We start from the raw sequence: 57,671 nt of genomic DNA on the forward strand, positions 1-57,671 counted from the left end.
AACCGGTAAAGAATACACGTAATGTATGTAGAAACATCATGACAATAACTAAACTAGCACCCCAGTGATGCATTCCACGTACAATCACACCAAATGCCACTTCTTGTTGCAAATAAGCAACAGAGTTATAAGCATTAATAATGTCTGGTGCGTAATACATCGTTAAAAACATACCCGATAAAATTTGGATAACGGTAACAAAGAATGTTAACCCTCCAAAACAGTATACGAACGCTGAGAAGTGGTGAGCAGGGTTAACATGCTCAGGTACCTCGTGATCCGCAATGTCGCGCCACATTGGCGTAATATCGAGACGCTCATCAACATAATCATAAATTTTTTGGAGCATCGATTACGCCCCTCCTTCTGTTCGTTGATAAATGGAACCTAAATAAACTTTTCCATCTTCTACTTGTACTTCAAAAGCATCAAGTGGTCGTGTTGGCGGCGTACCTTGAATGTTGATCCCTTGTTTATCAAACATTCCGAAATGACATGGACAATAAAAACGATCAGGGTGTTGGTCGTTTGTACCAAAAGCCACTTGACAACCAAGATGCGTACATGTTGGTGAAAGTGCAACTACTTCATCACCTTGTAACATCACATAGGCATTTTGAGTAACCTCTGACGTATACCAGGCATCCTCTTGTTTAAAAGTAAACGGGAATAATTGTGGTTCCTCTGTTAACTCAGACAAATCACAGACAGCTACCCAATCCGAAGCTGCTCCGGCTTTTAATGCTGGATCAATGGCGAAACGTGCCATTGGCATTAACATACCAGCCGCCATAAAGCCACCTACTCCTGTAAGCGTGTACGTTAAAAATTGACGTCTTGATACTTTGTGTTCTTTCTCACTCACTTGTTTTCCCCCCCTACTCAATAAGGTATTCCTATAAAAGGACATAATTCAACACAGATTATACTAGGACATATCCCATAATAGCTTAATGGACAAACAGTGTCAATTGTTTCACAGACTTTCCAAAAGGCATTTTTGGAGCGTTAAAGATTTTGCCACTTATTCGTCAATAAAGGGACAAGTTGTTTTATTTGTTCCGCAATAACTTGTTGTTTATTCGTTAAATCCATATGTTCTAGCGGGATGGTTGGCAACCAAATTAAACTAGCATTAAGTGATTCCTCATTCATTTTCCATTCAGCATCTGAAGTTAGTAGAAATATATGTTTCATTTCTCCTTCTTGCAAGTCGCTTATCCAAGCTTGTAAGCGCTGTTCACGTTCACTTTCCTTTTCTGATTTTAAATATGTAAAAGCCGGAAATAATACAGCCCTACCTTGGAACTGCCTCTCAAGCTCATTCGTCATAATCGTAATAAATTCACCCATTGAAACAATTGTTTTCAATTGATTATGACCAGAAACCGGAATAAGCGGCAAAAATGCTGTGTCTACATATTCCTTTGCTTGCAAGAATTTGTCCATTTCCTTCACTTGCCATTTCATAATCATCACCCTTTCCCCTTTATCCTAGCAAAATGAAACACAAATGAACAGTATACTTAAAGCTTTCCCACGCAAAAAGGAGCTTATGCAATATGACAATTTTGTGACAAGCATTATTAGACGTTCAAAAAGTGGTTTTTGCGTCCAAAAGTCGCCAGCGTTTACTTTAAGAAATCACGAATCATCCAAGCTCATTCTCCTCTGTCTAAGCACTCTCCTTCCATTATCATTGCAAAAAAACTACCCTATAAGTTATCTAAAACTGATAAGGTAGTTTTTAGTATGTCGTCTAGTAGATAATTTAGCTTTTTTACATTTCATTTAATTCTTTTAGTTGCTTTGATAAGATTTGAAATTGCTTTTCATCACGGCTATCTAAAGCTTGATCAATTTTATCTAAAAGTTGCTGTTTTTTAAATGTAATAAGCGATATTGATAAGATTTTTTCTGCATGCTGTTCTGCCAATTGCATCCGTTCTTTACTTTCCGGTAAGTACGGATTATCTTCAAGAACAGCTAAGTATGGTGGATATGTTCTCGCCCCTAAAAAATGGAGTTCAATATAAATATCTTCTGTTTGATTTAAGCGAATATCGTGAAAAGCCTTTTCAGCATCTGTTGTTATATGATTAAACTTATGGAAGGAAAAAGGTGGCTTATCAACCCCATTTGCTGAAATGATTAAGGACTTTGGTGCATTGTCTGCATATTCAACAAAATGAACTTTCTCCATCAAATCATCATCACTCATTAAATAATTTAACAGCCAGGCACATTCTCTTCTTTTCAGATCAAATTGTTTCAAAAAATTTCGCAAAAAATCTTTTTTCTCAACGACCGGAACAATGCTACTCATGCTTTTGCCCTCCTTCACAAAAATCAAACGACTTTTTCACCAGAGAAGTATTTTTGGTGAGGATTTTGATACCATACTATTTCTCTTTAAAAGCCGTTACTCCCTTCTTTTCTAAGGAAGTTTTTTTGAAAAAGATTAATTCTCCAAATTTAAAAGTAATTCACGGACGTCTTCTCGACTAGGTGCATATTGTAACAAGCTTTTGAAATAAACAATCGCGTTTTCTCTTTCACCATTTTCTAATAAGAAGTAAGCATATTCTTCTAAGAAGTCTGGGTCCTCTTTAAAGTGTTCTCGAACTTCTTGATATTTAACAGCGGCTGTCTCAAATTGTTCATCGTGATTCAGAGCATTAGCCTCATACCAAGTTAATAGAGGGTCTCCCCCTTCCCCTAATCCTTCGACATGACTCAATAACTCTAACAACTCTTCAAATAACTCTTGATCTTTATAAAAAGCCGCTAATGTTTGAATCGCTTCTAAATTAGACGGGTTAATCGCAATCGCTTGTTGTAAAAATTGGACCGCCTCATCTGGATTTTGACGTTTGAAGCTTAGTTTCCCAGCAAGCAAATAAAGCTGATCATTATAATCATCAACAGTCATTCCCGCTTTTAAAGCATCCATTGCCTCATCAAACCTTTGCTCAGCTTCAAATGCTCTCGCTAAATAAGGGTAAAGTGACGTAAAATCTGGGTCAAGTGCTTTTAGTGCCTCAAGCTGTTCAATCGCAAGGCCCATATCGCCCACTTGGTAAGCCGTAAAACCGTACCCAAATAAAGCGTGAGGTTCAAAATAATCCTTTAATCCTTCTTTATAATATTGCAAAGCTTCTTCAAATTGTCCGCCTGCACTATAAGCTTCAGCTAACTTTAATTCAATATGCATTCCAGGTAGCTCTTCTTTTTTATGAACGGCCCGTTTTAAATGGGGAATACTTTTTTGATAATCGCCACGTCCTAAATAAAAATCACCCAGTCCATAAGAGATAATCACCTCATCTGGTGCTTTTTTGGCAGCTGTTAATAATTTCTGTTCGGCCACTTCATCTAAAGCTTGCATTTGATACAAATCAGCTAATAATAATTGCGCTTGAAGAAACGTGGGATCGTTCTCTTTAATATCAAGTAAATATTCAATTGCTTCATCTTCCTCATCAAGATCAATTAAAATTTCAGCTAATTGGATGAGGACGTTCCCTTCATCAGGATAGAGGGCCATTAATTCCTCTAAAATCTTCTTTGCCTCTTGTAAATGACCGAGTTCATAATAGATTTCAGCAATTGTAAACAACTGGTCGTGGTTTGCCGTTTCTTTAGCTTGATTTATTTTTTTTAAACCATCTTCTATTTTTCCCTCTTCAATAAAAGTTAGTCCTTGTTGAATCTCTTTCATTTATAAGCCCCCAACAAACAGTGTTCAGACCTTCCTTATGAAGAGCCTAATGCCAATAATCGGCCAGGCATTTTAATATAAATCGCTCTACCATAACCTGGTCTGCTCAAAAACTGTTCATTTATTTTTAATAATTGTCCTCTTAATACGACAATACTTGGTTTCTTATAATGATAATCGAGATTTTCGATATCTTCAACTAATTGGTTTTCCTTGCTCTCATATAAAAAATAATCTAAGTCACTACCGACCATTAAAATGCCTTTTTCTGGGTACAATCCGATTTTTTGAAGTGCACACTTTGACCATTCCTTCTCTTCTGTTATATATAAATGTTCAGCAATCGCGTATTTTTCCGTTTCATTTCGCCAAACCATCTGTTGCCACGCACGTTCTTTTTCATTTTTAGAGACAAAATGTGGCATTAAAACGACACGATAGTTTCTTTGAACTTGAGCAATATAAAGCCAAGCAAGTGTGGAAGGATCGTCTCCATCTTTAATCACGACTTTTAAGGCCGGGATTTGTTTTCTTTTACACGTTAAAATAACGGATGGACGAAGGAGCTGGAGAGAGATTTCTAAACCGAGTACATAATCAATAGAAGCGAACTCCATTTTTTTCATACTCGTCTTATATACTTGTTCAAGACGGGATTCATAGGGAAGTTTTGCAAAAACAACGGCCGTCGTACAACCAATATTCACTAATTGCTCCTGCCTCTGAAAAAAAGTTAAACTATCCGTTGTTTCAAGCAGTTGTTCTTCACTGACAACTAAACCTCCTTTTAAAGTCAATCCACTCATATTCATTCTCCGTTGATTCCATTTCGCAAAATCACGATTCACAAATTTAATTTTTCCATTGTCAATTAAGTAGACCCGATCTTTTAATTGATTGCCGGACTGTTCTGTAACTTGCTCAATTAAATACATGTTCCCGCCTCCTGCTCGACCTTTTATAGACCGTTTATAGACAAGCTATGTTTTAATTTAGAAAACAGAACATAAAAAAGTTAGAATTTTTGATTCTTTTTGTTGACACTTCCAATGTAAGCGCTATAATGAAATTAAGCGTATGGTTTCTCTCCACTCCTATCCATACAATATATCTTTTAGCTAATTGCTAAAACCTAATTTGAAAGCGCTTACCGCATATATCGAATTAGGTCTTTTTTTGTTATAACGAGGAACTTCATAAAATATAAAAGCTAATTTAATCATGCAACGCCGTATTTGATTCCCTTTTCGGCTTTCGTGCGTTCTCTTGTGGCTTCATTGACGGCCTTTGATTCCCTTACTAGCTCCCATTCGTTCTCTTTCGGCTTCATTGCCGGCCTATGATTCCCTTTCTAGCTTTCATTCGCTCTCTTTTGGCTTCATTGACGGGATCTCCTCACCTCTGCGACCTTACTTTTCCTCCCACATAAAAAAGCTGCCCCAAGAGACAGCTTTTCTTCATCGTTTAGTTTTTTAATTGCTCGACATGTTCAAAAAAGTTAGGATAGGACACGGCAATCGCTTCTGTTCGTTCAATCACAACTTCATCTGTTGCGATTAGTCCAGCTATCGCCATCGCCATTCCAATTCGGTGATCACCATAGCTTTGAACTTGGCCACCTGAGAGTGATGTTTTCCCTTCAATAATCATCCCATCATCAGTGGCGGTTATGTTTGCTCCTAATTTTTTCAATTCACTTACAACCGTATCAATTCGGTTTGTTTCTTTTACTTTTAACTCTTCAGCGTCTTTAATAATCGTTTTTCCTTCTGCTTGTGTGGCTAACACGGCTATAACTGGAATTTCATCGATTAAGCGTGGGATCATATTACCAGCGATTTCAACTCCTTTTAAAGAAGAGGTCTTCACAATGAGATCAGCCATCGGCTCCCCACCGACCATTCGTTCATTAATAAGTGATAGGTCTGCTCCCATTTCAATCAAGACATCGATAATTCCCGCGCGTGTCGGATTGATTCCAACTCCCTCCAAAGTAATTTCACTATGAGGCACAATCGCTCCCGCAGCTAAAAAGAATGCAGCAGATGATATATCTCCTGGAACTTCGATATGTCTTGCCTTTAACGTTTGCCCACCTTTTACAGTAACTGTTAATCCGTCACGCTGAACTTCCACACCATAAGCCTCTAACATCCGTTCTGTATGGTCTCTTGTTAAGGCAGGCTCTGTAACACTTGTTGTACCTTCACTTTGTAAACCAGCAAGTAACACAGCTGATTTCACTTGTGCACTTGCAACAGGTGAATGGAAGTCAATTCCTTTTGTCCCACCGCCTCGCACGGAAAGTGGTGTATAATTGCCATTGTCACGCCCCGCAATGTCGGCTCCAAATTGTTTTAATGGGTTCGTCACACGAGCCATCGGCCTTTTCGCGATTGAATCATCGCCGATTAATACCGAATGAAACGGTCTAGTCGCTAAAATTCCAAGCATTAATCTTGTTGTTGTTCCTGAATTGCCAACATCCAAAATTTCGCTCGGTTCTTCTAAACCACCCCAACCTTTTCCTTCGATGATAACATCTTCTCCGTTTTGTTCGATTTCGACACCCATTTTTCGGAAACAATCAATCGTGCTTAGACAATCCTCCCCTGCCAAAAAACCTTCAACCGTCGTTTTCCCCTCTGCTACGGCGCCGAACATAATCGCTCGATGAGAGATTGATTTATCACCAGGGATTTTCACGCTTCCTTTTAAACCTTTATTTATTTTCGTTACTGTTTTTGTCGCCATTTTTCTCTCTCCTTCATTTACAAAATCGATGTCTCATAAAGGGCTTGTTCTAGACAATCTTTCGCAAGCTCACGATCTTCTTCTGAACGAAAGCTTAAACGTAAAACCCCCATAATATCTTCTCGCGTTTCTAAAATCCGAATATTCGTTATGCTAATTTCGTGATCAGCTAAAATGCTCGTTACATCAGAAATGACACCTGGGTGGTCTGGAACATCAACAAATAAATCGTAAAAGGAAGGGATCGCTCCTTTTTCACGGACAGGCATTCGATCACGGAAAGCTTTCGCCTCATAAAAATATTGATAAATAGTTTCTTTATCCTCAGTTTCTAACAACTGTTTGACATCTTCCATTTCATTAATCCAATTAGAAATTAACTCTAATAAGACTGCTTTATTATGAATAAAAATATCCCGCCACATGATAGGACTAGCCGAGGCAATCCGAGTAATATCTCGAAAACCACCAGCTGCAAGCCTAGAAAGCAAAGGCTCTTCCGACTCAAGTTTCCGCACTTGATGTACAAGGCTTGTTGCGATCACATGCGGAAAATGACTAATCGCTCCAGCCAAAGCATCATGTTCTCCTGGAGCCAAGTTTACAAATTTCGCCTTCGTTCCTTTTAACCAATTTTGTAATTGGATCATCGCACGATTATCCGTTGTTTCCGTAGGGGTTAAAACGTAAAAGGCGTTTTCAAATAAATGAGCTTTTGCCGCCTCTACTCCTGTTTTATGTGAGCCTGCCATTGGATGGCCACCAATAAACGTGACATTGCTTCCTAACAAAGCCGCTGATTTTTCAACGATACGAGATTTTGTACTTCCTACATCGGTCATAATCGCACCAGCTTTAAATGTATATTGACTCATTTCCTCAAAAATTTGTTCTGTTTTCGAGACCGGTGTGGCGATAATAATTAAGTCAGCTTCCTTTACCCCTGCTTCAATCGAATCACTAATTTGGTCAATTACTTTTAATGATTTGGCGATTTTTAGCTGTTCCGCTTGGATATCAAAACCGTAAATCGTACAATTATGTTCTTTTTTTATCGCCAAGGCAATTGAACCACCAATTAAACCTAAACCGATAATAAACACGTTCTTTTTCATGATGTTCTCCTCTCCACCCTAATAAATGCTCCTAATTTCTCTCTATAATCAAACAAGCAGAAAACGTCCTTCATCCATAAAGATGAAAGACGTTTTTCATCTAAAACTTAGTTCACCGTAGCTACTGACGATTGCAATAACTTCTCTAAAGCAGAAAATAAATGCTCGTTTTCTTCCGCTGTTCCAATCGTAATTCTAGCATAGCTTGGATAACCGAGCGCTTCACCTGAGCGAACAATAATCCCTTGCCTTAACAGAAAGTCAAAGACATCATTCCCTTTCCGTTTAAAGTCAACGAGAAGAAAATTCGTTTGTGAAGGGAAATAGGAGAGCCCATTCCGTTCGCAAAAAGCGACGAATTTTGCCATTTCTAATCTATTTTTCTCGGCACAACTCATAATAAACGCTTGATCATCAATCGCTGCACTTGCTGCTACGTGAGCAAGATTTGTATTATTAAAAGGTGGCCTAACTGGGTCTAATGAACGAATAAATTGTTCATTTGCGACACCGTAGCCGATTCGTAATGAAGCTAAGCCATAAGCTTTCGAAAACGTTCTTAACACGACTAAATTTGGATACTGTTCTAATAAAGGAATCGTATCTGGATAATCAACCGCATCAACATATTCAACATAAGCTTCATCCGAAACGACGAGAACATCTTTTGGAACTTGTTTCAAAAATTGTAAAAAACGGTCTTCTCCGACATACGTACCTGTTGGATTATTTGGATTACAGACCCAAACCATTTTTGTCTTTTCATCAATTGCCGAAAGCATCCCCTCTAGATCATGGACCCCGTCTATTAAAGGAACTTCTTTAATTTCCGCTCCTTCAATCGTTGCATTCAGTTTATATTGGGAAAAGGTTGGAGCTGCTGTCACCGTGTTAGATTCAGAAGTTAAAAGGGCCCTACATAAAAATTGAATCACTTCATCTGAACCATTACCAAAAATCAATTGCTCTTTTCGTACATTTAAAAAACGAGCCACTTTTTCTCTAACCACAGCAGCGTAACCATCCGGATAAACCGCTAAACTTTCTAACGCATCTTGAATCGCTTTTTTAGCCTTCTGTGATGCGCCATATGGATTTTCATTTGAAGCTAGCTTAATTACTCGCTCTAAGCCAAGCTCTTTTTTTACTTCTTCTATCGGTTTTCCTGGTTGATAACTTGGAAGACCTAATAATTGTCCTTTTATTTGCATTAGTCTTTAGCACCTCAACTTGTGAAAGTATCTATCCTCTATGTTACGATGAAATGAGAGATGTGACAAATGTTTTTAATGAAATTAGGGCATCTTTTCTGAATTTTTCACTTTTTAGTGATTGTTCTAACTTTTCAATTTCGCTCACAAGTGCACTTCCAACAACAACTCCATCCGAATATTGATTCATTAAGCTGACTTGTTTTGCATTTGAAATTCCAAAACCAACCGCAATCGGAATCTCACTCACCGCTTTGACCGTTTGTAAAAAATCGTAGACACGAGGATCAATTTCTTCTCTTGCACCTGTTACCCCTAAAGAAGAGACGCAATAAAGAAAACCTTGTGCTTGCTCGGCGATTTTCTCGATTCGTTGTTTTGATGTAGGAGCAACTAATGAAATGAGCGATAATCCGTTAGCGGCACATAATAACGAAAGCTCTTCACTTTCTTCAATTGGTAAATCTGGAACGAGTAATCCGTCGATTTCCAACTCTTTAGCTTTTTTTACAAAGTGTTCCACACCGTATTGTAAAACAGGGTTATAGTAAGTGAAAATAACGACAGGGATCGTCAGGCCCTTTTTTCTCATAATAGGCACTAGATACATCGCTTTTTCTAATGTCATCCCACTTGCTAATGCTCGTTTGGAAGCAGCTTGAATTGTCGGCCCATCTGCTAATGGATCCGAATAAGGAATCCCTAACTCCAGTATACTCGCTCCAGCTTCTTCTAAAGCTAAAGCAATTTCGATCGTCGCTTCAGCCGTCGGATCGCCAGCTGTAATAAATGGAATAAAAAGTTTCTCATGTTTTTTGGTGATTTCTTCAATTCTATTATTCACTTTTGTTTTCATGATTTTCACCTCTGAAGTATTTCTGTAACGTATGGACATCCTTGTCACCTCGACCTGATAAGCATACTAAAATGACATCGTCTTTTGTTAATAACGGGGCCCGTTCAAACGCTTTGGCTAATGCATGAGCGCTTTCAATCGCAGGGATAATCCCTTCTTTTTCCGATAAATATTTCAAGGCATTCAAAGCTTCTTGATCCGTGACCGCTTCGTAATCGACAAGTCCACTTTTCGCTAAATAAGCATGCTCCGGACCAACTCCTGGATAGTCGAGTCCCGCTGAAATCGAATAGGGCTCAATGATTTGTCCATGCTCATCCTGAAGTAAATACGTTAAAGAACCGTGAATCACCCCTGCTTTTCCTTTTGTAATCGTTGCGGCATGTTGAGTCGTCTCAACCCCTAGACCGGCCGCTTCCACCCCGATCATGTTTAAACCATCGTTTAAATAAGGATAAAAAGTTCCAATCGCATTGCTCCCACCACCTACACAAGCAATAATCTCTGTCGGTAATTTACCTTCTCTTTTTAAAATTTGTTCTCTTGATTCATCCCCGATTATCCGTTGAAAATTACGGACCATTTTTGGATAAGGGTGTGGACCTACAACAGAGCCAATTAAATAAAATGTATCTTCTGCATTGGCAACCCAATAACGAATCGCTTCATTGGTCGCATCCTTTAATGTTTGACTACCCGAGGTCGCTGGAATCACTTCTGCACCAAGTAACTCCATTCGAAAGACATTTAACGCTTGTCTTTCCATATCTTCTGCCCCCATAAATACTTTACATTCTAAGCCAAATCGTGCGGCAATCGTTGCAGAAGCTACGCCGTGCTGTCCTGCTCCCGTTTCGGCAACAATTTTTGTTTTTCCCATCCTTTTTGCGAGTAACGCCTGGCCGATAGCGTTATTTAGCTTATGAGCCCCTGTATGAAGTAGGTCTTCTCTTTTTAAATAAATCTTGGCCCCACCTAATGCTTCTGAGACATTTTTTGCATACGTCAAAGCAGTCGGTCTTCCCGCATATTCTCGTAAATGATCATGATATTCATCTAAAAAAAGAGGATCATTCATAGCCTCCTCTAATGCGGCTTCCAATTCCTCAATAACACTCATTAATGTTTCTGGAACATACTTGCCGCCAAAATCGCCAAAACGTCCTCTATTATCTGGATATGTTGTGTGCATTCTGATTCATCCTCTCCACTAGTTGCTCCACTAATCGTTTCGATTTCTCTCCATTTTCTTCAATCCCACTTGATACATCGATTCCATCTGGTTGAAACCTTAATAACTCATCGATATTATTGGGGTTAATTCCACCGGCAATCACAAGCGGGACCCTTTGTTTTTTAGCTTCCTTTTGATAAGCAGGAATTTCGCTCCAATCAAAGGAGTGGCCTGTTCCACCCCAAGCACCTTGAAATTTACAGTCGATAATAAAACCGTCTACAAGCCCTGAAAAAGCAGCCATATAAGCTAACGCTCCTTCTCCACTATGAATCACTTTCCAAATGGGAATGTCTACTTTTTCTTTTAAGCGTGCGATGTCTTTCACAGATTCATTCCCATGGCATTGGATGACATCAATAGGTAACCTTTCGATCGTTTCTAAAATCATCTCAATCGTTTCATTCACAAATAAAGCAACAATCTTTTTCCGCGTTAACAAGTCTTGATAAGTGTTAAGCCATTCTGATACTTGGTTAATGGTCACTTGTCGTTTGCTTTTAGCAAAAACAAAGCCAATATAATCGGCTTTGCTTTTTAATGTCACGAAAACATCTTTTTGCGAATGGTTGCCACATAATTTAAGTGTTGGCTTCAACCTTTTCTCCCCCAAACAATGTCTGAATCCCTATTTCTGGACTAGCTGCTCGCATTAAAGACTCTCCGACCAAAATCCCATTGGCACCAGCTCGTAAAACCGTTTGAACATCTTCACTAGTTAAAATGCCACTTTCACTTACAAATAGACTTTCTTTCGGGACGATTTCACCCATTTCCTTCGTTTGTTCTAATGACGTTTTGAAAGTTTTTAAATTTCTGTTATTAATCCCAATCATTTTTGGTGTAAAGACATCAAGGAGTTCTTCTAATTCTTCCTTCGCATGGACTTCCACTAAGCATTCTAAACCATTTTGATAAGCATACTCATAAAGCTCTTTTAGCTCCCTTATCGGTACTGTCCCCACAATTAAGAGCATCGCATCAGCCCCAATACGAACCGTTTCATCAATTTGTGCTTTACTAATTATAAAGTCTTTTCGCATCACTGGAATCGAAACATGCTTTTTTATCTCGGTAATATAATCTCGTGATCCTTGAAAATATTGAATATCAGTTAAGACTGAAATCGCGTCAGCTCCGCCTTTTTCATACCCAATCGCCGTTTTGATGGGATCAAAATTGGGCTCGATCACACCTTTAGAAGGGGATGCCTTTTTCACTTCAGCTATTAAACCAACCGAACGATTTTTATTTTTTAATGCTTTATATAAGGAATAGTTTGTTACAACTGCCTGTTCTGGTAAAACTAATGTGGAAATTTCTTCTTTTTTTGTTGCGATAATTTGCTCAAGCATGCTGTGATTCCCTTCTTTCACCTTGTAATTGTAAAAAATGCTCATACACTTCCCCGGTTTCCACTCTTTTTTGCACGAGCTCTACCCCTTCTTGAATAGAAGCAACTTGATCGGCACCATAAAGGGCGACACCAGCATTTAAATAAACGATATTTTGTGATGAAACATTGGCTTTTCCTTGTAACACTTCTAGAATTAACTTCGCACTTTCTTCAGGCGTATGCACTTGGATCTCCTCTAATTTACCACGAGTTAAGCCAAATTGTTCAGGCGTTATTTGATAACGAATCCGTTCATTCCCTTTAATTTCAACCACATCGGTAAAAGTCGTAATCGAACATTCATCAAGCCCTTCTCCACCTGATACGACTAAAGAATGTTTTGTTCCTAACCGTTGCAAAGCTTCTGCCATTTTATCTAACATCTTTACATCATAAACACCTAATAACTGGTGCTTCGCTTGAGCTGGATTGGTGAGCGGTCCTAATATATTAAAAATCGTGCGAAACCCTAACTCTTTACGAGGTGTAACTGCATGTTTCATCGATTGATGGTAAAGAGGGGCAAATAAAAAACAAAGATGATGATTCTCCAATGATTTTGCCGCTTCGTCCGGTGTACGCTGAATGTCAATACCCAAATGTTCAAGCACATCCGCACTTCCACTTTTGGATGAGACCGCCCGATTACCATGCTTTGCGACTTTTATCCCAAAAGAGGACAAAACGAGCGCAACGGTTGTAGAAATATTAAACGTTCTTAATGAATCTCCACCTGTCCCACAAGTATCAATTAAGTGTTCGCTATTATAAGGAATCATTAATGAATGGCTACGCATCGCTCGGGCAAACCCTGTTATCTCATCGACGGTCTCGCCTCTAAACCTCATAACTGTAATAAAACTAGCAATTTGTGCTGGCGTTGCGAGCCCATTCATAATCTCATTCATCACTTCCTCGGCACTGGTCTCTGATAAAGTTTCCCCATTTAAACAAGCATTTAAGTGTCTTTTAAGCATCGACTTTGACCTCCTCATAGCCAAACATTTTTTCTGCCATTTGTACCGACCTTATTAACGCCTTTGCTTTATTTTGCGTTTCTTCATATTCCTTGATCGGCACTGAGTCGGCAACAATCCCTGCTCCTGCTTGCACATAAGCTTTTTGGTCTTTTAAAATGAGCGTTCGAATCGCAATACAGGAATCAATATTGCCATCAAATCCTAAATAACCAATTGCTCCAGCATAAATTCCTCTTTTAGTAGGCTCCAACTCTTGCAAAATTTCCATCGCCCTTATTTTCGGTGCCCCCGAGACTGTCCCTGCCGGAAAAGAGGCCATGAGAGCATCTAGTGGTTTAACACCTGTACGGAGCTCGCCTGTTACTTTTGAAACGATGTGCATCACATGCGAAAATTTTCCGATTTCTAACAAAGTAGGTGTTTGGACTGAACCATATTCTGCAATCCGCCCGACATCATTTCGAGCAAGGTCAACAAGCATATAATGTTCAGCCCGTTCCTTCTCATCTGCTAATAGCTCCTCTTGTAACCTGCTATCTTCTTCTTGACTTAGACCGCGTTGTCTCGTCCCGGCAATCGGATGAATTTCAACATGGCCGTCTTGAACTTGCACGAGTCGTTCAGGTGAACTACCGACGATTTCTAAATCATCGAACTTTAAATAAAATAAATATGGAGATGGGTTAACCATTCGTAAAACCCGGTAAATCTCTAAACCAGATGAACGAACATCAACTTCAAAGCGCTGGGATAACACAGCTTGAAAAATATCGCCGGCCCGAATATACTCTTTAATCCGCTCAACGTCTTTTATAAAACGACTTTTATCATAATTTGATTTTACCTTTTCAAAGCTTACTTCTTGTTCAAAAGTAGGAGAGGATTTAATCGATAAACCTCGAATTGGTTGTTCTAATTTTAGGACGATACTTTTTAATATGCTTACCGCCTCTTCGTATTGATTAGATAACGTTAATTCAGAGTCAATCGGCTTATGAACAATAATCGTCAATTGCTTTTGCACGTGATCATACGCGATTAATGTTTCACAAAATAAAAATTGATAATATGGAGCGATGTTGGTTGTATTTGGTTTTAAGACAGGCTCTATCGTTTCAATTGCATCATAGCTCATATATCCGACTGCCCCACCTTTAAAAGGGATCGGCAAATCAATGGGTGCTACATCGATAAGGGTCATTGTCGCTTCATATGCTTCCTCAAATGTCTCGGCATTAATGATGGGGTCTTTCTTTTTTGAGTAGGTGATAAATCGACCATTCTCTTCAACTAACTCATAAAGTGGATTTAAACCGATAAACGAATAATTCGACCAAATTGAGGCCTCATCATTGCTTTCTAATAAAAAGCTCACTTCTTCTTTAAGTTGATGAACGATTTGAATTGGCGTTAGTCCGTCCGCAAAAAATTGCTCAATGACAGGAATTGTTTTATGTTGTTTAGCCTGTTCAGAAAAAGCTAAATAAGAGGTTTTTATCATGTATATCGCTCCTTCATAAAAAGAGGGAGGATAAATTAAGGAGGGGTACGAGCACAAAAATATTGGCCCGAAATGGAGAATACATATAAAAAACCCTATGACCAATAGGCATAGGGTGTATATAAACATCCTTTGCTCCGCTCAGCTCTCCTCAACTAATCTCATACTCTTCTCATCTCATATTTTCATTTAAATATCTTAATAACTCTACTCTTCTCACTATGGATTCACTCTATAAGAATCCTTCTACTGTTAGTTTAAACCGACTCGCTTTGATCCGTCAAGACTAAATCTGGTCTTAATTTCACTGCATCATTTAAATAAATGTGAGTGATTTGATCCTGGGCAACATCTGTATTCACCGTCATCATAATTCGAATACAGTTCTCTAAACTTCCCGGAACAGCTATTTCCCTGGCACACATAACAGGAACATAATCAAAGCCTTCAAAACGACGTAACGCTTTAGCAGGGAACGTCGCGATTAAATCCTCTGTTACGGTTATCAGCACTTGTGCGACATCTTCTGGTTGTATCTCGTTTTTTTCAATCATTAATGCGAGCAATTCTTCTGTAGCGTCTAATACAATCTCTTCAACATCTTCTTTTACTGTAGTCGCACCTCTGATTCCTCTCACCAATACAATCACTCCCCAAGCATTTTTTCTATTAGCGTTAAAATCTCCTTCTCGTCGACTTCTTCCACTTGGACAGAACCGACCTCTTTCATTAAAACCATCCGAATGATACCTGCATTGACTTTTTTATCTTTTTTCATCGTAGCAAGTAACGACTCTGCCTGTAATGTTTTCGGTAGATTTGTATCATAGCCCAATTGCCTCAACCATTGTTTGAACTCATTAATTGGTAATTTCACCTGATAAAGCTGTTCACTTAAGCGCATTGCAAAAATAATCCCTAGAGCGACTGCCTCCCCATGTGTCATTTTTCCGTAACCTAATTGAGTTTCAATCGCATGGCCAAGTGTATGACCTAAATTCAAATGGGCTCTTACCCCTGCTTCCTTTTCATCTTCCGCTACAATTTCTGCTTTGACAGCAATCGATCGTTCAAGCAACTGCTCTAAAAGAGAAACATCTAAATCAACAAAGGAATCAATTTTTTCTTGTAACCATTGATAAAATTCAGGCACTTGAATTAAACCATGTTTAAAAGCCTCAGCAAACCCTGAACGCCACTCTTGCTCTGGTAATGAAACTAAAAGCTCAGGGTCATAAATAACCATTTCTGGTTGATGAAAAGCACCAATCATGTTTTTGCCTAAACGATGATTGATCGCAACCTTTCCTCCTACACTACTATCATGAGCAAGCAATGTCGTTGGAATTTGTACAAAGCGAATACCACGCATATAAGTAGCCGCAACAAATCCAGCAATATCTCCTACTACACCACCACCTAAAGCAATAATCATCGAATCTCTGTCTAATCCATTTTCTAGTGCAACCGTTAAAAGCTGCTCAAATTCAACAAATGATTTAGAAGCTTCTCCAGCAGGCACGACCGCTTCAACAAGTGGATAATGATCTTTTAATTGATTTTTCACTCTATCTAAATAAAGTTCGGCGACTGTGGAGTCTGTAATAATAAAAATCGAAGTAGGTTGCTTTTTCCAGCTTTTCAACATCGGCAAAAGCTTATGGAGACAACCGGCTTCAATCCATACATCATAACTTTTGGACTCTGTTTGAACCGCGACCTTTCTCATTAAAACTTCCTCGCCTCTTCATGATGAAGCCCAATATTCCGTTCGATCGTCTCGATCCGATCTTGACCAAACGTTTCTAATAAGGCGTTCGCTACTTCCCATGCTACAACCGCTTCAGCTACGACAGATGCAGCTGGAACCGCACAGCTATCCGAACGCTCAATACTGGCCGCAAATGTTTCTTTTGTTTCAATGTCTACACTTTGTAATGGCTTATATAAAGTTGGAATTGGTTTCATGACCCCACGTACAACAATAGGCATCCCATTTGTCATACCACCTTCAAACCCACCTAAATGATTGGTTTTACGTGTATATCCTTTTTCCTCATCCCAAATAATTTCGTCATGAACTTGGCTTCCTGGTTTTCTTGCTGCCTCAAAACCAATCCCAATTTCAACCCCTTTAAATGCATTAATACTCATAACCGCTGCCGCTAATTTCGCATCAAGTTTGCGATCATATTGAACATGACTTCCAAGTCCAATTGGAACACCTTCAATCACAACCTCCACAACTCCTCCAATTGAGTCACCTGCTTGTTTGGCTTCATCAATCGCCTCGATCATTTTTGTTGACGCCTCTTCATCTAAACAGCGAACTAACGAAGCTTCTGAACGATCCTTTAAATCTTGAATGGAGCTATAATCGGTATGTTCGGCTTTCACACCACCAATTTCTAACACATGACCGCCAACTTGAATGCCAAATGTCGATAAGATCTTTTTCGCCACAGCTCCTGCTGCTACCCGAACCGTTGTTTCACGAGCTGAGGAACGTTCTAATACATTTCGCATATCACGATGACCATATTTAATCGCACCATTTAAATCAGCATGACCTGGTCTCGGTCTTGAAATTTTACGTTTTACTTCTTTCTCTTCTTCCTCTGATAACGGTTCTGCTCCCATAACTTTTGTCCAATGGGTCCAATCCTTATTTTCGACAACTAACGCAATCGGTGCACCTGTTGTTTTTCCATGACGAACACCACTCGTTATGTGCACTTGGTCCTTTTCAATTTGCATGCGGCGACCACGGCCATACCCGCCTTGTCTTCTTGCTAATTCGGTATTAATATCTTCTGCCAACAATTCTAATTGAGCTGGAACGCCTTCAATTATCGTTGTGAGTTGTGGTCCATGTGATTCACCTGCTGTTAAATATCTCATCTACGTCTCCTCCTCCAACTAACCACCAATCTCTTTATCGCTTTTATGCGTTAAATTATAACATATTTATTTTGATTTGTGTGATTAATTTCTCTTCATTCTATTTGATTATTTAGCCATTCTACCAAAAATAATAAAATACGTCTAAATCATTTTCTTTTTTTTCAGAAAAATATAAGATTCTTTAACTCATTTTCCGATAAAAGAAGGTCTCATCTGCTTCTAATTGATATTGTTTCGCTTGAAAAATTTGTTCCGTACTGCCAACGAATAATATTCCCCCTGGCCGTAAAGCTTGACTAAACTTTTGATACAGCTCATGTTTGGCTTCTTCTGTAAAATAAATCATCACATTTCGACACACAATTAAATCGAAGCCTGTTTCAAATCGGTCAGCAAGTAAGTTTTGCTTCTTAAAAGCAATCGACTTTTTTACTTCGTCATTGATGCGATAACCAAGTGCTTCCCGCTGAAAATAGGTCTTTAATTTCTGTTCTGGTACTTGTTGGACAGAACGTTCTAAATAAAAACCATTTTTGGCCCGCTCCATAATTTGTTCATCAATATCAGTGGCTAAAATCATCTTTTCTCTTAATCGGACAAAATCTGAGAGCATTAGCGCCAATGTATACGGTTCTTCTCCAGAAGAGCATGCTGCACTCCAAACCTTTAATGAATTTGTTTCTTTCACCAATCTCGGTAAGATTTTCCTTTGTAACACATTCCAACGGTTGGGATTTCGGTAAAATTCCGAAACATTAATTGTCATCCGCTCAAGAAATTCATCAAACAACACTGGCCGTTCTTTTATAGCTATAAAAAAGTCCGAAAAAGTAACGAATCCGTGTTTATTACGTAAAGTCGTTAATCTCCTTTTCATTTGTGTTTCCTTATATAAAGACAAATTAATTCCCGTTACATTATGTATATTTATAATAAAATCATGATAGTCTTGGTCCATCTTCTTTCTCCCCTTCTCTTCATTCCCCCTAATCATATACGCAACAACAAAATAATTCTAGTTAAATAGCCTCCACCTGCTACAGCTAACCGAGGAAATTTATTTCTTTCATAAAAAAACTACCCTCAAATGAAGGTAGTTTTTCTACGTATTAATTAAACCCAAACGTTAACGGCTTTCTCATATTCACAAAGCTCTTCTGCTGTAAAGAAGATTCCGATTTCACGTTCAGCACTTTCAGGAGAATCTGAACCATGGATAATGTTCATTGATAATTGTGCTGCATAATCGCCACGAATCGTTCCTGGTGCAGAATCGGCTGGGTTAGTAGCTCCCATCATTGTACGTGCAGTTTTAATGACGTTTTCACCTTCCCAAACCATTGCAAAAACTGGTCCAGAAGTAATAAAATTCACTAACTCTCCAAAGAAAGGACGCTCACTATGCTCAGCATAATGTTTTTTCGCCGTTTCTTCAGATACAGACATTAATTTTGCTCCAACTAATTGGAAGCCCTTCTTTTCAAATCTTGTGACAATTTCACCGATTAAATTACGTTGTACTCCATCAGGTTTTACCATTAAATATGTACGTTCCATCTTATTGACCTCGCTTTCAAAATATAACAAATAAACAACAAACTTAGTATATCAAAAAAATAAAACGCTCTCAAACCTTTTTTTACCAATTTAGAACTTTCAATTTAAAAAAATAAAAAGGATGAATGTCTACAATTCTGATCACTCATCCTTTTTAATAAAACTATTAAAATTTACGGCGTCCAATATATGTAGCAATATCTGATAAATGTTGCTTTGCCTTAATATTAGGTAGTAAGTCAAGGCGCTCAAAAGCCTTCTTTAAGTACAGATCACTCATCTTAGTTGCATATTCAATCCCACCAGAACGCTTGATTACTTCTAAGAATTTGTGAAAATGCTCCTTATCCTGATTAGAACCGTTGAAGAAATCATTTAACTCCGCTTTTAATTGAGGTTTTTTTGTCAGTGCATAAAGAGCTGGTAATGTCACATTTCCTTGCAACAAGTCACCACCTGCTGGTTTGCCTAGCTGCTTTTCTGTCCCAATAAAATCTAAAATATCATCGGTAATTTGAAAAGACATACCAACATAATAACCAAACCAATAGAGTTGTTTTTGTACATCAGGATCCGCTTTAGACGCAATCGCCCCAAGCTGTGAGCTAATTGCAATAAGCAAGGCCGTTTTTCTTTTAATCCGCCGTAAATAGTGCCGCATATTTTGTTCCCAATTATATTGATCGCGGATTTGTTCAATTTCTCCTAAACAAATTTCAACCATTGCATTAGACATAATTTCATGAATGCTCGGATTTACAAAAATAGCCGATGTTTCGACCGCTTTTCCAAAAATAAAATCTCCTGTATACATTGCGACCCGATTATCCCATTGCGATTTAACCGTCTTTTCCCCTCTTCTTAACTCCGCATCATCAATCACGTCGTCATGAACGAGTGAACCCATATGAATAAGTTCAAGTGGAACCGCAATATGTTTTAATTTTTCTATATCATATTCACCAAATTTGGCTGCAAGAAGCACAAAAACAGGTCGAATTCTCTTTCCACCTGCTCTAAGCAAATGAACAGAGGCATCTTCTAAGATCGGATTCGCAGTTTGAACATTTTTTTCTAATTCACGTTCAATCGTCTTAATATCTTCTTTATAGTTTATATAAATATCAGCTAAGTTCATTCACTTCACCTTACTTAGTCAATTTATCTTTCACAGGTTGCCATAATTTAAGGGTTTCTACTGGTTCATTTAAATAACCAAGTTGATAACATAAATCATAAAAAGAAAGCAGACCTTTTTGTTCAGCTTCTGAAAAATCGTATGTTAAGCCGTTAAAGTAATTCGACCAAAACGGCAAATCTCCTGCATGATCTTTCATAATCTGTCGGATCATCGGTTGAAATTGTGTTTGTATCGACATTTCCTTACTAAATAACAATTCACGATTTAATAGTTCGAGCTCTTTTACTTTTGTTTCGACAATTTCATTTCTAACCGCTATAACAGCAAATGTCATCGGTAACCCTGTAAATTGATACCATAATTCACCAAGATCATACTGATAAATATTTGGTTCTTTACACCAAGTCGCTTTAATTGCATCATCACCAATTAATAAACAAGCATCAAACTGTGCAAGCATTTTATCATAGTTTGGCTCCTCTACTTCATAGTGAACCTTAAACTGATAAAAGTGAGCCAAAATCACTTTTAATAAATGAATGGTCGTTGCAGAGCTTGAAGTTAAAGCGATCCTTTTCTCATTTAATTGTTCAATTGGAACTTTAGAAAACAAAAATAAGGAACCAACAGCATGATAAGATGAAACCGATAAATCTGGTAAAAGCGTATAATCATGTTGGTTTTTAGCATAAGCAAAGCTAGAAATGCCACCGACATCAACCTCTGCTTTAGACATTGCCGCATTTAACTGAGCCGGAACTTGAGGTATAAATGTGAATTGTTCTTCTTTTAACTTATCTCTGTCAACAAAATAAAAAAGAGGTAGAATGTTTGTATAGGATATTTCACCAATTCGAAGCGTCATTACTCTCCCCACCTTTTAAACATTTCGTGCTCAACCTCAAGCCTATCCAACGTTTTTCCAACAACAAATTTAACTAAATCATCAATTGTTTCGGGCAAATGATAAAAGCCAGGCATAGCCGGCAAAATATGAGCACCCATTTTCGTTAATGTCAGCATATTTTCCAAATGAATTTGATGAAGAGGTGTCTCTCTTGGAACGATGACAAGTTTACGACCTTCTTTTAACATCACATCAGCTGTTCTTTCCAACAGATTTCCTGATGCCCCATGTGCAATCCCTGAAAGAGTTCCCATTGAACAAGGAATAATAACCATACCTTCATTACGGAAAGAACCACTCGCAATAGAAGCTGCATAGTTATGTAAATGATGAACCGTTAAGTTGTGATAACCGTCTGCAAAGAGCTCAGAAAGCAATTGTTCTCGATTAGTTGTATCTAATAAAAGCTCTTCTTTGAAAACTTGCCAACCTGCCTCTGTTATAATAAGATGGACATCAAATTCTTGTCTTAATAGTTCACGTACAAGTGTCACTCCATAAATCGCTCCACTTGCTCCTGTTATTCCAACGGTGAAAATTCTCTTTTTGTTTTGCATCATAGTAATAAAACATCTCCAATCGCAAATACGAACATTTGAATACTTAAAATTCCATTCATCGTAAAAAAGGCGACGTCTAGTCGAGACATATCATCAGCAGAAATAATCGAGTGCTCATAAATCATAATGAATCCAGCGATTATAACACCAATCAAATAGAGCCAACCTAGTGGCGTAAAAAAGTATAACGCTAAAAAAGCTAAAAAACTGACGATATGAAACCCTTTAGCTATTTTTAGGGAGTTTGCTAATCCGAAGCGACTTGGAATGGAATACACATTGTTATCACGATCATATTCTAAATCCTGTGTGGCATAAATGACATCAAAACCAGTCGTCCACATCGCTACCGCTAAAAATAAAACAAACGCTTCCCAAGTTAGGGTTCCTGTTGCCCCAACCCAACCTCCTAATGGAGCAATCGCTATCGTTACACCAAGAATCACATGGCAAGCCCAAGTAAAACGTTTTGTATAAGAATAAATAACCAAAAAGAAGACCGCAATTGGTAATAAATAAACAGCCAGCATATTTAATTGAAAGGCTGCAACAAATAAAAGAGCAAATGAAGCGATAATAAAAATAATCACTTCTAGTTTAGATAATAATCCAGCTGGAATAGCTCTTGATTCCGTCCGTGGATTTTTTTTGTCAATTTGAGCATCGATGACACGATTTAACGACATCGCAGCACTTCTAGCCCCAACCATTGCCAGTGTAATCCAAATCCATTGTGAAATGGTTGGTAGAGTTCCATTCATAATCGCGCTACCAAGAACAGCTCCAAAAAAGGCAAATGGCAAAGCAAAAACCGTATGCTCAAACTTAATCATTTCTAAGATGATTTTTAATTTTCTAATCACTTTTTTATCCCCAATTCTCATTTACTCAGACGGTTTAATACCGAGATGCATAGCTGCAACTCCACCGGTAAACGCTTTAACTTCAACCGGTTTAAACCCTACATCAAAAAACATCTGCTTTAATTGTTCACGCCCTGGAAAATTTTTAGTTGATTCGTTTAACCAAGAATATTCTTGATAACTTTTCGCAAACAATTTCCCGAAAACCGGCATTATATAGCCAAAATAAAAAAAGTACAATTGCTTAAACCCTGGTATTGTCGGTTGTGAAGTTTCTAAACAAACGACCTTCCCTCCTGGCTTAACCACTCGATACATTTCTTTAAGCACTTGAGTGTAGTCTGGTACATTTCGCAAACCAAAACCAATCGTCACATAATCAAATTGATTATCTTCATACGGCAGTTCCATCGCATTACCGTGAACTAAATTGACTTGCTTTAGTTTTAGGTTGTCCACTTTTTCTTGACCGACTTTTAACATATTTTGACTAAAATCTAATCCTTCAACATGTCCAGTTGAACCAACAGCTTGAGCGAGTGCAATCGTCCAATCACCCGTTCCACAACAAACATCTAAAGCCTGTTGCCCCCTTTGGACATCCATTTTCTTCATCGTGCTTTTTCGCCATGATTTATGACGTTGAAAGCTAATCACAGAATTCATGACATCGTAGCGTTTATAAATTGATTCAAAAACTTGATGCACGCGCTCTTCTTTTGACTGTGTCATTTTATTCACCCTTCTTCTGCAATTTTCTTCGGACTAACGGTTACTTGTAAAATCCCTTCTAACCTTGTCACAATAATTCGTTCAACTGTAGCCATGGATTGACTCATTTGAAGAATTTTATCTTTTAAGACCTCGACTTTTTCTTCGAGTATCATTAAATCTTCCGCATCGTTTGGATGCTCTGATAACAAGGATTGAATGATCGCATGTCTTTTTCCATTCTTCCAAGCTTTTTGTTCAATTAAAAGCCTTTTCAACAAAAAGAACTCTTTAAACAAGCTCAGCCATTGCCGTTCCTCAAAATGTTCGGCAATGTTTTGTAGTAGTTTCGATTCAACTGAGATGACTTCATTTTCTATCTTTTTATACCCTTTTAATGCAGCTGAATTTTTATAAAGATTCATTTTGCACTCATTTATTTCTTGAATGGAGCGACTAAAAATGCGGATCATCGGAACATTTTGAGCTTTAGCTAGTAAATAATAATAGAGACTACTGTAATAATCTCCTGCTAAAACAGTAAGTTGCCGTTCCTTTATCACTACATCTGATTTTATTTTATGGAGAGTCACATCCTCATGTACATCTAAGGCCGCTTGTAATAGCACAGCCGACAAGATAATCGTCTTCACGTCTTTATTAGGAAGATGGCCAGATAACATGGCATATAAAAAAATAATCTTATCTTCATCTATCATGGGACCCTCAATATGGTGCTCCAAATATGTATGCTTAGTTAAATCATTAAAGCTCTCTTTTATGTCAATCAAAATCTCATTTAGCTCTTTTTTACTAACCATCAATAGTCCCCCAAATCACTTACCAACTTTACAGATCATCCGACCATTTCCAATTTAATGGACAATTTATAAACCGCATATTATTATAGCATAATTTTAATGGTCGGACTAATAAAATCAACCTTCTACTAACCATTCGGTATCTGCAAACCCTCTTACTTGACTGAAATGAATAAGGCCATTAAAAAGGCAGGCGAACTCGTTCTTTTACGTCGTCTATTCATATGACTAGCAAAAACTTGAACTTGAACAAAATAGAAAAAAGCAGGAAATCCCGCTTTTATTCTTCTGTATCAATTGTCCCATGTACGGTTTGGATTACAGCTTTACCTCTAATTTTTATCGCAGAAGTGTGTTCAGTAAACTGAGCGATCATAACCTCACCTTTATCAAGCTTTTCAGAATGATGAAAACGAGTATCTGACCCACGTGTTAAACCGATGACATTTACTCCATTTTCTTTGGCTTTAATGACTATGCTCTCATTTTGATTACCCATAACTTCGCTCTCCTTTATCTACACTCAACTTTTAATAAAACCTAATACCTCAGCTCTTAATGATGCATCTTCTGCATATTTTCCACGTACAGCAGTGGTAATCGTTTTCGCTCCTGGTTTTTTCACACCTCGCATCGTCATACACATATGCTCTGCTTCGACGACAACAATAACTCCATGTGGGTCAAGTGATTCAACAACGGAATCTGCAATCGTTGCTGTAATTCGTTCTTGTAATTGCGGCCTTTTGGCAACCGCTTCAACCGCTCTTGCTAACTTACTTAAACCCGTTACTTTTCCACCTCTTGGAATATATCCAACATGTGCATGTCCAAAAAACGGAACAAGATGATGTTCACACATAGAAAAGAAAGGAATGTCCTTAACAAGCACTAATTCCTCATGATCTTCTCCAAATACAGTTTGGAAATGCTCCTTAGGGTCTTGATTTAATCCTTGAAATACTTCTGCATACATTTTTGCTACTCTTTTTGGTGTATCCTCTAAACCTTCACGACTTGGATCTTCACCAATGGCTTCCAAAATCATCGTGACTGCTTGTTGAATTTTTTTATGATCTACTGATTGCAACGTCTTTGCCTCCAATTATCCTTTTCTTGTCATAAAGGATGACATACTTAAATATTAGCACATTCTTTTCAAAAAAGGCAAAGAGGAATTCCTTTCTAACTAGGAATTCCTCTAAATTTATGTTTATTTTTGTCAAAGGATGTCACAACGATTATAAAATAATCGCAATTAATCCACCTGAGCCTTCATTAATGATTCGCTCTAATGTTTCTTTTAATTTGTAGCGAGCGTTTTCAGGCATTAACGATAGTTTCGCTGAAATCCCTTCCCTCACAATGGAATTAAGCGAGCGTCCAAAAATGTCAGAGTTCCAAATCGATAATGGATTTTCCTCAAAGTCTTGCATTAAGTAACGGACAAGTTCTTCACTCTGTTTTTCCGTTCCTATAATTGGAGCAAATTCTGACTCGACATCCACTTTAATCATATGAATCGAAGGTGCGACAGCTTTTAAACGAACACCGAAACGAGCACCTTGGCGGATAATTTCTGGCTCATCTAAACTCATATCTGATAAAGCTGGAGCCGCAATTCCATATCCGGTTTGTTTCACCATTCTTAATGCATCAGACACTTGATCATATTCAGATTTAGCATGGGCAAATTCTTGCATTAATTGCAAGAGATGATCTTTCCCTCTAATTTCAACACCAACGACTTCTTTTAACACTTGATCATACAAGTCATCTGGAGCAAATAAATCAATTTCTGCAATTCCCTGCCCCATCTCAATTCCTGCTAATCTTGCATCATCAATAAATTCATACTCGGCAAATTGGCCAACGACACGGTCTACATCACGTAAACGTTTAATATCATTAACTGTCTCACGTACAGATTCTTCGTAACTCTGTCTTAACCAATGCTCTTCATTTAAGACCATCACCCAGCTTGGTAAGTTAACATTGACTTCATGCACAGGGAATTCAAATAACACTTCTCTTAATACATTGTTAATGTCCTGATCCGTCATACTTTCAATACTCATCGCTAAAACAGGAATGTCATGCTCCTCTGCTAACTCGCGACGGAGCTTATCTGTATCCGGATGATAAGGACGTACACTGTTGACAATCATGATAAATGGTTTTCCTACTTCTTTTAATTCCTCAATCACTCTTGTTTCTGATTCAATATAATCATAACGTGGAATGTCACCAATTGATCCATCTGTCGTCACAACGACACCTAAAGTAGAGTGCTCTTGAATGACCTTCCGCGTTCCAATTTCAGCCGCTTCTTGAAAAGGAATAGGCTCCTCATACCATGGTGTATTGATCATTCGTGGTCCATTTTCGTCTTCATACCCTTTCGCTCCAGGTACCGCATAACCTACACAATCCACTAAACGTATGTTTACATCTAATCCTTCATCGACATGAATAGAAACAGCTTGATTTGGTACAAACTTTGGCTCGGTTGTCATAATCGTTTTACCAGCGGCACTTTGAGGTAATTCATCTTGTGCTCGTACTTTTTCTGACTCATTAGGAATGTTCGGGAGTACGACGAGCTCCATGAATTTTTTTATAAAAGTCGATTTCCCCGTACGAACCGCACCTACTACCCCAAGATAGATATCACCGCCTGTTCTTTCAGCAATATCTTTGAAAATGTCAATCTTTTCCACTTGATCCCCTCCCGATCATGTAAGGATTTGAAATTTATCGATTCCGTTAAAATCTTAGGACACTATCATTCATATGATGTTGTCCCATGACTTATGACAAATGATTGAATCGAATCCTTTCATTACTGCTACCGAGAAGGGGATGCCCTTCAGATACAGAGTACTTCGACATTTCACAAGAAAAAAATCAAGCAAAATGAGTAAGCCACTTGTATCCTTCAACAAAAAAAGCCCCTTCCAATCCTATATATATCAATTGGTAAGAGGCAATAGACCATTTTTTTATAAAAACGATTAAAATTCTATCTACTTTTTGTTAAATCTATTTTTCTAAACTCATATCATATTGTGGTTCACCGTTCTCATCCAATGTATAAGCTACAGAACGAGTCGGAACAAAGTAAGTGTTTTCTAAAAGGATGGGACGAATATCTTCCCCCTCTTGGAAATCATGTTCATATTCTTGCAATGCCATATTTAAATCAATTCGATAGTCAATCACAACTTCCCCATCATTTGTTAAAAGCAAAGGCAAAAACGTTTCATAATAGGGGCTTTTAACATAAGGTTCACTTGAATACCCTAGCTCTTCATAATCAAGTTTAAATAAACCGTGATCTAACACTTCAGCAACAGGAGCATACGAATGTTTACGAATATGTTCATTGACCCTTGTATATAATCGTTGAATTTCATTTATGGAAGTTAAATCAACGACGCGAACTTGCAAACTATCTTCAACATCCCATAACACATATTGAAAAACACCACCGTTTTCCAAAGCCGTTCCAGGTGCTTGCTGTAAATAGCGTGGAACTAATTGATTAAAATCAACAACATAGCGATGGTATAAAGGTGTGTTTTCCTCAAAAGTCCTAATTGGCAATACACCTGTATCTTCTTGAAAATTCTCAACTGCAACTCGCACCGATTCTAATTGATCCGGATACGCGATCTGATTCTCCACTCTATTTTCCTCTGGATAAAAACATCCAGCCAAATATGTAGTTAATAATAGAACCGTTGTGAGAAAAAATATTTTTTTCATCGTAAACTTCTACCTCATTTCATTTATTTCCAAACTTCATTTAATTAGCTACAGCTGTCGGTCCACCAGCTACAACAATAAAGACGATTAACCCTGCAACACATAAACAAATAAACGAAATTGTTAAAACAACTTTTTGTAGGAAACCTTTTAATTTTGTCCGGCTAATTAAAGCCGTCACAACCGATACAAACATTAAAAACATCGCAAAAAAGGAGACATACATACTTAACATCGCTTGAGACATAATGCCAAACCTCCTAAACCTTCAAAATCTACCTTATAAATTATAGCATACAAACGAGTATAAAGTTAAAATGATCACAACGCTAGTCCACAATCAATTACGACAATTTTGTGAAATGCGGCTAATTTTCTCCCCAAACAAAAAAAGGTTGAAGAAGCGGGGGCACACTTCTTCAACTTAACTAAACCCTTCGAAAACAAAGCCCTATTTATAATGTTCGTTCTATAAAGTATATGCAACCACTTACTAGTTGCGTTCAACATACGCCTAAGAACTTGAACCTATTTTTTATTGAACATTTTGGCAAGAGAAGCAAAATCAGCAGGAACATTATTTTTTAAAATGGCTTGCACTAGCTGGTCTTCTTTTTCTTTTGATACAGGCTTATTAGCAATCTTTGAAACTTGGGCGATTAATTGACGAACAGTCGCTTCATCTTGAAGATTAGCTTGACTTACTGAATTGGCTAATTTCAATAATTGATCAGGTCTTACATTCGTTTTCTTTTGGACATTATCCATAAACGAATGGTCGTTTTTTTCATGCATCGGTGCGACCTCCTTCATACATAGTTTCAACATATCCTATGCGAATAACTAAAAGAGGTGCACATCCGAATCAGAAGAAGCCTAATAATCACTTTCCTTAAGAGAATAATTTGTCAATTCTTCCACCTCATGCTTCTTAAGACGCCCCATTAATTCCTCTGCTGCTTCTTGTGGAGTCGTTTCTTCAAATAAGACTTTATATAATGCTGTCGTAATCGGCATTTCGATTCCTAACTCTAAGGCAAGCTCATACGTTGCCTTTGTTGTTCGAACCCCTTCCACAACCATGCCCATTTTTTCTAATACTTCATCCAATGTTAAACCCTGACCTAACATATGACCTGCACGCCAATTACGTGAATGGACACTTGTACATGTCACAATTAAATCACCAAGTCCTGATAATCCAGAAAAAGTTAATGGCTCGGCACCTAACTTCACACCTAACCTCGCCATTTCAGCTAAACCACGGGTCATAATTGCTGCTTTCGTATTATCACCAAGCCCTAATCCATTTGTCAGCCCACAAGCCAAAGCGATAATATTTTTAATCGCACCACCTAGTTCAACTCCGATTAAATCAGGATTTGTATACACACGGAAATGTTGATTAATAAATAAATCTTGGACTTTTTCTGCAGCCTCAATATTATTAGATGAACTCGTAACCGTTGTCGGTTGGCGTAAGCTCACTTCTTCAGCATGACTAGGCCCTGATAAAACAACAACATCTCCAAGCAGCTCTGAACCAGCAAATTCCTCTTCGATCATTTCTGAAATGCGTTTATGAGTGCCAGGCTCAATCCCTTTACTCGCATGAATAATCGTTGCTTTTGTATCCATAATTCCCTTTAAATTGTTAATCGTTTCACGAATCGCTTTCGTTGGGACAACGATTAAAATATTGCTTACACCACTAACAGCTTCTTTTAAATCGGTTGTGCCTTTAATGGAATGAGGCAATTCAATATTTGGTAAATACTTCTCATTAGTGTGCTTAAGATTAATTTCATTTATTTGGTCTTCTCTTCTCGCCCAAATGGTTACGTCATGATTATTGTCTGCAAGTACTAAGGCAAGGGCACTACCCCAACTACCCGCACCGATAACAGCAACTTTTGACACATCATCAGCTCCAATCCAAATCTTTTAAATGACTTATTTTATTAATTTGTGCACTTCTGCTAACAGGAATTAATTTTGACCTAACGAGCCTCTATCAATCCCCTAAAAAGGCGGTTGTTCAAACATTGAATGATTATTTAACTTTTTTGACCAATTTTATTTTCCGATCCATTAAAAATCCGCATCACATTCGTACGGTGACGCCAGAGTGAAAGGATGGCAACAACAAATGTCAAATAGATAAAGACAAGTGGATAATCATAATAAGGCAATAGAAAGAATGTCGCAACAGGTGTTAATAGGACAAATAGTAACGATCCTAAAGAAACATATCGCGTAAAGATAATACTTATAATCGCAATTAAACCAGCTATGAGAGCGGGCCAAAAAACAAGGGTTGATAAAACCCCAATCGTTGTGGCAACCCCTTTACCACCTTTGAAGTTGTAATAGACAGGCCAATTGTGACCGATAATTGCTGCTACTCCACCAAGAACAGGAAACCAACCTAAATCATTTGTAGCCACCATATATCCAAACCAAACAGCTATAACCCCTTTAAGAACATCTAAAATTAAAACGGTTATCGCTGGTCCTACCCCTAAGACACGTAATGTATTTGTGGCACCAGCGTTTCCACTACCATGCTGACGAATATCGACTTTTTTAATCTTTTTAGCAATAATATAACTAAAACTAATCGACCCTACTAAATATCCAAATACAATGGTAACGACTAATAAGATACCCTCCATATTCTCCCCCAAAATGATTTAATCGTTCTTTTTTCGAGCTAGAATTTTAATTGGTGTCCCCTCAAATTCAAATGTTGCACGCAATTTATTTTCTAAAAATCGTTGATATGAGAAGTGCATCAGCTCAGGTTCATTGACAAAAAACACAAAAGTTGGTGGCGCTACTGCCACTTGCGTCACATAGCTAATTCTCAAGCGCTTCCCTTTATCTGTCGGTGTAGGATTCATCGCAACCGCATCCATAATCACATCATTTAACACATGTGTTTGCACACGTAACAGATGGTTTTCCGCAACTTTATTTACAGCTGGTAAGACAAACTGCAATCTTTGTTTTGTTTTAGCTGACAAGAACAAAACAGGTGCATAGCTTAAGAATAAAAATTCATCTCTAATTTTTTGCTCAAAATTCTGCATCGTTTTGTCATCTTTTACAACAGTATCCCATTTATTGACGACGATAATAACGGCACGACCGGCTTCATGAGCGTATCCGGCAATTTTTTTATCTTGTTCAATGATACCTTCTTCTGCATTAATAACGATTAAAACGACATTAGAACGTTCAATCGCTTTTAATGAGCGCAGCACACTATATTTCTCCGTTGATTCATACACCTTACCTCTTTTTCTCATCCCAGCTGTATCGATAAGCACATACTTCTGTTCATCTTTTGTAAAAGGTGTATCAATCGCATCTCTTGTTGTTCCAGGTATATTACTAACAATTACTCGTTCTTCACCGAGCATCGCATTTACTAAAGATGATTTCCCTACATTTGGTCTACCAATTAATGAAATACGAATCGTTTCCTCATCATAATCATCGCCATCATCTTCAGGGAAATATTCAATCACCGCATCCAACAAATCGCCTAAGCCTAAGCCATGCGAACCTGAGATCGGATATGGTTCACCTATTCCAAGTGAGTAAAATTCGTATAATTCTTCACGCATTTCAGGATTATCGATTTTGTTAACTCCTAAAACAACCGGTTTTTTTGAGCGGAATAATAATTTCGCTACTTCTTGGTCCGCACCCGTAATTCCTTCTTTTCCATTCACAATAAATACAATAACATCCGCTTCTTTAATCGCTAGTTCCGCTTGCTCCCTCATTTGCACGAGCAAAGGTTCGTCTCCTAGTTCAATTCCACCTGTATCAATTAAGTTAAAGTCACGGTTTAACCATTCACCCTTACTGTATAACCGATCTCTTGTTACTCCAGGCATATCTTCAACAATTGCAACTCGTTCCCCAACAATTCGATTAAATATTGTCGATTTTCCGACATTCGGACGACCTACAATAGCCACTACTGGCTTCGTCATAGCGTCACGACCTTCCTTTTTAAACTTTACATGTCATTACATCCGTAACTCATTCATTCTACTAAAAGTTTATTAGCTTGTACATATTATTTCCTGAAAAGCCTTTTTTTTATCCACTTTCGAGTTTCTAATTTACTCAACTTTCGCAGAGTATGATTGGCTCTTAACCGTTGATAGAGATTGATTTTAGGGAGATACAACACTCAATTTGACTTTACATGAACGGTTCAATCGTTGACAGTCTGAACACATCTCTTCGTAGGCTGTTGAAGGAATCTGTTCACTAAAATAAGCACTTCGGCTGTCGCTCCCAAAACCATACTCCGCGTCCTGCGGGAACCTGGCGAGCCTCCTCGGCAAGCCTTGCGGGGTCTCGCTCCACGGTTTATTCCCGCGGGAGTCTCCGTATGGTTTTTCCGCTAAGTGTCGTGGAGTTGCTTGATGATATGGCCATTCTCAATTAGCTATTTCTAACGCAGAAGGACCTTCTTCTTCACTTTGTTGGTTATGGAACTAAATAGGGAGTTGCCAGCTATTTTTTTCCGAAGTCTGCAGGAATGAAAAGACATGATTCCAATCGAAACCAGCTCGATCATCTAGCTAACGTACAGAGCATCAACAATGATTGGTTTACAACTGTAACGGATTTAATCATTGAAAGAGAAAAATCATTCTCAAGCTAATGTACGTTGAAGTCATGACTGTTTTTTTATTCAATGAGAAAAAGGAACCTAGATTCGATTCCAGTATCTAGCGGACAAACAGACACGGAGACTCCCGCAGGAATAAACCGTCCAATGAGACCCCGCAAGCGTGAAACGCTGAGGAGGCTCATGAGGTTCCTGCAGGACGCGGAGTGTCTGTTTGGGAGCGACCGCCGGAGGGCCTATTATTTTTTTCTTAATGCACAGTTTATCCGTTTGGTGTGATAGTGCGTTCTCGCTTTTCAAACGTGTCAAGGGCATTTGTTTAAGAGCTTCTATTCGCTCTGCCAACTCGTTGAACGGATTTTCTCGATGCGAAAGTTGAGTAATTTAGTAATCCCTACTATTTTATGCATCCACTTTGACGTTATTCGCTCGCTCCAATTTTTGTCTTGCTCTTGTAGTCGCTCTTACTGATGGATATAAGACTTCCTGCTGCTGTTTACCTGTTCTCCACTGTAAAAAGAGTTGGTTAATGCTACTTAGCATATATCTAATAAAAGCAATACAAGCAAAAATACAGATAGTAAAAGTCACCACATCTAAAAAGAGCATTCGCCCAATTTCAGCAAAACCAAAAAAATAATGTTTTACAAATCCAGATAAAAATTCTCCTTGTAACATTCCGACTATGGACGTGATGGCCTTATCTTTAATCGACCCTAAATGGAAGGAAGCAATAATAAAGCTAATCGCCGCTAAATAAATTCTTTGATCGATAAACAAAACGACTGGGTCAAACAAGGTAAATACGTCAAAAGTAGCATAAGCGATAGCTAATAGACTAGATAAAACGAGCATATAAATCATTTTTGGCCATTTATAAAAACGCAAAAAAGAGCAAATAAACATAAAAGCAGGGATAAGTGCCACTCTAAACGAAAAACCATTCCAAAAAATTTGAAGAGGCATAATCGTAACAATTGTTAACAAACAAACAGTTAACCAAAAACGTTGATTTGTTTTATTAAAAAAGAAGGTTAATACGATCCATACACCCCAAGCAGCCCAATAAAAATACATTCCTTCCAATTTCTTCTCTTCCTTTCTGAAGAATTCATTCTATTAAAAAATGATTCTTTCATCTTCTTTTTAAAATTATCGTCTAAAAGAAAGCTTTCTAATCATCAAAATAATATTTAATTGAAGGAGGAGTCTCCTCATGACAAAGTCAGAGGCCACTGAAACTTGGACTGTTTGTAAAGTAAAAGTTATAAGATTTAGCTGTACTCCGCCAACTCCATACCCTACGCGTTCCGCCGGTGAACCGGGAGCCTCCTCGCTTTGCTGCGAGGTCTCCCGTGTTTCACTTTTCCGGCAAGAGTCTCCGGGTATTGCGTTGGCTCCGTTTTGGTTAAAGAAAAACGATTGTAGCCATAATCATTCATCTAATACTGTTGGATTATAAATAATGGTGCATAGTAAAAAATCATTTACGAGCAGATGGCTGCCCCTCTGTTCGAAATCCGAAAAAAGCTGTTGATTTTACTATTTTCAGTAAATCAACAGCTCAAAACCTCTATTATCATTATGATTTATATTTTTTTAATTGATCACCAATCATATCACCCAATGAGAATCCGCTAGATTCTTCTTCTTTATGACTTTCATAATCAGCATAATGGTCTTCTACGTCTTCTTCAATCAAAGCTCGAATACTTAACGAAATTCTCTTTTCGTCTAGGTTAACATCGAGAACCTTAGCTTGAACTTTTTCACCTTCTGTTAAAACTTCAGATGGTGTACCAATATGACGATTGGCAATTTGAGAAATATGAACTAAACCTTCAACCCCATCGGCTACTTCAATAAAGGCTCCAAAGGATACTAAACGTTTAACCGTTCCTGAAACAACATCACCTTGAGAAATGGTTCCCTCAATTTTTTCCCATGGGCCAGGTAATGTATCTTTAATAGATAAAGATACTCTTTCGCTTTCCGTATCAACAGAAAGTACCTTCACTTTCACTTTATCGCCTTCTGAGACAACGTCCGATGGTGACTCAACACGATGATGGGCAAGTTGAGATATATGTACAAGACCATCAACACCACCTAAGTCAACAAAGGCTCCAAAATTAGTTAACCTTTGAACGGTTCCTTCAATAACCATCCCTGGTTCAATTCCTTGTAATAAATGTTTTTTCTGTTTTTCAACTTCCTCATCTAAAACGACACGTTGAGATAATATTAATTTATTATTATCTTTATCTAGCTCAACGACTTTTAAGCGAAGGGTTTTCCCTTTATAATCCGAGAAATCCTCAACATAATGACGTTCAACCAACGAAGCTGGGATAAATCCACGCACTCCAAGATCAACGACTAAACCACCTTTAACGACATCAGCAATAATGGTTTCAATTACTTCACCCGTTTCAAACGAGTTTTGTAAAGAGACCCACGCCTTCTCAGCCTGTACCGCTCTTTTTGATAAAACTAGCTCATCATCTTCCAACTTTAACACCTTTAACTCAACTTCATCATCTACAGACAAGACATCAGAGACTTTTTCAACATGTAAACTAGATAATTCACTAATCGGAATAACTCCATCTACTTTATAACCAACATCAACAAAAGCTTGTTTATCCTCTACTTTTGTTATTTTCCCCGAAATGACATCACCTACTACTATCGATTTCATTCCAGCCACTTCACTATTCATTTCATTAACCATTGACTTTTTCCTCCTTCAACCATAAAGATCTCATTTGAACAAAGTGCATTCTTATAAAATAACTTCCACACATTGTGAAAGGAATTAACGGTTCGAATGTTCGTCGATTAACTTCTGAATTTCATTCATAATCACTTCTGTCGCTTCTTCAGCTGTCAATTTATTTTGTCGATGTTCATCAAAAGGAATAGGGGCCCCATAAACTAATTGGAGTGGCTTAAACTTTTGATAAGGACCGATGACAGCACACGGAATAACGGTTGCATTAGAGCGTAAGGCGAAAAAACCAGCTCCAGCTAAGCCTTTTCCCATTTTTCCATCCTTACTCCTTGTGCCTTCAGGAAACAGCCCCAGCATCTCTCCATCTCTTAAATATTGGATGGCTGTTCTTAACGCTTGCTTATCACTCATACCTCTTTTGACAGGGAAAGCCCCTAACCTTGGTAAGAGACTTTTTAAAATCGGCTTTTCAAACAATTCTTGCTTTGCCATATAATGAATTGGGCGTTTAAGATATGAACCAAGTAATGGTGGATCAAAGTTACTAATATGGTTACAACATAATAAAACACTGCCTTCTTCAGGAATGTTTTCCTTGCCTTTGATTTTTACTTTATAAGCAGTCGACAGAAAAACACGACAAATCGTTTGACCGAGTTTGTAGATGCTCATTTATGAAATTCTCTCCTTCGCTAAGTCAATAATGGCCTCTACCACCTCATCAATGGTTAAACTTGTCGTATCTAGTTCCTTGGCATCTTCAGCCTTCTTTAACGGTGCCACTTCTCTAGTAGAGTCAAACTCGTCTCTTCTGGCAATATCTTTTTTTAATTGTTCTAAATCAGAGTCAATCCCTTTTTTCACTTGTTCCTCATGACGCCTTTTAGCTCGTTCATCTACAGATGCCGTTAAAAAGATTTTTAATTTTGCATTTGGAAGCACGTGGGTTCCTATATCTCTTCCGTCTAATACAACTTGTCCTTCTTTAGCAAGTAAGCGTTGACGCTCTACCATTTCTTCGCGTACAGCTTGATGACTCGCAGCTAACGAAACATGCTGGTTCACTTCATTTGAACGAATTTGCTCGGTTACTTCTTCGTTATTTAAAAGAACCTTTGTATACGCTTTTTCATTCACAAGTCTAATCGTTAGACTATCCAGTAACTGCCTCATTTCTTTACCATCACTTAAGGAAATGTCTTCTCTAAGTGCGGCATACGTTAAGGCACGGTACATAGCCCCTGTATCAATGTATAAAAAAGATAATTTCTCAGCCACTAATTTAGCTACCGTACTTTTTCCAGCACCTGCAGGACCATCAATGGCAATTGCTAAACGTTCTTCCATTTCATTACACCTCATCCATGTCAACACAACATTCATTTACAGTACTTTAATCAGTTTGATACTATTTTTATATTTTATCATATTCTTAAAAGAGGGTCTAACTTATCTGGAGAAATTCTCTAAAGTTAAGCCTTATCTACTTGAACAAACTGACGCTTAAAACAAAATTGGATAATTTCTTCTCTTGTTTGGGAGGGCATCTCCTCAAACTGACAAGAAACAAGTTGTTTTCTGTCATTAAAACTATTTATGCGAATGATCTTTGCCTTTGTACCGATCGTTTTTTTCCGTCCCTTTCCTAAAACGATTAACAATGATACCTCTTGCATTGGCCGTAGTTTTTCGTGGATAGGAATAAAAAAAGAGCAACCTCCCCCACTTAAATCAAAGGTCGTTGTTGCAAATGTTTTCTCATTAATAGTAACGGTGACATCTAATAAGGTTTTAATTCGCAAATACTCACGCCTTTGAATTCGTTTATACTCTGTTAAAGGGGCATTTTTTAAAATAAGTACTGGAATTTGCATGATTTTACGCCCTATAATTTCGGATTCAAATTGATAAATAGCCTTATCTTTGCCTATATAGGAAACGAGAAATGAAGTCCCCTTTAAAAAATATGATTGTTTTTGTGTTAATTCACTTATCGGATAGTAAATCACGAGATCTTGATTTAAAAAATCAACTACCATCGACGAGAATTTCTCTGTTTTTGGCTTCCCCATATCTGATTGTTCAGTTAACTCTAGATAGATTGACTTACCGATTTCAATCAATCTTACCACTCCTTTTGTACTATTGATTCTCTATTATGACATGTTATGTATAATTGCGAAAGTATTTGTCCAAAACTTAATAAACCCCCTAAAGTTAAACCTTAGAGGGTACTATATTTTCATATTTTGTTCTCTTTATGATTGATATTGATGCATCGATTCAGCTTGTGGCATTCTCTCAACTAGTTCTTCTTCCCCATTTTCTGCATTAATGAAAATGCGATAGGTTTCATCATTTAAAAGCCCGTAAAACTCATAACATAACACTTCTTCACCAATGTCATTTTTAATTAAACCTAGATGTTCTTCCATTACCTCTAAACGAGGATTTAATTTGGCTTTTGCTTCATCTCTAGTAATCGACGGACTTGGTATATGACGTTCTTTATGATTGATTAAATAATCTTTTGCTTCATAACCGACTATATCCCCATCATCTAAGGCAACTTCGACGGTAATGGAATCCGTATAAACTCGAACATCATCTTCAACATAAACAAATTTTAGCATCCCAACCGAATCATATTGTTTGCTATCAACGAGCTGCATTTGTTCAAAGTTTTGATTTTTTAAATAGTCACTCGCTTTTTCGGAAGCCTCATTTAAACTCACATTCACTTCCCCGATGTTTCGAGCTTGCATAAACCAGATCGGATGTCCCCCTTGAACACTGATGTCCATATAGTAATTTGTTGCATGCTCTGGGTCGTCAATCGCAAGTGTATAAGCTTCATAAACTAACCCTTCACCTGTCTCCGAAATATGAATCGCCGCATTTTGACTCATATTTAAATAGTCACTTGCAATCTCTTTTGCTTCTTCTTTTGACACTCGCTTCCCATTTAATGCTTTTTTGAGTTGACCATTAATATCTTTCATCGCCGCGTTTTCAGGTCCCCACTCAAGCTCACTATACCCTTCCACTGATTTATTCATTACTTCAAAATGAGAAAGTACTGTATTATCTCTTGGCTCATTTTGTGCAGTTATTTCTTTTTCAATGTCTAACCAACGATGGCCATTCGCTAATACTTCCGCTTGGGTTTGACGGATTTCTTGACGAATTTCCTTTGAAAGTTGATACAACTGTTCCAAATTTTGATACTCTTCATCTGTCAACGGTTCTTGATCTAAATCACGAATCGATGTGCGATAAGTTAATTTACTTAAATTGTATAAAAATTCTTCTGTTTGACTAATATCGATTGAAGCGAGCGGTAATTGCCCCATTTCCTCTTGGGCTAAACTCGTCACACGCCAAACTTCTGCTAAAGAAGGTGTGAGTTGTCTTCTCGTATTCATCGCTAATGTTGAACCTAACTGATCCTCAATTTGATCTAAATGAAAAGCTAAATCATGAAAGGCGCGTTGATAGTTATTCTCCGCCTGTGTCGCTAATACTTGTTTTTGTCCCTGTTCTTGAAATGCCCAATATCCGGTCGCAATTAAAGCAATACTCAGTAGACCGATTAGAACATTACGTACCATAATCATTCACCTCCATAATTTAATGACAGAAAATATGCTTACCAATTTTTTTAATTTGTGGACGAGTCCAAATCCATCCAGATGTAGCCGTGTCTGGATTAAAATAATAAAGTGCATTCCCTGTAGGATCTTGTCCATTGATCGCATCCAATACGGCTTTCCTTGACGTTTCATTAGGTTCTAACCAAATTTGTCCATCCGCGACGGCCGTAAAAGCTCGCGGTTCAAAAATGACATCAGATACTGTATTCGGAAAAGATGGGCTGTTCACTCGATTTAAAATAACTGCGGCAACCGCCACTTGACCAACATATGGTTCACCACGTGCTTCACCATATACCGCTTGTGCCATAATTCGAATATCATTATCTGAGTATCCTGCCGGCACATTTGTTGCCTTGTCAATTGTAGCAGCATTGTCTTGCTCAGTTGGTGTCTCTGGATCTGGAGCTTCGCCACCTGGTTGCTCACTAGCTTGCCCTTCCGGTTGTGGTTGCTCCTCCGGCTGTGGCTGACCCTCAGGTTGTGGTTGCCCTCCAGCTTGACCCCCTCTACCTGCTTTTGTGTCCGAACTTCCTTTTGGACCTTTTTGAATCGATTTAGGTGTTCCACCATAATGGGTGAATTTTCTTCCTTCCTTTATTGACTTTTGAACATGGTCACGGTTATAGTTCGTCGATTTAACGAGCTTTTCTTTCATATCAGGACCGACTAATCCATCAATATCTAAGCCAAATTCATATTGATAATTTCGGACCGCCCAATATGTACCCCAACCGAAAACCCCATCAATTTTGCCATTGTAATAGCCAATGTATTGAAGTCTTGATTGCAACTCGATCACATCTTCACCCGTTGCCCCGTGCTGGATCACTTGCTCTGTAAAAGCTTCTGCTCGGTCCGTATGACTCCACATTAATAACGCAGTAAAAATGAGCATAACGCTCCAAACCCTTTTCTTTTGAAACAGATAATCTTTCATGTTGTCTACTACCTCCCTTTGGTGTACCATCTGTTGATTTATTGAAATATCAATCACTAATCGTAGTGTCTATCAACTTCCTTTTTTTATTCAATGAATCAGTAAAAAATGGGTGTGAAACCAAACGAATGGATTTTTTCTATATTAAAAAGACGGTTTCATTGCTATTAAAAGCGAATGAAACCGTCCTATTATCCTATACTAAGTATGTTTTCCCTACCTATCATTAAAGCACATTAAAATACCTGCCCTCCGGATGAGCAAACACCATCGCGGTTACACTTGCCTCGGGTTCCATCATAAATCCATCCGTGAGTTCAACACCAATTTTTTCAGGTTGAATCAGTTTAAATAACTTTGCTTGGTCTTCTAAATTTGGACAAGCTGGGTATCCAAAAGAAACACGTACTCCTTGGTATTTAGCGGCAAAACGCTCGGCCATCGTAAAATCGAGATGATCGGGGAAGCCCCACCTGTCACGCATTAATTGATGGACACGTTCAGCAAAACCTTCGGCTGTTTCTAAGGCTGCTGCTTGAATTAGATGGCTTTCTAAATAATCCCCAGCTTCCTTGGCTCGTTCGGCCATTTCCCGCACACCTTTACCAGCTGTTACAGCTAAAAAACCAACATAATCAAGCTCACCACTTGAGACAGGTCTTAAATAATCGGCAAGACATAAATAAGGTTTTTGCTGTTGGCGTGGGAATGAAAAACGTTCAATCACATTGCGTGTGCTAGGATCATCATAAATTAAAATATCATCACCATCGGATTGAGCAGGAAAGAAACGATAAACCGCATTTAATTGAAGAAGCTGATCTCGTTTAGCTCGGAATAAAAAATCGTCAACCTTTTCCTTTAACTGCAAAGCTCGCTCATCTTGTTCCTCTAATAGACGACTGACTTTTCCTTGTAAACCTAAATGTCGCCCTAACAACATTTGCATATTAATATATGGCTCGATATGAGATAGTTTATAATCCCTTAAAATATGAGGCTCTAAATCATTCGGTTTAAAAACAGGCGTCGTTTGTGAAACCTCAGAACGCTTTGGTCGTTCCGCAACCGCCACAGCAACTGGTTTTCTTTTACGAACCTCCTCTTTTTTGGCGCGTACTTCTTTTAATTCCGCAGCCAGTACTTCCTGCTCACCTGGTTTAACGATACGATTGGCAAGCTCTAGTCCATTCATCGCATCCTTAGCATAAAGCACGAGTCCGTCGTACTCTGCTGCAATTTTTGTATCGGTAAATTTTCTAGTTAAAGCCGCACCACCAACTAGTATTGGCACCGAAATTTCCTGCTGCCGTAAGTCCTGTGCCGTTAAGACCATTTGCTGAGCTGATTTGACTAACAAGCCTGATAATCCAACTGCATCTGGCTTTTCTTTTTTTACAGCCTCAATTATTTCATTTGAAGTCACTTTAATGCCGAGGTTAACAATCTTAAAGCCATTATTACCTAAGATGATTTCAACAAGGTTTTTGCCAATATCATGGACATCCCCTTTAACCGTGGCAAGAATGATTTTCCCTTTTCCGTTATCGCCTTCTTTTTTCTCCATAAATGGTTCAAGATGTGCAACAGATGCCTTCATCACTTCTGCACTTTGCAATACTTCCGCAACAATTAATTCATTATTATTAAACAGCTTTCCGACCTCATCCATTCCATTCATTAAAGGTCCATTAATAATATCGAGTGGATCTTCATATTTAGCTAAAGCTTCATCCAAATCCTTAATAAGTCCCTCTTTAGAGCCTTCTACGATATAACTAGCCAGACGTTCTTCTAATGATAAATTGGAGATTTCCACTTTTTTCTCAGCTTTTTTCCCACGATAAAAGGCCGTAAAATTTGCTAACGTTTCATCCGTTGTCTCAAATAAGAGCTTTTTCGCCATGTCTTTTTCTTCTTCTGAAATCGAAGCGTACCGTTCAAGCTTTTCTGTATTGACAATCGCATAATCTAAGCCAGCTTGTGTACAGTGGTATAAATAAACCGCATTTAAGACTTCCCGGCCAACAGGCGGTAAACCAAATGAAACATTACTAACTCCTAAAATCGTTAAACAGTCGGGTAAGGCTTCTTTAATTAATTTTATCCCTTCTACGGTCGCTTCAGCTGAACCAATATATTGCTCGTCCCCTGTGCCGACTGGAAAAACAAGTGGGTCAAAAATAATATCTTTCGGGTTAAGCCCATACTTCTCAACTAAAAGCTGATGGGAACGTAACGCCACTTCAAGTTTACGTTTTGCTGAAACAGCCATTCCTTCTTCATCAATCGTTCCTACAACAACCGCCGCTCCGTACTTGTGAACCAGTGGAGCAATTTTTTCAAAACGTTCTTCCCCGTCCTCTAAGTTAATTGAATTAATAATCGCCTTTCCTTGAGAATAAGTAAGAGCTGTCTCAATTACTTCTTCATCAGTTGAATCGATCATAAGAGGAACCTTCACTTTATTAACTAAGAACTTAAGAAATTCTTCTACATCCTCTTTTTCTTCCCGATCGGGGTCGGCTAAACAAACATCAATAACATGGGCCCCACGCTTCACTTGAGCACGTGCAATTTCAGAAGCTTCCTCATATTTCCCCTCAGCGATTAATCGTTTGAATTTCCGTGAGCCGATAACATTTGTTCGCTCTCCAACAAAAAGTGGACGCATACTCTCATCGTAAAGGAGCGGTTCAATCCCAGAAACAGCATGGGCATGACCATCATTTAATTTTCTCGGCTCATATTTTAAAAGTTCTGAACGGAGTTGTTGAATATGGGCAGGTGTCGTCCCACAACAACCACCGACAACATTTAGCCAGCCTTTTTCAGCAAATCCTGCTAATTTTTTCGCAAGTGACTCTGGTGATTCATGATAATGACCTTCTTCATCAGGTAAACCCGCATTCGGATAGCAACTGACATACCCTGTCGAAAGCTCTGATAAGGAACGAATATGGTCACGCATAAATTCTGGACCAGTTGCACAGTTCAACCCAACAACGACCGGCTTCATATGTTCAAGTGATAAATAAAAAGCCTCAATATTTTGCCCCGCAAGCGTCGTCCCCATCGGTTCAATCGTCCCCGATACCATTAAAGGAAGTTTGACGGCTAATTCTTTAAAGGCCTTTTCAATCCCAATAAAGGCTGCTTTGACATTACGCATATCTTGACTCGTTTCCAATAAAATGAGATCGGAACCACCTCTGATTAAACCTCTTGCTTGGATAAAATAAGAGTCAATTAACGCTTCAAAAGTCGTGCCACCGGTAACCGATAATGATTTTGTTGTCGGTCCCATCGCCCCTGCAACAAATCTTGGCCACTCAGTCGTTGAAAATTGATCAGCCACTTTTTTAGCAAGTGCTGCCGCTTGAAAACTTAATTCTTCCGCTTTAAAGCCGAGATCATAATCATCTAAAACAAGATCCGTTGAACCAAAGGAATTTGTTTCAATAATATCGGCTCCAGCCTTTAAATAATCATAATGAATTTTTTCAATCACATGTGGGGCTGTTTCATTTAAATATTCATTACACCCTTCATATTCGTCTCCACCAAAATCCTCAGCTGTTAGTTCTGCTTGCTGGAGCATCGTCCCCATTGCCCCATCCATAATGAGGATTCGACGTTCTAGTTGTGTTTCAAATAATGATTTTGTCATCTACATTCTCCTCGATTCCGTACACATCCAATTATTGTAATGTTATCTCTTTTTGCTGCTGTTTCTCTTGAATATACTGTGTCAATTCAACCGACATCTCATATCTTAAAAATGGTGTAATTAAATAGATGCCATTAAAGTGATCAAGGGTTGCATCAATTAATGATTTTGCAATCGTTAATCCTTCTTGCACCGACTGTTCCTTGTCATGTTCACACTTTTTCATCGTTTCTCGAATCGAATCGGTTAATTTAATTCCTGGAACTTCATTGTGCAAAAATTCTGCATTTCGCGAACCTGTTAAAGGCATAATTCCTATATAAATTGGCTGTTCAATATGCTTAGTTAATTTAGCTAATTCTTCAATTTGTTTTTCGTTATAGATCGGCTGCGTCATAAAATAGTCTGCTCCACTTTCAACCTTTTTCTCCATACGAGCTACCGCTTTCTCTAAATGACGAACATTTGGATTAAAAGCCGCTCCAACTGAGAAGTTCGCTTTTTGCCCTAAATCCTTACCAGAAAATGAAAGACCCTCATTTAATTGTTTGATCATCGAGATTAATTGAAAGGAAGTCATATCATACACGGAAGTCGCACCTGGAAAGTCACCAATCTTTGTCGGATCGCCTGTTATCGCTAAAAGGTCTTGAATACCTAAAGCATGTAAACCCATTAAATGTGACTGTAATCCAATTAAATTCCGATCACGACAAGTCACATGGACTAGTGGTCTCGTTGAATATTGAGCTTTCATTAGCGAACCTAAAGCCATATTGTCAACACGGGGAGAAGCTAATGAATTATCAGCCAATGTCACCGCATCAACACCTGCATCAGTTAGTGCTTTTGCTCCGTTCATAAACTTCTCAATCGATAGCCGTTTTGGTGGATCTAATTCAACGATGATTGATGAACGTTTTTTGACAATATCAGGCAATGTTTCTCTCTTTGGACGTGCTTGATTTTGTCTCGAATCAACTTTTAAAATCGATTTGACCTTCTTTTCGTTCACTGGTTTATTCACTTTTGCTACTTCGGCAAATGCTTTAATTTGCTCTGGAGTCGTTCCACAGCAACCACCAATTAAACGCACACCTTGTTCAATAAATCTCTCACCCATATCGGCGAAATAATCTGAATTTGATTGATAATAATAGCGACCATCGCGAAAATCTGGTAAACTCGCATTCGGATAAACAGCTAAATAGGCACCTTTTGGTAAAGAAACCGTCTCGATCGACTTTAACATATGAAACGGCCCCATTCGGCAGTTTAAACCAACAACATTTGCTCCTGCTTCAATTAATTGCTGAAAAGCTTTTTCTAGCGGAACTCCACCTTGCATCACTCCAACCTCACCTACTGAAACATTGACAACAAGCACTTGATCAGTCAATTTTCTCGCAAGCTGAGTCGCCATTAATGCTTCCTCAAGGTCATAAAATGTCTCAAGTAATAATCCATCAACACCCTCTTTTAGCAGCTCTGTCATCTGTTCAAAAAAGGCCGATTTAATTTCTGCTAACGTCCATTCCTCATTTTTATAACGGCGTATTCCCCCTACTGTGCCGAGTATATAAATCTCCTCATTTGCTACTTCACTTGCAATCTGAACACCCGCTTTATTCAAGGCGCGCACCTTATCTTCTAATCCGTATTTTTCTAACTTCAATCGATTGGCCGCATACGTATTCGTTTGAATCACATTCGCTCCTGCATCAATATAGGCTTGGTGTACGGCTTTGATTTTTTCTGGATGTAACAAATTAATTTCTTCAAAACATTGATCAATTCCTTGTTCATAGAGGAGAGTTCCCATCGCTCCGTCACCAACAAGAAGATTGTTTTGTAATTTCTCAATTAAATTCAAACTCTCTCCTCCTCTTCTAGCTTAATGACAGCCTGAAATGCTTGCTCTAAATCAAATATTAAATCTTCTGCTTTTTCAATTCCCACTGAAAAACGTAATAAACGATTACACACACCATTTGCGATTCGAATTTCTTCTGGAATATCCATATGGGTCTGTGTAGCCGGGTACGTCATCAAACTTTCAACCCCACCAAGACTTTCTGCAAAAGAAATCAGCTTCAAGTGTTGTAAAAATGGGTTAACCATTTCCTCTTCTAAAATTCGAAAGGAGAGCATTCCACCTTTACCAGGATACAAAACATCTGTGACGGCTTGATGTTTTTCTAAAAAGCTAACGATTGCCTTTGCATTTTCTTCGTGCTTTTCCATTCGTAATGCTAAAGTTTTCATACCACGAATTAATAACCAAGAGTCAAAGGCAGGCAAAATTCCACCGATCCCATTATGATAGTAAAAGATTTTCTCACAAAGCTCTTCTCCCTTAGCCGCGATAAGGCCAGCAATTAAGTCATTATGTCCTCCTAAATATTTAGAAGCACTATGAATGACGATATCAGCCCCTTCCACTAACGGCTGCTGCAAGAGTGGCGTATAAAAAGTATTATCAACAATTAATAAAAGGCCGTATTTTTTAGCAAGTACTGCCAACTCAGAAATAGATGCTTCTTGCATGAGTGGATTTGTTGGCGTTTCGATAAATATCGCCTTCGTTTTTTCTGTAATAACTGATTCCACTTCTGCTATATCTCTCGGATCAGCATAGGCAAAAGAGATTCCCCATTTACGCCAGCCTTGCTCAAACAAGCGATATGTACCTCCATATAAATCCTTCGACGCTATAATTTCATCACCTTGCTCAAAAATAGAGAAAACCGTTTGAATGGCTACCATTCCAGAGCTACACGCAAACCCGCGATCTCCTTCTTCTAAAGTTGCAATCGCTTTTTCAACCACTTCTCTCGTTGGGTTTCCTGTTCTTGCATAATCATAACCCGTCGACTCACCAATCCCAGTATGACGATAAGCTGTTGACAGATAAATCGGTGTATTAATCGTCCCTGTCCGGTCATCTAATCGGTTTCCAATTTGTGCTAAAGTTGTTTCTAAATTTTTCTTTGTCATCTGTGTCTCCCCCACTCTATTATTGTCATTGGTTGTCTTTAGCAAATATAAAGAAAACACCTTCTTCCAATTAAGAAGAAGGTGTGATAAAAATAAAATCGACGAACTCCTCCTTATCTTTCAAGCATCACGCTTGATGGATTTAGCACCTGACCCATTTCGGCTGGTTGCTGAGACTTCTTCGGGCCATTCCCTCCATCTCTCTTGATAAGAAACTCCATATTCAAATTTTCATTTTTTGTATTGAACTAAAATTACAATAATTCGCACATTTTTGCAAGTGTTTTTTATTTTTCTGGTGTCGCATCAATATGAAGGCTTGACTCATTTCCACATACACATCGTTTAAAACCCGTTTCGTATTGCCCTTTTTCTGTTCGTTTCCCTCTTAAAATAAATTTTTCACCACATTGAAAACAACGAATCGTCACTAAATAACGAATATCTTCCAGAAAAAACACCCCTTCCCTTATCGATCTAATTGGTTTGCTAATTTAACTTTATGTAAGGCAAACCACCATAACAAAATCATAAAAGGTATAATCGCAATTAAGAAATACATACTAACTAAATTTAGAATAAGGTCATAAAGACTATGAAGAGCAACCGGTACTAAAAGAGCCAATAATAAATAAGAACCTTTATTCTCACTTTCCATTTTAGACTTACCAAGATAATAACCCATAATGACCCCAAAGAGAGAGTGACTCGTAACAGGTAATAACGCTCGTCCAAGGGCGGTTTCAACACCATAAGCTAAAAGATAAAAAACATTTTCTACTGAAGCAAAACCAAGTGAAATCGCTACCCCAAATATAATTCCATCATAATGTCGTTTAAATTTTGCATGCTGATAAACGATAAAAAATAATAAAAACCACTTAAAAAATTCTTCAAAAAACCCATATAAAATCACTGATTTTGATATAGGATCCGTAAAAAAACCTTCCACTACAAATGCATATTGCAAAACCATAACTGGAAAAACTAAAATGGCTCCTATAACAAATGAACGTAAAACTAATCCATTAATATCTTGAGAATATTGATGGCGTAAGTAAAAATAGGATAAGAGTGCCATTCCAGGTGCAATTGCCGCTGTTAGAACTGCAAACAATATAGGTCCGACCCTTCTCTCAAATTTACATCAATTTTGAAAAATAAAACGTTAGGAACAAGCTTCAATACACGTTATAATATAATCGTAACATGAGCTGAAATGAATGAACAGAGGTGAACTGAAATGAAAAAAATCTTAATCATACATACAGGTGGTACGATTGCTATGCAAGAAGATGATAGTGGTGCTGTTACCCCTTTTGATTCTAATCCATTATATTCCACTATTGAATCGCTATCAAGTATTGCCGCTATCGAAAATGATGACTATTTAAACATCCCATCTCCTCATATGACTCCAGCATTAATGTTTGAACTCGCAAACCGTATCAAAAAAAGAGTGAGCGAAGAACATTTTACCGGGGTCGTCGTCACACATGGGACAGATACGTTAGAAGAAACTGCTTATGTTTTAGACTTGCTATTAAATTGGGAAATTCCAGTCATCGTCACCGGCGCCATGCGTTCGAGTAATGAATTGGGCTCAGATGGTCCACACAACCTGATCGCGGCTGTCAAAACAGCCGCTAGTGAACAAGCTGTTAACAAAGGGGTGCTGGTTGTTTTTAATGACGAAATTCATACAGCCAAAAACGTGACAAAAACCCACTCTAGCAATATAGCGACTTTTCAAAGTCCACAATACGGTCCAATCGGCATTATCACAAAACAAACGGTCAGCTTCCACCATACTTTATCACAACGAGAAAGCTACAATGTGGAGAAACTGACAAAAAAGGTTATTCTGATAAAAACGTATGCAGGAATGCAAGCAGATATTATTGAAGCCATTACTCATTCCGGAATTGACGGACTTGTCATTGAAGCATTTGGTCAAGGAAACGTACCACCAGCCATCGTGCCTGCATTAAAAGAAACACTTGACCGTGGCATTCCTGTTGTGCTCGTATCTCGTTGTTATAGCGGCATCGTTCAAGATGTTTATGGTTATGAAGGTGGCGGCAAACGTTTAAAAGAGCTAGGTGTCCTCTTCACGAACGGTCTAAACGGTCAAAAAGCCCGCTTAAAATTAATGGTCGCACTAGAATTAACAAACAATCAAACCGAATTACAAAATCTGTTTTTAAAATGAGAAAGCTCGTATTTAAGCCTCGACAATATCAAAATCGTCGAGGCTGTTTTTTTATTAAATTGAATGCTATGATTCCTTAGCTAAAATGGACTTAACGATGCTGTCTCCGTGGAAACGGCCATTTTCAATAAAAATTTCATTTGCGTTATTTCCTGCTGCTATAACACCTGCTATATATAACCCTTGAACATTCGTTTCCATTGTCTCTTCATCAAATTTTGGTCTTCCGCTTTCGTCATCCACACCGACCCCAACATGTTTTAAAAATGCGTGGTCTGGATGATATCCAGTCATTGCAAACACAAAATCAGCTTTTACTCGTTTCGTTTCGCCTTCCACCGAATAAATTACTTCTTCCTTTGTAATTTCGACGACTTCTGCCCCAAAGTGATGAGCAATCATTTCATTTCTAACAAGTGCCTCATATTCAGGTAATATCCACGGTTTGACACTAGAAGAATATTCAAGACCACGATATAAAACTGTCACATTTGCTCCTGCTTTTTCTAACTCGAGTGTCGCATCTACCGCTGAGTTTTTACCACCAATAACGACAACATCCTTCCCGAAAAAAGGATGTGCTTCCTTGAAGTAATGAAAAACATGTGCAGAATTTTCACCCGGAACATGTAAATAGTTAGGTGAATCATAATAGCCGGTCGCAATAATAACATATGCTGCCTCATATTGTTCTTTTTCCGTCACGACTTTAAAAGCATGACCTATTTTAGCAACTGACTCCACTTTTTCAAAAGAATGAATCCGGAGTTTTTTTCTTTTTACGACATCCCGGTAATAGGATAAGGCTTGATTTCTTTTTGGTTTTCGTTCTTCTGTTACAAAGGCGACATCGCCAATTTCTAAGCGTTCACTCGTACTAAAAAACATCTGGTGTGTTGGAAAACGGTAGATCGTATTGACAATGTTTTCTTTTTCAATGATGAGTGGGTCAAAGCCAGCTTCTTGACAGGAAATAGCGGCGGCAAGCCCACATGGTCCAGCTCCTATAATAATGATTTTTTCTCTTTTCATTTACCCCACTCCATTTCGTTACCACACAATCACAAAAGCTTCATTCACCGCTCTAATTAAGCCTATATACTTACAATTTATTTTATTTCTCTAAAGATAACGTAATTAATTTTTCGATCATCTCATCATAATCTAAACCAATTTCTTTTGCTGCATCGGGATAAAGACTTGTCGGTGTCATTCCTGGTAATGTATTCACTTCTAAAATAACCGGATCGCCTTGTTCCGGGATGATAAAATCAACACGTGAGTAAATATCACAGCCTAATACTTGATGGGCAAGAACGGCGTGTTTTTGAACATATTCTGTTTGTTCAGCCGAAATTCGAGCTGGAATAATATGCTCACTCATACCAGCTGCGTATTTTGCTTCATAGTCATAATGTTTATTCTTTGACACGATTTCTACAACTGGTAATGCTTTTTCATCACCTTTATTCCCAAGGACCGCAACGGTTACTTCAATACCTTTAATAAATTCTTCCAGTAAAATCGTTTCATCTAATTGAAAGGCTTCCTTAATGCCATTTTTAAGCGTTTCTTCGTCCTCGGCAATCGTAATTCCGATCGTTGAACCTTCTTGATTTGGTTTTACGACAACAGGATAATCTACATCACAAATAAAGTCTTCTTCTTTAAAACTATGTTTAAACAGTACTTGCTCTTTTGCGATTCTTGTACCTGCACGATTAAAAAAGAGTTTCGACTTTGCTTTATCAATGGCCAAGGCTGAACCTTGAACCCCTGAACCAACATATGGAATTTTTAGCATATCTAATAAAGCTTGAACTTTTCCGTCTTCACCATACCGGCCGTGTAAACCAATATAGACAATATCGACATCTAACTGAATAATTTCTTCTAATTCGTTTGGATTAAAGTCAATCCCAATCACTTCATGTCCTTTATTTTTTAAAGCTGTCATAATTCCTTTACCTGATGAAAGCGATACTTCACGCTCCGCTGAAACTCCTCCGTATAACACCGCAATTTTCATAGATGTCTCATCTCCTATTTATATATGTACATTAGTTTATTCGCCCACATGTTTTCTGGTCACTTGATCCAAACCGCATCATTATTTTAACAGAAAGAAGGCAATAAGAAAAAGAAAACTCACCAAGAGGTAACCCTTTTTCATATAGAGTAGCGTTATGTGCTTCATTTCCTGCTCTTTCTTGAACCATTACTAATAACTCACCTTTCGCTTTCGCATCGAGAAAATCCGTTCAACTAGTTGGCAGAGTGAAAGGGAAGCTCTTAAACAAAAGCCCTTGATACGTTAGAAAAGCGAGAACGCACTATCACACCAAACGGATAAACTGTGCATTAAGAAAAAATAGACAATGCTCTTCTTCGGCGGTCGCTCCCAAACAGACACTCCGCGTCCTTGCCGAGAACCTCATGAGCCTCCTCAGCACGCTTGCGGGGTCTCATTGGACGGTTTATTCCTGCGGGAGTCTCCGTGTCTGTTTGTCCGCTAGATAATGGAATCAAATCTAGGTTCGGTTTTCTTATTGAATAAAAAACAGTCCTTACTTCAAAGTACATGAGCTTGAGAATGATTTTTCTCCTTCCATGACTCATTCCGTTACAGTTGTAAACCAATCAGTTAGCTAGATTATCGAGCTTGTTTCGATTTGAATCATGTCTTTTCATGACGGCAGACTCAGGAAAAAATAGGGGGCAACGACCTATTTAGTTCCATAACCAACAAAGTGAAGAAGAAGGTTTTTCTTCGTTAGAAATAGCTGATTGAGAATGGCCATATCATCAAGCCTCTCCACGACACTTAGCGGACAAAACCATACGGAGACTCCCGCGGGAATAAACCGTGGAGCGAGACCCCGCAAGGCTTGCCGAGGAGGCTCGCCAGGTTCCCGCAGGACGCGGAGTATGGTTTTGGGAGCGACAGCCGAAGCTCTTCATTTTACTGCACAGTTTCCTTCAACAGCCTACGAAGAGATGGGTTCAGACTGTCAACGATTGAACCGTTCATGTAAAGTCAATCTCTATCAACAGTTAAGGGTTGATTATACGCTGCGAAAGTTGAGTAATAAAAAATAAAAACTCGATGACTAAAAATGTCACCAAGTTTATTTTTGCACAAAGGATTGATACAGCTTGTATATTGCTTCAAATTCAATAATTTCTTTTCCATACTCTTTAATTCGATATATAGAAGCCGTAGAAGAATTTCCATATTCAGATAATAAAGAGATAAAAGCCTCTTCTTTTAACTGTTCAATATCAAACTCCTCAAACTTTAAGAAATAACGATTTTCAAATGAATAAAAGGAGCCACCGATTACCCCAAACGCGTATAAACGCTCCGCTAATTGAATAACATCCTCTAAATCATAAAATTCGAATAAAATATCTTCACTTTCATCAAGTGTTACTTGCATTTCAATATATCCTTCTTCAAAGGCGTCCAAATCAAAATCATCATCAACTGCACCTTTTGTAACGATAATGACCATACCTTGTGCAGGCATTGCGAAAACTTCAACAGCAATAGGACCATCGATCTTAAAGCCTAATTCATCATCTGCTTCAAGCATCATATCACGAAATAAATCATGAACTTTAGGCACATCCTGCCATAAATCTTCTTTTGTAATGCCTCTTTCATTCATATCATCGAAAGTTAAGAATGCTTTAAATTTATTTATATCTAAACGTTCTAACCGCACTCATGTCCCTCCTTCATTACGCAAAACAATATTCATCCCTTAAAGGAAATGACGCTTAATAAAAGCCATCCTTTAAACTATAAACGTCCAAATGAAGCCGTTCATATGAGTAAAAGATCTCTTACCATACGGTATGTGAGAACACAAAAGAAGGTTCTAGTTCGTTGACCGTGTACAAACCTAATTATCTGTGATTATTTTTTTTATCCAGCTATCCCTAGCCTCGAAATTTTGTTCAATTAAAAAACGTGTCCATTTTTTATCCTGAAGTTGCAAAAAAGCCGCTCCGACTACCCCTATCGTAAGAGCTCGTTTTTTTTCCTCTAAGGTCAAAAGCAACTTTTGGGTTTTCGCTACATTCTTTTCATGTGTACATGAGGTAATAAAAATAGAAGCATCCGTTTCGTTTAAAACTAATTCTACATCTTCAGCTGGGATTCCTTCTCCTAAATAAAGGACAGAAAAGCCTTTTCTTCTCAAAAATAAAGAAAAAGATAATAACTGTAAATCATTTGTTTCATCCGGTCCACATACGAGCAATACTTTTGGTAAAAAGCTATTTACAGGCAACCCTTGATAAATTTGACCAATTTTTACTCGAATAAATGTGGAAACAAAATGCTCATGTGCCTTTGTAATCTGAGCTTCTTCCCATAATGCTGCAACTTTGATTAAAAGTGCTTCTAAAATTTCAATTGACACTTTCTCAAAACTAAATAAACTAAAAGCTTTATTTAACAATTGTTGAGCTTGGTTCTCATTAAAAGATAAAAGAGCACATAAAAGCTCTTCTGCTAATTGCACTGTGTAATCCTCATTTGTGGACACATTTAGTTTACTTGTTGGTTCTTGTTCTTTTTTCAGCAAATCGATAGCTTGTCCGATCGGAAAACCATGATTCACTTTATTAATAAGCCATTTTAAAATTAAAACATGTTCTTCTGAATATAGACGATGTCCTGCTTGATTTCTTTTCGGCTCGATAAATTGATAGCGCCGCTCCCATGCCCGTAATGTTCCTGGCTGAAGATCAAGCATTTTCGCTATTGCTTTTATATTGTACTTTCCATCCGTAGAAGCCATGCTCCCTCTCCTATCTTAACTAGCTCCATTAACAGGTAGAATGATATGATTGCTTCATAAAGTATAGCGAAACATAAATCATGTGTAAACAAAGGTGTTCCTAATCGCTTTTTTTGAGCTCTAACAAATGAGTTTCGCTTTTAGCTCCGAGCCTTAATGGTAAAATCGATGTTCCGTAACCGTTGCTAATAAGGGTAGTTAAAGACCCGTCCGTTTTAATCGTTCCCAATTTTTCCAGTGCTAAACCAAATAAACGAATTTGCCCCCCATGTGTATGCCCAGACAAAAGTAATGAAAATGGGTGCTCATTTGGCAAATAAGATTCTACGATCGGAAAATGGCTAATTAAAATCGTAAAAGCCTCTGCAGAAAGTTGACTATAGACCTCTAAATGATCAATCGGCTTGTCCAACTCATCCACACCAAACAAAACGATTTCCGCAGTTCCCTTTTGTATTTTCACCTGTTCATTTTTTAAGACATGAACATTATACTTATCAAACAATTCCGTCAGTTTTCTCACATCTACTTCTACATCATTGTTACCCCAAACAAAATAAACATCAGCTAACTGTTTTAATTTTAAGATATTCTCCTCAACTCGTGCCATTGGAACCGTACTTTCAACAAAGTCACCGCCAATAATGACAAGATCACATTCACCTTTTAAGGCATCAATCATTTTCGAATCAAGTTGACGACGATGGACATCTGAAATAAAAAATATTTTATACCCATCAAAAGAACTTGGTAAATCTTTAAATGAAAGTCGTTGTTTTAAGACACGATTTTGGTTCGCTTCGTAATACATATAAGCTAAGGTTGCCGAAGCTCCTAATCCAATTAATGTTAATAGTGTTTTCTTCATTTCGTTCTCCTCCTAATACGATATAGGAATGATAAACTCCCATCCTCAGCAGACGTGAAGATGGGAGTTTATCGTTACCTCTCATAAGATTCCATTCTTTAGGAAAAATTATGATTCAACCCAATGCATATTTTCAATAATCCATTGACTATATTCAATAATTGGTTCTCCTGTACTCACATAATCGATTATGACATACACAATTGAAAAATCGCCTTTTCTTTCCACTATAAGATATATTAAATCGTCTCCATTTTCAAAATATCTTTGTTCAAATTGTCGTTCCGAAGAAAAATAGAGTGGGACTTCCAAATCGATTTCGACTAATTGATTATTGACAGCAAAATCGTTCAAAAATCTTGATAATGATTCTTCATCACTCACTTCTTCTATTTTAAGAAATGGCTGTTCATTCGTTTCTGTATGATGAAAAGAAACAGATTCCCGTTCAACTGACATCGTAACAGCCACCGGAACCTCTGTCCAAAAATGCATTTGTCCGGATTGAATTTCAACAAGTTCACTATCTCGTTCTTCATATGAGTCGTCCGCTCTATTTTCCATATCTGGTTCTGACTGGAATAACTCAACCTCAACTTGTTCTGCATCTTCGCTAACAGCCCTTTCAAATTCCTCACTTTCAGATGAATCGGAAGATGATAGTTGATGATCACTCGTCATTTGGGTAAATATATAACCGATCCCGAGAAACAAAAGAATTCCCGCACAAATAGAAGCCCATCTCCAATAAGGGTTTCCTTTCCTTTGAAATCGTCCTTCTTCGCCTTCCTCCTTTTTTATCTTTCCATAATTTGATCAGCTGAATTTTGAGATGGAAGCTCATCATATTGTTTTTTAAGTTTTTCATCTTTTGTTCAAAAGGCTCCAAACTCATATCTGTTCACCTACTTTTTTATACTTTTCCTTTAGTTTTTTTTTCGCACGTAACATCCTTGATTTTACTGCTCCCTCACTTACATTCAACACATCGGCAATTTCGTAATAACTTAAATCATGAAAATAATGTAAGATAATCGGAACTTTATATTTAGAATCTAAATCTTGAATATAGTAATGTAATTCCCTTGCTTCTTCATCAAAATGTTTCTCTAAGTAAACAGTCGCACCTTGCTCTTCGTTTAATTGCTTTATTTTTCGTTTTTGCCTTTGCTCATGACGATAAATATCACGAACTACATTTAAAGTTAACGAATACAACCATGTCGTAAACTTACCATGTGTATGCTTGGGCAAAAATCGATACACTTTAATAAATACCTCTTGGGTGACATCATCTATTTGGGCATGTGACACACCAAGTTGATAGCAAAACTTTTCAACTGTTTTTAAATGGGTTTTGATTAAGTGGTGAAAGGCATCTTCATCACCTTTTTTCGCAAGAGCTAACCATTCTTCTTCCATCAGAACTAATGACCTCCTACATCAACGACTAAACAGTTATGAAGAGGATAAAAAAGATTATTCCTCTATGTAACGCTCGTTAAGTCTAATACGTTTCATTTTTTTATTCAAACATAAAGAAAAGGGTGAGTCCTAATTACTGACTTACCCTCTTCCAGTTATAAAGTACTTCCTACCTTTGATTTCTTTCTTGATAAGTAAGTTAAGGCTGATGAGGCCAATAATTTAGCTGCCGTTAAAAGTGCCGCCTCATCAATATCAAATTTAGGATGATGATGTGGATAATTAATCCCTTTTTCCTTATTTCCGGCCCCTGTAAAAAAGAATGTCCCTGGAACATGTTGTAAATAATAAGAAAAATCCTCGCCACCCATTACAGGCTCCATTTGAAAAAACCTTTGTTCTGGAAAACTAGCCGTTTGGATACGAGCAAATTCACTCGTTTCATAAGGGTCATTTACGAGTGCAGGATAACCTTTTTTATATAAATAAGTATAGCTTGCTCCCATCGCCTCACAAATCCCTTTAGTCACTTGCTCCATTCGTTCAATAATATAATCTTGCAAATCCAAATCAAAGGTACGAACCGTTCCCACTAATTTGGCCGTGTCAGAAATGACATTAAAGGGCCCACCAGCGTGAAATGAAGCCACCGTGACAACCGCCGCCTTTAAGGGATCAACATTTCGGCTCACAATTTGTTGCAATGATTGCACAACAGAGCTAGCGACCATAATGGCATCAACCGTTTCATGTGGAGCAGCTCCATGTCCACCTTTTCCTTGAATATCGATTTCAAACCGATCAGCAGCAGCCATCGCCGGACCTGGTGTATAACCAATTTCACCAACTTCAAAAGGCGACCATAAATGAGTACCATAAATGACATCAACGCCTTCTAAACAACCATCCTCAATCATTTGAATCGCTCCACCTGGTGCTAATTCCTCTGCAAACTGATGAATCAAGACGATCGTTCCTTCCAATTCATCTTTGTATTTCATCAATGCTTTAGCGACTAATAAAAGACTTGCTGTATGACCATCGTGACCACAAGCATGCATTACACCTGGCGTTTTAGAAGCAAATGAAAGTCCCGTCTCCTCCTGGATTGGCAAAGCATCAAAATCAGCCCTGAGAGCAACCGTTTTACCTGGCTTTGCCCCACGAATATAACCAACAACCCCACGTCCACCAACACCTGTTTTTACTTCCACACCTAAATCTTTTAAATATGTAGCAATTTTTTTCGGTGTCTCGACCTCTTCGAAGGACAATTCTGGATATTGATGAAGCTCTCGCCTAATTTCAATCATTTCCTCTTCATGTTGTTCTAAGAAAGCTAACACTCGTTCAATCATCTTAACACCTTCTAAACTCGTTTTCTTTTATTTTACTCTTCTAACTAAAAAAGAAAACGATATTTTTCGAAAAATGAAACAATGAATGATTTATAAATCGATAGACAAACGTAAAAAAGCTGACACCCGACAGGATACCAGCTTGATTCATTACATTATTAATCTGTTAACTGAGAAAGTTTTAACATATAGTAGGCCATTGCAACTGCTACAACCATTGCCAACAAACCGATTCCTAACACTGCTGTAAGTTGAACTAATGTCATGAATCAACACTCCCTATCTATTAAAATAGCTTTTCTACAGAAAATTATAGCATGTTCTTTGTGACAAGCGGCCGTCAAAA

At 38.0% G+C, this 57,671-nt stretch carries 58 protein-coding genes and 1 riboswitch (1 of these 59 only partly in view); of the genes, 3 read left to right on the forward strand and 55 right to left on the reverse strand.

The window, feature by feature from the left end; all coding sequences use genetic code 11:
- The 35 genes from qcrB to der all read right to left on the reverse strand — a co-directional run.
- Positions 1-349 carry the 5' portion of a menaquinol-cytochrome c reductase cytochrome b subunit gene (qcrB, locus tag BALCAV_RS00265; protein WP_003323144.1) on the reverse strand. The gene continues 323 nt to the left of window position 1, outside the view, so only the first 349 of its 672 coding nucleotides appear in the window; its start codon is at positions 347-349; its stop codon lies beyond the left edge, outside the window.
- 3 nt (positions 350-352) lie between these two features.
- Positions 353-865: a QcrA and Rieske domain-containing protein gene (locus BALCAV_RS00270; protein WP_003323145.1), complete on the reverse strand. Its 513-nt coding sequence runs from the start codon at positions 863-865 to the stop codon at positions 353-355.
- 143 nt (positions 866-1,008) lie between these two features.
- The gene (locus BALCAV_RS00275; protein WP_003323147.1) at positions 1,009-1,476 is read right to left on the reverse strand and encodes a YpiF family protein; all 468 of its coding nucleotides are present in this window, start codon (positions 1,474-1,476) and stop codon (positions 1,009-1,011) included.
- Between the two features lie 304 nt (positions 1,477-1,780).
- The gene (locus tag BALCAV_RS00280) at positions 1,781-2,326 is read right to left on the reverse strand and encodes a ReoY family proteolytic degradation factor (protein ID WP_003323148.1); all 546 of its coding nucleotides are present in this window, start codon (positions 2,324-2,326) and stop codon (positions 1,781-1,783) included.
- A 135-nt stretch (positions 2,327-2,461) separates the two neighbouring features.
- Positions 2,462-3,721, reverse strand: coding sequence for a tetratricopeptide repeat protein (locus BALCAV_RS00285; protein ID WP_003323149.1), 1,260 nt, complete (start codon positions 3,719-3,721; stop codon positions 2,462-2,464).
- 35 nt (positions 3,722-3,756) lie between these two features.
- Positions 3,757-4,656, reverse strand: coding sequence for a hypothetical protein (locus tag BALCAV_RS00290; protein WP_003323150.1), 900 nt, complete (start codon positions 4,654-4,656; stop codon positions 3,757-3,759).
- A gap of 529 nt (positions 4,657-5,185) precedes the next feature.
- A complete protein-coding gene (gene aroA, locus BALCAV_RS00295) occupies positions 5,186-6,475 on the reverse strand; it encodes a 3-phosphoshikimate 1-carboxyvinyltransferase (protein WP_003323151.1) in 1,290 nt (429 codons plus the stop codon).
- Positions 6,476-6,492: 17 nt separating this feature from the next.
- Positions 6,493-7,590 carry a prephenate dehydrogenase gene (locus tag BALCAV_RS00300; protein ID WP_003323152.1) on the reverse strand — a complete coding sequence of 366 codons (1,098 nt, stop codon included), beginning with the start codon at positions 7,588-7,590 and terminating at the stop codon, positions 6,493-6,495.
- Positions 7,591-7,697: 107 nt separating this feature from the next.
- Complete coding sequence (gene hisC / locus BALCAV_RS00305; protein ID WP_003323153.1) at positions 7,698-8,801, reverse strand: histidinol-phosphate transaminase; 1,104 nt, start codon at positions 8,799-8,801, stop codon at positions 7,698-7,700.
- Positions 8,802-8,844: 43 nt separating this feature from the next.
- Positions 8,845-9,657, reverse strand: coding sequence for a tryptophan synthase subunit alpha (trpA, locus tag BALCAV_RS00310; protein WP_003323154.1), 813 nt, complete (start codon positions 9,655-9,657; stop codon positions 8,845-8,847).
- On the reverse strand, positions 9,638-10,849 hold the full coding sequence (gene trpB, locus BALCAV_RS00315) for a tryptophan synthase subunit beta (RefSeq protein ID WP_003323155.1): 1,212 nt from the start codon (positions 10,847-10,849) through the stop codon (positions 9,638-9,640). The genes trpA and trpB overlap by 20 nt, the downstream gene beginning before the upstream one ends.
- On the reverse strand, positions 10,827-11,489 hold the full coding sequence (locus tag BALCAV_RS00320) for a phosphoribosylanthranilate isomerase (protein ID WP_003323156.1): 663 nt from the start codon (positions 11,487-11,489) through the stop codon (positions 10,827-10,829). The genes trpB and BALCAV_RS00320 overlap by 23 nt, the downstream gene beginning before the upstream one ends.
- Positions 11,473-12,246 carry an indole-3-glycerol phosphate synthase TrpC gene (gene trpC / locus BALCAV_RS00325; RefSeq protein WP_003323158.1) on the reverse strand — a complete coding sequence of 258 codons (774 nt, stop codon included), beginning with the start codon at positions 12,244-12,246 and terminating at the stop codon, positions 11,473-11,475. Before trpC ends, BALCAV_RS00320 begins: the two co-directional genes overlap by 17 nt.
- Complete coding sequence (trpD, locus tag BALCAV_RS00330) at positions 12,239-13,264, reverse strand: anthranilate phosphoribosyltransferase (protein WP_003323159.1); 1,026 nt, start codon at positions 13,262-13,264, stop codon at positions 12,239-12,241. The genes trpC and trpD overlap by 8 nt, the downstream gene beginning before the upstream one ends.
- Positions 13,257-14,768 (reverse strand): anthranilate synthase component I, encoded by a 1,512-nt coding sequence (gene trpE / locus BALCAV_RS00335; protein ID WP_003323160.1) that lies wholly within the window; start codon positions 14,766-14,768, stop codon positions 13,257-13,259. Before trpE ends, trpD begins: the two co-directional genes overlap by 8 nt.
- A gap of 257 nt (positions 14,769-15,025) precedes the next feature.
- On the reverse strand, positions 15,026-15,409 hold the full coding sequence (aroH, locus tag BALCAV_RS00340) for a chorismate mutase (protein ID WP_003323161.1): 384 nt from the start codon (positions 15,407-15,409) through the stop codon (positions 15,026-15,028).
- 5 nt (positions 15,410-15,414) lie between these two features.
- A complete protein-coding gene (aroB, locus tag BALCAV_RS00345; protein ID WP_003323162.1) occupies positions 15,415-16,497 on the reverse strand; it encodes a 3-dehydroquinate synthase in 1,083 nt (360 codons plus the stop codon).
- The gene (gene aroC, locus BALCAV_RS00350; protein ID WP_003323163.1) at positions 16,497-17,669 is read right to left on the reverse strand and encodes a chorismate synthase; all 1,173 of its coding nucleotides are present in this window, start codon (positions 17,667-17,669) and stop codon (positions 16,497-16,499) included. Before aroC ends, aroB begins: the two co-directional genes overlap by 1 nt.
- A gap of 184 nt (positions 17,670-17,853) precedes the next feature.
- Entirely contained in the window at positions 17,854-18,630 is a 777-nt protein-coding gene (locus tag BALCAV_RS00355; RefSeq protein ID WP_003323164.1) for a CheR family methyltransferase, read from the reverse strand.
- A gap of 155 nt (positions 18,631-18,785) precedes the next feature.
- On the reverse strand, positions 18,786-19,229 hold the full coding sequence (gene ndk, locus BALCAV_RS00360; RefSeq protein WP_003323165.1) for a nucleoside-diphosphate kinase: 444 nt from the start codon (positions 19,227-19,229) through the stop codon (positions 18,786-18,788).
- Between the two features lie 166 nt (positions 19,230-19,395).
- Positions 19,396-20,367, reverse strand: coding sequence for a heptaprenyl diphosphate synthase component II (gene hepT, locus BALCAV_RS00365; protein ID WP_003323166.1), 972 nt, complete (start codon positions 20,365-20,367; stop codon positions 19,396-19,398).
- Positions 20,368-20,377: 10 nt separating this feature from the next.
- On the reverse strand, positions 20,378-21,235 hold the full coding sequence (locus tag BALCAV_RS00370) for a menaquinone biosynthetic enzyme MqnA/MqnD family protein (protein ID WP_003323168.1): 858 nt from the start codon (positions 21,233-21,235) through the stop codon (positions 20,378-20,380).
- On the reverse strand, positions 21,235-21,837 hold the full coding sequence (locus BALCAV_RS00375) for a UbiX family flavin prenyltransferase (RefSeq protein ID WP_003323170.1): 603 nt from the start codon (positions 21,835-21,837) through the stop codon (positions 21,235-21,237). Before BALCAV_RS00375 ends, BALCAV_RS00370 begins: the two co-directional genes overlap by 1 nt.
- Complete coding sequence (locus BALCAV_RS00380; RefSeq protein ID WP_136445923.1) at positions 21,834-22,700, reverse strand: UbiA-like polyprenyltransferase; 867 nt, start codon at positions 22,698-22,700, stop codon at positions 21,834-21,836. The genes BALCAV_RS00375 and BALCAV_RS00380 overlap by 4 nt, the downstream gene beginning before the upstream one ends.
- 21 nt (positions 22,701-22,721) lie before the next feature.
- Positions 22,722-23,432, reverse strand: coding sequence for a demethylmenaquinone methyltransferase (locus BALCAV_RS00385; RefSeq protein ID WP_003323173.1), 711 nt, complete (start codon positions 23,430-23,432; stop codon positions 22,722-22,724).
- A gap of 5 nt (positions 23,433-23,437) precedes the next feature.
- Positions 23,438-24,232 (reverse strand): heptaprenyl diphosphate synthase component 1, encoded by a 795-nt coding sequence (locus BALCAV_RS00390; RefSeq protein ID WP_003323174.1) that lies wholly within the window; start codon positions 24,230-24,232, stop codon positions 23,438-23,440.
- 280 nt (positions 24,233-24,512) lie between these two features.
- On the reverse strand, positions 24,513-24,731 hold the full coding sequence (mtrB, locus tag BALCAV_RS00395) for a trp RNA-binding attenuation protein MtrB (protein ID WP_003323175.1): 219 nt from the start codon (positions 24,729-24,731) through the stop codon (positions 24,513-24,515).
- A gap of 24 nt (positions 24,732-24,755) precedes the next feature.
- The gene (gene folE, locus BALCAV_RS00400; protein WP_003323176.1) at positions 24,756-25,322 is read right to left on the reverse strand and encodes a GTP cyclohydrolase I FolE; all 567 of its coding nucleotides are present in this window, start codon (positions 25,320-25,322) and stop codon (positions 24,756-24,758) included.
- Positions 25,323-25,473: 151 nt separating this feature from the next.
- On the reverse strand, positions 25,474-26,952 hold the full coding sequence (gene spoIVA / locus BALCAV_RS00405) for a stage IV sporulation protein A (RefSeq protein ID WP_003323177.1): 1,479 nt from the start codon (positions 26,950-26,952) through the stop codon (positions 25,474-25,476).
- Between the two features lie 322 nt (positions 26,953-27,274).
- A complete protein-coding gene (locus tag BALCAV_RS00410) occupies positions 27,275-28,000 on the reverse strand; it encodes a hypothetical protein (RefSeq protein WP_003323178.1) in 726 nt (241 codons plus the stop codon).
- A 40-nt stretch (positions 28,001-28,040) separates the two neighbouring features.
- Positions 28,041-28,247 (reverse strand): DUF2768 domain-containing protein, encoded by a 207-nt coding sequence (locus BALCAV_RS00415; protein WP_003323179.1) that lies wholly within the window; start codon positions 28,245-28,247, stop codon positions 28,041-28,043.
- A gap of 281 nt (positions 28,248-28,528) precedes the next feature.
- On the reverse strand, positions 28,529-28,795 hold the full coding sequence (locus BALCAV_RS00420; RefSeq protein WP_003323180.1) for a stage VI sporulation protein F: 267 nt from the start codon (positions 28,793-28,795) through the stop codon (positions 28,529-28,531).
- An 81-nt stretch (positions 28,796-28,876) separates the two neighbouring features.
- Positions 28,877-29,920 carry an NAD(P)H-dependent glycerol-3-phosphate dehydrogenase gene (locus BALCAV_RS00425; protein WP_003323182.1) on the reverse strand — a complete coding sequence of 348 codons (1,044 nt, stop codon included), beginning with the start codon at positions 29,918-29,920 and terminating at the stop codon, positions 28,877-28,879.
- Positions 29,921-30,057: 137 nt separating this feature from the next.
- Complete coding sequence (gene plsY, locus BALCAV_RS00430; protein WP_003323183.1) at positions 30,058-30,675, reverse strand: glycerol-3-phosphate 1-O-acyltransferase PlsY; 618 nt, start codon at positions 30,673-30,675, stop codon at positions 30,058-30,060.
- Positions 30,676-30,693: 18 nt separating this feature from the next.
- Positions 30,694-32,007: a ribosome biogenesis GTPase Der gene (gene der, locus BALCAV_RS00435; protein WP_003323184.1), complete on the reverse strand. Its 1,314-nt coding sequence runs from the start codon at positions 32,005-32,007 to the stop codon at positions 30,694-30,696.
- 557 nt (positions 32,008-32,564) lie between these two features.
- On the opposite strand from der, the gene BALCAV_RS22995 reads away from it, so the two are divergent.
- Positions 32,565-32,690, forward strand: a complete 126-nt coding sequence (locus tag BALCAV_RS22995; RefSeq protein ID WP_268746783.1) for a hypothetical protein — start codon at positions 32,565-32,567, stop codon at positions 32,688-32,690.
- 369 nt (positions 32,691-33,059) lie between these two features.
- Here BALCAV_RS22995 and BALCAV_RS00440 read toward each other — a convergent pair whose 3' ends face one another.
- From BALCAV_RS00440 to prsW, 12 genes are all read right to left on the reverse strand, one after another.
- Complete coding sequence (locus BALCAV_RS00440; RefSeq protein ID WP_456236623.1) at positions 33,060-33,734, reverse strand: YphA family membrane protein; 675 nt, start codon at positions 33,732-33,734, stop codon at positions 33,060-33,062.
- A gap of 505 nt (positions 33,735-34,239) precedes the next feature.
- Positions 34,240-35,391: a 30S ribosomal protein S1 gene (rpsA, locus tag BALCAV_RS00450; RefSeq protein ID WP_003323186.1), complete on the reverse strand. Its 1,152-nt coding sequence runs from the start codon at positions 35,389-35,391 to the stop codon at positions 34,240-34,242.
- An 84-nt stretch (positions 35,392-35,475) separates the two neighbouring features.
- A complete protein-coding gene (locus tag BALCAV_RS00455; protein ID WP_003323187.1) occupies positions 35,476-36,063 on the reverse strand; it encodes a lysophospholipid acyltransferase family protein in 588 nt (195 codons plus the stop codon).
- The gene (cmk, locus tag BALCAV_RS00460) at positions 36,064-36,738 is read right to left on the reverse strand and encodes a (d)CMP kinase (RefSeq protein ID WP_003323188.1); all 675 of its coding nucleotides are present in this window, start codon (positions 36,736-36,738) and stop codon (positions 36,064-36,066) included. It lies immediately after the preceding gene.
- 125 nt (positions 36,739-36,863) lie between these two features.
- Positions 36,864-37,514 carry a flagellar brake protein gene (locus tag BALCAV_RS00465; protein ID WP_003323189.1) on the reverse strand — a complete coding sequence of 217 codons (651 nt, stop codon included), beginning with the start codon at positions 37,512-37,514 and terminating at the stop codon, positions 36,864-36,866.
- A 135-nt stretch (positions 37,515-37,649) separates the two neighbouring features.
- Positions 37,650-39,002 carry a germination protein YpeB gene (ypeB, locus tag BALCAV_RS00470; protein WP_003323190.1) on the reverse strand — a complete coding sequence of 451 codons (1,353 nt, stop codon included), beginning with the start codon at positions 39,000-39,002 and terminating at the stop codon, positions 37,650-37,652.
- A 19-nt stretch (positions 39,003-39,021) separates the two neighbouring features.
- Entirely contained in the window at positions 39,022-39,984 is a 963-nt protein-coding gene (gene sleB / locus BALCAV_RS00475) for a spore cortex-lytic enzyme (protein ID WP_003323192.1), read from the reverse strand.
- Between the two features lie 226 nt (positions 39,985-40,210).
- Entirely contained in the window at positions 40,211-43,654 is a 3,444-nt protein-coding gene (gene metH / locus BALCAV_RS00480; protein ID WP_003323193.1) for a methionine synthase, read from the reverse strand.
- 31 nt (positions 43,655-43,685) lie between these two features.
- The gene (locus tag BALCAV_RS00485) at positions 43,686-45,527 is read right to left on the reverse strand and encodes a bifunctional homocysteine S-methyltransferase/methylenetetrahydrofolate reductase (RefSeq protein WP_003323194.1); all 1,842 of its coding nucleotides are present in this window, start codon (positions 45,525-45,527) and stop codon (positions 43,686-43,688) included.
- The gene (locus tag BALCAV_RS00490) at positions 45,524-46,651 is read right to left on the reverse strand and encodes a methionine biosynthesis PLP-dependent protein (protein ID WP_003323195.1); all 1,128 of its coding nucleotides are present in this window, start codon (positions 46,649-46,651) and stop codon (positions 45,524-45,526) included. The genes BALCAV_RS00485 and BALCAV_RS00490 overlap by 4 nt, the downstream gene beginning before the upstream one ends.
- 110 nt (positions 46,652-46,761) lie before the next feature.
- A riboswitch (SAM riboswitch) is annotated at positions 46,762-46,865 on the reverse strand.
- A gap of 73 nt (positions 46,866-46,938) precedes the next feature.
- Positions 46,939-47,112, reverse strand: coding sequence for a hypothetical protein (locus BALCAV_RS22205; RefSeq protein WP_003323196.1), 174 nt, complete (start codon positions 47,110-47,112; stop codon positions 46,939-46,941).
- Positions 47,113-47,120: 8 nt separating this feature from the next.
- Positions 47,121-47,768 carry a glutamic-type intramembrane protease PrsW gene (gene prsW, locus BALCAV_RS00495; RefSeq protein WP_003323197.1) on the reverse strand — a complete coding sequence of 216 codons (648 nt, stop codon included), beginning with the start codon at positions 47,766-47,768 and terminating at the stop codon, positions 47,121-47,123.
- A 126-nt stretch (positions 47,769-47,894) separates the two neighbouring features.
- Here prsW and BALCAV_RS00500 point away from each other — a divergent pair, with 126 nt between their 5' ends.
- Positions 47,895-48,863, forward strand: a complete 969-nt coding sequence (locus BALCAV_RS00500; RefSeq protein WP_003323198.1) for an asparaginase — start codon at positions 47,895-47,897, stop codon at positions 48,861-48,863.
- Positions 48,864-48,929: 66 nt separating this feature from the next.
- On the opposite strand, the gene BALCAV_RS00505 is transcribed toward BALCAV_RS00500, so the two are convergent.
- Together BALCAV_RS00505 and BALCAV_RS00510 are read right to left on the reverse strand one after the other, a co-directional pair.
- On the reverse strand, positions 48,930-49,895 hold the full coding sequence (locus BALCAV_RS00505; protein ID WP_003323200.1) for a YpdA family putative bacillithiol disulfide reductase: 966 nt from the start codon (positions 49,893-49,895) through the stop codon (positions 48,930-48,932).
- An 82-nt stretch (positions 49,896-49,977) separates the two neighbouring features.
- Complete coding sequence (locus BALCAV_RS00510; RefSeq protein ID WP_003323201.1) at positions 49,978-50,892, reverse strand: D-alanine--D-alanine ligase family protein; 915 nt, start codon at positions 50,890-50,892, stop codon at positions 49,978-49,980.
- A gap of 899 nt (positions 50,893-51,791) precedes the next feature.
- Between BALCAV_RS00510 and BALCAV_RS22210 the strand changes: the two genes are divergently transcribed.
- Positions 51,792-51,962, forward strand: coding sequence for a hypothetical protein (locus tag BALCAV_RS22210; RefSeq protein WP_160173379.1), 171 nt, complete (start codon positions 51,792-51,794; stop codon positions 51,960-51,962).
- A 29-nt stretch (positions 51,963-51,991) separates the two neighbouring features.
- Here BALCAV_RS22210 and BALCAV_RS00515 read toward each other — a convergent pair whose 3' ends face one another.
- The 6 genes from BALCAV_RS00515 to BALCAV_RS00545 form a co-directional block, all read right to left on the reverse strand.
- The gene (locus tag BALCAV_RS00515; RefSeq protein ID WP_003322423.1) at positions 51,992-52,591 is read right to left on the reverse strand and encodes a genetic competence negative regulator; all 600 of its coding nucleotides are present in this window, start codon (positions 52,589-52,591) and stop codon (positions 51,992-51,994) included.
- 180 nt (positions 52,592-52,771) lie between these two features.
- Complete coding sequence (locus BALCAV_RS00520) at positions 52,772-53,674, reverse strand: MerR family transcriptional regulator (RefSeq protein ID WP_003322424.1); 903 nt, start codon at positions 53,672-53,674, stop codon at positions 52,772-52,774.
- Between the two features lie 100 nt (positions 53,675-53,774).
- Positions 53,775-54,542 (reverse strand): metallophosphoesterase, encoded by a 768-nt coding sequence (locus tag BALCAV_RS00525; RefSeq protein WP_003322425.1) that lies wholly within the window; start codon positions 54,540-54,542, stop codon positions 53,775-53,777.
- Positions 54,543-54,650: 108 nt separating this feature from the next.
- Positions 54,651-55,256 carry a hypothetical protein gene (locus BALCAV_RS00530; protein ID WP_152563022.1) on the reverse strand — a complete coding sequence of 202 codons (606 nt, stop codon included), beginning with the start codon at positions 55,254-55,256 and terminating at the stop codon, positions 54,651-54,653.
- A gap of 177 nt (positions 55,257-55,433) precedes the next feature.
- Positions 55,434-55,964: an RNA polymerase sigma factor gene (locus BALCAV_RS00540; RefSeq protein ID WP_003322428.1), complete on the reverse strand. Its 531-nt coding sequence runs from the start codon at positions 55,962-55,964 to the stop codon at positions 55,434-55,436.
- Positions 55,965-56,122: 158 nt separating this feature from the next.
- Positions 56,123-57,325 (reverse strand): amidohydrolase, encoded by a 1,203-nt coding sequence (locus BALCAV_RS00545; RefSeq protein WP_003322429.1) that lies wholly within the window; start codon positions 57,323-57,325, stop codon positions 56,123-56,125.
- Positions 57,326-57,671 lie beyond the last annotated feature (346 nt).

The sequence above is a fragment of the Alkalihalobacillus alcalophilus ATCC 27647 = CGMCC 1.3604 genome (genome assembly GCF_000292245.2).
Lineage (GTDB): Bacteria > Bacillota > Bacilli > Bacillales > Bacillaceae_D > Alkalihalobacillus > Alkalihalobacillus alcalophilus.

Coding starts and splice junctions, on each gene's coding strand:
- BALCAV_RS00275 (WP_003323147.1), bottom strand. CDS start 1,476: ATGATTATGAAATGGCAAGTGAAGGAAATGGACAAATTCTTGCAAGCA.
- BALCAV_RS00280 (WP_003323148.1), bottom strand. CDS start 2,326: ATGAGTAGCATTGTTCCGGTCGTTGAGAAAAAAGATTTTTTGCGAAAT.
- BALCAV_RS00285 (WP_003323149.1), bottom strand. CDS start 3,721: ATGAAAGAGATTCAACAAGGACTAACTTTTATTGAAGAGGGAAAAATA.
- BALCAV_RS00290 (WP_003323150.1), bottom strand. CDS start 4,656: ATGTATTTAATTGAGCAAGTTACAGAACAGTCCGGCAATCAATTAAAA.
- aroA (WP_003323151.1), bottom strand. CDS start 6,475: ATGGCGACAAAAACAGTAACGAAAATAAATAAAGGTTTAAAAGGAAGC.
- BALCAV_RS00300 (WP_003323152.1), bottom strand. CDS start 7,590: ATGAAAAAGAACGTGTTTATTATCGGTTTAGGTTTAATTGGTGGTTCA.
- hisC (WP_003323153.1), bottom strand. CDS start 8,801: ATGCAAATAAAAGGACAATTATTAGGTCTTCCAAGTTATCAACCAGGA.
- trpA (WP_003323154.1), bottom strand. CDS start 9,657: ATGAAAACAAAAGTGAATAATAGAATTGAAGAAATCACCAAAAAACAT.
- trpB (WP_003323155.1), bottom strand. CDS start 10,849: ATGCACACAACATATCCAGATAATAGAGGACGTTTTGGCGATTTTGGC.
- trpC (WP_003323158.1), bottom strand. CDS start 12,246: ATGCTTGAGCAAATTATCGCAACAAAAAAAGAAGAAATTTCCACATTA.
- trpD (WP_003323159.1), bottom strand. CDS start 13,264: ATGCTTAAAAGACACTTAAATGCTTGTTTAAATGGGGAAACTTTATCA.
- trpE (WP_003323160.1), bottom strand. CDS start 14,768: ATGATAAAAACCTCTTATTTAGCTTTTTCTGAACAGGCTAAACAACAT.
- aroB (WP_003323162.1), bottom strand. CDS start 16,497: ATGAGAAAGGTCGCGGTTCAAACAGAGTCCAAAAGTTATGATGTATGG.
- aroC (WP_003323163.1), bottom strand. CDS start 17,669: ATGAGATATTTAACAGCAGGTGAATCACATGGACCACAACTCACAACG.
- BALCAV_RS00355 (WP_003323164.1), bottom strand. CDS start 18,630: ATGGACCAAGACTATCATGATTTTATTATAAATATACATAATGTAACG.
- ndk (WP_003323165.1), bottom strand. CDS start 19,229: ATGGAACGTACATATTTAATGGTAAAACCTGATGGAGTACAACGTAAT.
- hepT (WP_003323166.1), bottom strand. CDS start 20,367: ATGAACTTAGCTGATATTTATATAAACTATAAAGAAGATATTAAGACG.
- BALCAV_RS00370 (WP_003323168.1), bottom strand. CDS start 21,235: ATGACGCTTCGAATTGGTGAAATATCCTATACAAACATTCTACCTCTT.
- BALCAV_RS00375 (WP_003323170.1), bottom strand. CDS start 21,837: ATGATGCAAAACAAAAAGAGAATTTTCACCGTTGGAATAACAGGAGCA.
- BALCAV_RS00385 (WP_003323173.1), bottom strand. CDS start 23,432: ATGACACAGTCAAAAGAAGAGCGCGTGCATCAAGTTTTTGAATCAATT.
- BALCAV_RS00390 (WP_003323174.1), bottom strand. CDS start 24,232: ATGGTTAGTAAAAAAGAGCTAAATGAGATTTTGATTGACATAAAAGAG.
- mtrB (WP_003323175.1), bottom strand. CDS start 24,731: ATGGGTAATCAAAATGAGAGCATAGTCATTAAAGCCAAAGAAAATGGA.
- BALCAV_RS00410 (WP_003323178.1), bottom strand. CDS start 28,000: ATGAAAAAAATATTTTTTCTCACAACGGTTCTATTATTAACTACATAT.
- BALCAV_RS00415 (WP_003323179.1), bottom strand. CDS start 28,247: ATGTCTCAAGCGATGTTAAGTATGTATGTCTCCTTTTTTGCGATGTTT.
- BALCAV_RS00420 (WP_003323180.1), bottom strand. CDS start 28,795: ATGCATGAAAAAAACGACCATTCGTTTATGGATAATGTCCAAAAGAAA.
- plsY (WP_003323183.1), bottom strand. CDS start 30,675: ATGGAGGGTATCTTATTAGTCGTTACCATTGTATTTGGATATTTAGTA.
- der (WP_003323184.1), bottom strand. CDS start 32,007: ATGACGAAGCCAGTAGTGGCTATTGTAGGTCGTCCGAATGTCGGAAAA.
- BALCAV_RS22995 (WP_268746783.1), top strand. CDS start 32,565: ATGAAAAGACATGATTCCAATCGAAACCAGCTCGATCATCTAGCTAAC.
- BALCAV_RS00440 (WP_456236623.1), bottom strand. CDS start 33,734: ATGTATTTTTATTGGGCTGCTTGGGGTGTATGGATCGTATTAACCTTC.
- rpsA (WP_003323186.1), bottom strand. CDS start 35,391: ATGGTTAATGAAATGAATAGTGAAGTGGCTGGAATGAAATCGATAGTA.
- BALCAV_RS00455 (WP_003323187.1), bottom strand. CDS start 36,063: ATGAGCATCTACAAACTCGGTCAAACGATTTGTCGTGTTTTTCTGTCG.
- cmk (WP_003323188.1), bottom strand. CDS start 36,738: ATGGAAGAACGTTTAGCAATTGCCATTGATGGTCCTGCAGGTGCTGGA.
- ypeB (WP_003323190.1), bottom strand. CDS start 39,002: ATGGTACGTAATGTTCTAATCGGTCTACTGAGTATTGCTTTAATTGCG.
- sleB (WP_003323192.1), bottom strand. CDS start 39,984: ATGAAAGATTATCTGTTTCAAAAGAAAAGGGTTTGGAGCGTTATGCTC.
- metH (WP_003323193.1), bottom strand. CDS start 43,654: ATGACAAAATCATTATTTGAAACACAACTAGAACGTCGAATCCTCATT.
- BALCAV_RS00490 (WP_003323195.1), bottom strand. CDS start 46,651: ATGACAAAGAAAAATTTAGAAACAACTTTAGCACAAATTGGAAACCGA.
- BALCAV_RS00500 (WP_003323198.1), top strand. CDS start 47,895: ATGAAAAAAATCTTAATCATACATACAGGTGGTACGATTGCTATGCAA.
- BALCAV_RS00505 (WP_003323200.1), bottom strand. CDS start 49,895: ATGAAAAGAGAAAAAATCATTATTATAGGAGCTGGACCATGTGGGCTT.
- BALCAV_RS00510 (WP_003323201.1), bottom strand. CDS start 50,892: ATGAAAATTGCGGTGTTATACGGAGGAGTTTCAGCGGAGCGTGAAGTA.
- BALCAV_RS22210 (WP_160173379.1), top strand. CDS start 51,792: ATGGTTTTGGGAGCGACAGCCGAAGCTCTTCATTTTACTGCACAGTTT.
- BALCAV_RS00520 (WP_003322424.1), bottom strand. CDS start 53,674: ATGGCTTCTACGGATGGAAAGTACAATATAAAAGCAATAGCGAAAATG.
- BALCAV_RS00525 (WP_003322425.1), bottom strand. CDS start 54,542: ATGAAGAAAACACTATTAACATTAATTGGATTAGGAGCTTCGGCAACC.
- BALCAV_RS00540 (WP_003322428.1), bottom strand. CDS start 55,964: ATGGAAGAAGAATGGTTAGCTCTTGCGAAAAAAGGTGATGAAGATGCC.
- BALCAV_RS00545 (WP_003322429.1), bottom strand. CDS start 57,325: ATGATTGAACGAGTGTTAGCTTTCTTAGAACAACATGAAGAGGAAATG.